52 protein-coding genes (1 of these 52 running past the window's edge) are annotated in these 57,671 nt (G+C 55.8%); 24 read left to right on the forward strand and 28 right to left on the reverse strand.

Annotated features, from left to right (window positions below; genetic code table 11):
- Positions 1-284: hypothetical protein (locus KR51_RS20620; protein ID WP_232214567.1), on the reverse strand; the 284-nt coding region annotated here is incomplete at its 3' end.
- A 1-nt stretch (position 285) separates the two neighbouring features.
- Between KR51_RS20620 and KR51_RS19490 the strand changes: the two genes are divergently transcribed.
- The gene (locus KR51_RS19490) at positions 286-474 is read left to right on the forward strand and encodes a hypothetical protein (protein ID WP_156915027.1); all 189 of its coding nucleotides are present in this window, start codon (positions 286-288) and stop codon (positions 472-474) included.
- 341 nt (positions 475-815) lie between these two features.
- Here the strand turns inward: KR51_RS19490 and aat are convergent, their stop codons facing one another.
- Positions 816-1,388: a leucyl/phenylalanyl-tRNA--protein transferase gene (aat, locus tag KR51_RS07885; RefSeq protein ID WP_022606564.1), complete on the reverse strand. Its 573-nt coding sequence runs from the start codon at positions 1,386-1,388 to the stop codon at positions 816-818.
- Between the two features lie 136 nt (positions 1,389-1,524).
- Between aat and KR51_RS07890 the strand changes: the two genes are divergently transcribed.
- Positions 1,525-1,854 (forward strand): hypothetical protein, encoded by a 330-nt coding sequence (locus KR51_RS07890; protein WP_022606566.1) that lies wholly within the window; start codon positions 1,525-1,527, stop codon positions 1,852-1,854.
- 58 nt (positions 1,855-1,912) lie between these two features.
- On the opposite strand, the gene rpsN is transcribed toward KR51_RS07890, so the two are convergent.
- The 4 genes from rpsN to KR51_RS07910 all read right to left on the reverse strand — a co-directional run bounded on the left by rpsN (position 1,913) and on the right by KR51_RS07910 (position 4,516).
- Entirely contained in the window at positions 1,913-2,215 is a 303-nt protein-coding gene (gene rpsN, locus KR51_RS07895) for a 30S ribosomal protein S14 (protein WP_022606567.1), read from the reverse strand.
- Between the two features lie 172 nt (positions 2,216-2,387).
- Positions 2,388-3,239, reverse strand: a complete 852-nt coding sequence (locus tag KR51_RS07900) for a pentapeptide repeat-containing protein (protein ID WP_022606569.1) — start codon at positions 3,237-3,239, stop codon at positions 2,388-2,390.
- Positions 3,240-3,356: 117 nt separating this feature from the next.
- Positions 3,357-3,995, reverse strand: coding sequence for a bacterial microcompartment protein (locus tag KR51_RS07905; RefSeq protein WP_022606571.1), 639 nt, complete (start codon positions 3,993-3,995; stop codon positions 3,357-3,359).
- Between the two features lie 164 nt (positions 3,996-4,159).
- On the reverse strand, positions 4,160-4,516 hold the full coding sequence (locus tag KR51_RS07910) for a 2Fe-2S iron-sulfur cluster-binding protein (RefSeq protein WP_022606573.1): 357 nt from the start codon (positions 4,514-4,516) through the stop codon (positions 4,160-4,162).
- Between the two features lie 71 nt (positions 4,517-4,587).
- On the opposite strand from KR51_RS07910, the gene cimA reads away from it, so the two are divergent.
- Together cimA and KR51_RS07920 are read left to right on the forward strand one after the other, a co-directional pair.
- Positions 4,588-6,213 (forward strand): citramalate synthase, encoded by a 1,626-nt coding sequence (cimA, locus tag KR51_RS07915; RefSeq protein WP_022606575.1) that lies wholly within the window; start codon positions 4,588-4,590, stop codon positions 6,211-6,213.
- Positions 6,214-6,530: 317 nt separating this feature from the next.
- On the forward strand, positions 6,531-8,939 hold the full coding sequence (locus KR51_RS07920) for an endonuclease MutS2 (RefSeq protein ID WP_022606577.1): 2,409 nt from the start codon (positions 6,531-6,533) through the stop codon (positions 8,937-8,939).
- A 107-nt stretch (positions 8,940-9,046) separates the two neighbouring features.
- Here KR51_RS07920 and KR51_RS19495 read toward each other — a convergent pair whose 3' ends face one another.
- Complete coding sequence (locus KR51_RS19495; protein WP_156915028.1) at positions 9,047-9,226, reverse strand: ATP-binding protein; 180 nt, start codon at positions 9,224-9,226, stop codon at positions 9,047-9,049.
- A 236-nt stretch (positions 9,227-9,462) separates the two neighbouring features.
- Here KR51_RS19495 and psaD point away from each other — a divergent pair, with 236 nt between their 5' ends.
- The 3 genes from psaD to KR51_RS07940 all read left to right on the forward strand — a co-directional run bounded on the left by psaD (position 9,463) and on the right by KR51_RS07940 (position 12,784).
- Positions 9,463-9,891: a photosystem I reaction center subunit II PsaD gene (psaD, locus tag KR51_RS07930; RefSeq protein WP_022606580.1), complete on the forward strand. Its 429-nt coding sequence runs from the start codon at positions 9,463-9,465 to the stop codon at positions 9,889-9,891.
- Positions 9,892-10,079: 188 nt separating this feature from the next.
- Complete coding sequence (trpE, locus tag KR51_RS07935) at positions 10,080-11,609, forward strand: anthranilate synthase component I (protein WP_022606582.1); 1,530 nt, start codon at positions 10,080-10,082, stop codon at positions 11,607-11,609.
- A gap of 323 nt (positions 11,610-11,932) precedes the next feature.
- Positions 11,933-12,784 (forward strand): GIN domain-containing protein, encoded by an 852-nt coding sequence (locus KR51_RS07940; RefSeq protein WP_022606584.1) that lies wholly within the window; start codon positions 11,933-11,935, stop codon positions 12,782-12,784.
- Between the two features lie 618 nt (positions 12,785-13,402).
- On the opposite strand, the gene KR51_RS07945 is transcribed toward KR51_RS07940, so the two are convergent.
- Entirely contained in the window at positions 13,403-15,415 is a 2,013-nt protein-coding gene (locus KR51_RS07945) for an ArnT family glycosyltransferase (RefSeq protein ID WP_232214568.1), read from the reverse strand.
- A 583-nt stretch (positions 15,416-15,998) separates the two neighbouring features.
- Between KR51_RS07945 and clpB the strand changes: the two genes are divergently transcribed.
- A complete protein-coding gene (clpB, locus tag KR51_RS07950) occupies positions 15,999-18,866 on the forward strand; it encodes an ATP-dependent chaperone ClpB (protein ID WP_022606590.1) in 2,868 nt (955 codons plus the stop codon).
- A 66-nt stretch (positions 18,867-18,932) separates the two neighbouring features.
- On the opposite strand, the gene KR51_RS07955 is transcribed toward clpB, so the two are convergent.
- Positions 18,933-19,403, reverse strand: a complete 471-nt coding sequence (locus KR51_RS07955) for a GNAT family N-acetyltransferase (protein ID WP_051358128.1) — start codon at positions 19,401-19,403, stop codon at positions 18,933-18,935.
- Between the two features lies 1 nt (position 19,404).
- Here KR51_RS07955 and purE point away from each other — a divergent pair, with 1 nt between their 5' ends.
- Positions 19,405-19,938 (forward strand): 5-(carboxyamino)imidazole ribonucleotide mutase, encoded by a 534-nt coding sequence (gene purE / locus KR51_RS07960; RefSeq protein WP_198016729.1) that lies wholly within the window; start codon positions 19,405-19,407, stop codon positions 19,936-19,938.
- Here the strand turns inward: purE and KR51_RS07965 are convergent.
- A complete protein-coding gene (locus KR51_RS07965; RefSeq protein ID WP_022606593.1) occupies positions 19,935-21,089 on the reverse strand; it encodes a CBS domain-containing protein in 1,155 nt (384 codons plus the stop codon). The genes purE and KR51_RS07965 overlap by 4 nt on opposite strands.
- A 667-nt stretch (positions 21,090-21,756) precedes the next feature.
- On the opposite strand from KR51_RS07965, the gene pstA reads away from it, so the two are divergent.
- Both pstA and pstB read left to right on the forward strand, forming a co-directional pair.
- A complete protein-coding gene (gene pstA / locus KR51_RS07970; RefSeq protein WP_022606594.1) occupies positions 21,757-23,706 on the forward strand; it encodes a phosphate ABC transporter permease PstA in 1,950 nt (649 codons plus the stop codon).
- Positions 23,707-23,799: 93 nt separating this feature from the next.
- Positions 23,800-24,624 carry a phosphate ABC transporter ATP-binding protein PstB gene (pstB, locus tag KR51_RS07975; protein ID WP_022606595.1) on the forward strand — a complete coding sequence of 275 codons (825 nt, stop codon included), beginning with the start codon at positions 23,800-23,802 and terminating at the stop codon, positions 24,622-24,624.
- A gap of 211 nt (positions 24,625-24,835) precedes the next feature.
- Here pstB and KR51_RS07980 read toward each other — a convergent pair whose 3' ends face one another.
- The gene (locus KR51_RS07980) at positions 24,836-25,804 is read right to left on the reverse strand and encodes an NAD-dependent epimerase/dehydratase family protein (protein WP_022606596.1); all 969 of its coding nucleotides are present in this window, start codon (positions 25,802-25,804) and stop codon (positions 24,836-24,838) included.
- Here KR51_RS07980 and KR51_RS20625 point away from each other — a divergent pair.
- The 3 genes from KR51_RS20625 to lepB all read left to right on the forward strand — a co-directional run bounded on the left by KR51_RS20625 (position 25,803) and on the right by lepB (position 27,581).
- Positions 25,803-26,063, forward strand: coding sequence for a hypothetical protein (locus KR51_RS20625; RefSeq protein WP_232214569.1), 261 nt, complete (start codon positions 25,803-25,805; stop codon positions 26,061-26,063). The genes KR51_RS07980 and KR51_RS20625 overlap by 2 nt on opposite strands.
- Complete coding sequence (locus tag KR51_RS07990) at positions 26,060-26,566, forward strand: peptidylprolyl isomerase (RefSeq protein ID WP_022606597.1); 507 nt, start codon at positions 26,060-26,062, stop codon at positions 26,564-26,566. Before KR51_RS20625 ends, KR51_RS07990 begins: the two co-directional genes overlap by 4 nt.
- A gap of 367 nt (positions 26,567-26,933) precedes the next feature.
- Entirely contained in the window at positions 26,934-27,581 is a 648-nt protein-coding gene (gene lepB, locus KR51_RS07995; RefSeq protein WP_022606598.1) for a signal peptidase I, read from the forward strand.
- A gap of 230 nt (positions 27,582-27,811) precedes the next feature.
- On the opposite strand, the gene KR51_RS08000 is transcribed toward lepB, so the two are convergent.
- On the reverse strand, positions 27,812-28,003 hold the full coding sequence (locus KR51_RS08000; RefSeq protein WP_022606599.1) for a DUF2949 domain-containing protein: 192 nt from the start codon (positions 28,001-28,003) through the stop codon (positions 27,812-27,814).
- Between the two features lie 714 nt (positions 28,004-28,717).
- Here KR51_RS08000 and KR51_RS08010 point away from each other — a divergent pair.
- On the forward strand, positions 28,718-28,927 hold the full coding sequence (locus KR51_RS08010; RefSeq protein ID WP_022606601.1) for a DUF2839 domain-containing protein: 210 nt from the start codon (positions 28,718-28,720) through the stop codon (positions 28,925-28,927).
- Between the two features lie 133 nt (positions 28,928-29,060).
- Here the strand turns inward: KR51_RS08010 and KR51_RS08015 are convergent, their stop codons facing one another.
- Together KR51_RS08015 and KR51_RS08020 are read right to left on the reverse strand one after the other, a co-directional pair.
- Positions 29,061-29,402 (reverse strand): MgPME-cyclase complex family protein, encoded by a 342-nt coding sequence (locus tag KR51_RS08015; protein ID WP_022606603.1) that lies wholly within the window; start codon positions 29,400-29,402, stop codon positions 29,061-29,063.
- Between the two features lie 323 nt (positions 29,403-29,725).
- A complete protein-coding gene (locus KR51_RS08020) occupies positions 29,726-30,472 on the reverse strand; it encodes a pyridoxine 5'-phosphate synthase (protein ID WP_022606605.1) in 747 nt (248 codons plus the stop codon).
- 1,937 nt (positions 30,473-32,409) lie between these two features.
- Here KR51_RS08020 and KR51_RS08025 point away from each other — a divergent pair.
- Positions 32,410-33,066: a hypothetical protein gene (locus tag KR51_RS08025; protein WP_022606613.1), complete on the forward strand. Its 657-nt coding sequence runs from the start codon at positions 32,410-32,412 to the stop codon at positions 33,064-33,066.
- A 116-nt stretch (positions 33,067-33,182) separates the two neighbouring features.
- Positions 33,183-33,404, forward strand: coding sequence for a hypothetical protein (locus KR51_RS19500; protein WP_156915029.1), 222 nt, complete (start codon positions 33,183-33,185; stop codon positions 33,402-33,404).
- 322 nt (positions 33,405-33,726) lie between these two features.
- On the opposite strand, the gene KR51_RS17460 is transcribed toward KR51_RS19500, so the two are convergent.
- The 3 genes from KR51_RS17460 to KR51_RS18225 form a co-directional block, all read right to left on the reverse strand.
- On the reverse strand, positions 33,727-34,326 hold the full coding sequence (locus KR51_RS17460; RefSeq protein WP_022606614.1) for a hypothetical protein: 600 nt from the start codon (positions 34,324-34,326) through the stop codon (positions 33,727-33,729).
- 769 nt (positions 34,327-35,095) lie between these two features.
- Entirely contained in the window at positions 35,096-35,377 is a 282-nt protein-coding gene (locus KR51_RS08040; RefSeq protein WP_022606616.1) for a HigA family addiction module antitoxin, read from the reverse strand.
- A 5-nt stretch (positions 35,378-35,382) separates the two neighbouring features.
- The gene (locus tag KR51_RS18225; protein WP_232214570.1) at positions 35,383-35,658 is read right to left on the reverse strand and encodes a type II toxin-antitoxin system RelE/ParE family toxin; all 276 of its coding nucleotides are present in this window, start codon (positions 35,656-35,658) and stop codon (positions 35,383-35,385) included.
- A 163-nt stretch (positions 35,659-35,821) separates the two neighbouring features.
- On the opposite strand from KR51_RS18225, the gene KR51_RS08045 reads away from it, so the two are divergent.
- Complete coding sequence (locus tag KR51_RS08045) at positions 35,822-38,023, forward strand: transglycosylase SLT domain-containing protein (RefSeq protein ID WP_022606618.1); 2,202 nt, start codon at positions 35,822-35,824, stop codon at positions 38,021-38,023.
- Between the two features lie 141 nt (positions 38,024-38,164).
- On the opposite strand, the gene cmoB is transcribed toward KR51_RS08045, so the two are convergent.
- Positions 38,165-39,151, reverse strand: a complete 987-nt coding sequence (cmoB, locus tag KR51_RS08050) for a tRNA 5-methoxyuridine(34)/uridine 5-oxyacetic acid(34) synthase CmoB (RefSeq protein WP_022606620.1) — start codon at positions 39,149-39,151, stop codon at positions 38,165-38,167.
- A 58-nt stretch (positions 39,152-39,209) separates the two neighbouring features.
- On the opposite strand from cmoB, the gene KR51_RS08055 reads away from it, so the two are divergent.
- Positions 39,210-39,956 carry a methyltransferase domain-containing protein gene (locus tag KR51_RS08055; RefSeq protein WP_022606622.1) on the forward strand — a complete coding sequence of 249 codons (747 nt, stop codon included), beginning with the start codon at positions 39,210-39,212 and terminating at the stop codon, positions 39,954-39,956.
- Positions 39,957-39,978: 22 nt separating this feature from the next.
- Positions 39,979-41,004, forward strand: a complete 1,026-nt coding sequence (trhO, locus tag KR51_RS08060) for an oxygen-dependent tRNA uridine(34) hydroxylase TrhO (RefSeq protein WP_022606624.1) — start codon at positions 39,979-39,981, stop codon at positions 41,002-41,004.
- A gap of 50 nt (positions 41,005-41,054) precedes the next feature.
- Here the strand turns inward: trhO and KR51_RS08065 are convergent, their stop codons facing one another.
- From KR51_RS08065 to KR51_RS08080, 4 genes are all read right to left on the reverse strand, one after another.
- Positions 41,055-41,831 carry a tetratricopeptide repeat protein gene (locus tag KR51_RS08065; RefSeq protein WP_022606625.1) on the reverse strand — a complete coding sequence of 259 codons (777 nt, stop codon included), beginning with the start codon at positions 41,829-41,831 and terminating at the stop codon, positions 41,055-41,057.
- The gene (locus KR51_RS08070; RefSeq protein WP_022606627.1) at positions 41,828-42,778 is read right to left on the reverse strand and encodes an aldo/keto reductase; all 951 of its coding nucleotides are present in this window, start codon (positions 42,776-42,778) and stop codon (positions 41,828-41,830) included. The genes KR51_RS08065 and KR51_RS08070 overlap by 4 nt, the downstream gene beginning before the upstream one ends.
- A gap of 172 nt (positions 42,779-42,950) precedes the next feature.
- The gene (locus KR51_RS08075; RefSeq protein WP_022606629.1) at positions 42,951-43,733 is read right to left on the reverse strand and encodes an endonuclease/exonuclease/phosphatase family protein; all 783 of its coding nucleotides are present in this window, start codon (positions 43,731-43,733) and stop codon (positions 42,951-42,953) included.
- 198 nt (positions 43,734-43,931) lie between these two features.
- Positions 43,932-45,392, reverse strand: a complete 1,461-nt coding sequence (locus KR51_RS08080) for an NCS2 family permease (protein WP_022606633.1) — start codon at positions 45,390-45,392, stop codon at positions 43,932-43,934.
- Between the two features lie 106 nt (positions 45,393-45,498).
- On the opposite strand from KR51_RS08080, the gene KR51_RS08085 reads away from it, so the two are divergent.
- Positions 45,499-46,053 carry a DUF2062 domain-containing protein gene (locus KR51_RS08085; protein ID WP_232214571.1) on the forward strand — a complete coding sequence of 185 codons (555 nt, stop codon included), beginning with the start codon at positions 45,499-45,501 and terminating at the stop codon, positions 46,051-46,053.
- Between the two features lie 71 nt (positions 46,054-46,124).
- On the opposite strand, the gene KR51_RS19505 is transcribed toward KR51_RS08085, so the two are convergent.
- Positions 46,125-46,523 (reverse strand): SRPBCC family protein, encoded by a 399-nt coding sequence (locus tag KR51_RS19505; RefSeq protein ID WP_156915030.1) that lies wholly within the window; start codon positions 46,521-46,523, stop codon positions 46,125-46,127.
- Positions 46,524-47,165: 642 nt separating this feature from the next.
- On the opposite strand from KR51_RS19505, the gene KR51_RS08095 reads away from it, so the two are divergent.
- Positions 47,166-47,642 (forward strand): MarR family transcriptional regulator, encoded by a 477-nt coding sequence (locus tag KR51_RS08095; RefSeq protein ID WP_022606638.1) that lies wholly within the window; start codon positions 47,166-47,168, stop codon positions 47,640-47,642.
- Positions 47,643-48,434: 792 nt separating this feature from the next.
- Here KR51_RS08095 and thrC read toward each other — a convergent pair.
- The 3 genes from thrC to rimO form a co-directional block, all read right to left on the reverse strand.
- Complete coding sequence (gene thrC, locus KR51_RS08105; RefSeq protein ID WP_022606642.1) at positions 48,435-49,541, reverse strand: threonine synthase; 1,107 nt, start codon at positions 49,539-49,541, stop codon at positions 48,435-48,437.
- 254 nt (positions 49,542-49,795) lie between these two features.
- Positions 49,796-51,196: a DEAD/DEAH box helicase gene (locus KR51_RS08110; protein WP_022606644.1), complete on the reverse strand. Its 1,401-nt coding sequence runs from the start codon at positions 51,194-51,196 to the stop codon at positions 49,796-49,798.
- Positions 51,197-51,358: 162 nt separating this feature from the next.
- Complete coding sequence (rimO, locus tag KR51_RS08115) at positions 51,359-52,681, reverse strand: 30S ribosomal protein S12 methylthiotransferase RimO (protein WP_022606646.1); 1,323 nt, start codon at positions 52,679-52,681, stop codon at positions 51,359-51,361.
- Positions 52,682-52,952: 271 nt separating this feature from the next.
- Here rimO and btpA point away from each other — a divergent pair, with 271 nt between their 5' ends.
- The gene (gene btpA, locus KR51_RS08120) at positions 52,953-53,801 is read left to right on the forward strand and encodes a photosystem I biogenesis protein BtpA (protein WP_022606648.1); all 849 of its coding nucleotides are present in this window, start codon (positions 52,953-52,955) and stop codon (positions 53,799-53,801) included.
- 215 nt (positions 53,802-54,016) lie between these two features.
- Complete coding sequence (locus tag KR51_RS08125) at positions 54,017-54,991, forward strand: vitamin K epoxide reductase family protein (protein WP_022606650.1); 975 nt, start codon at positions 54,017-54,019, stop codon at positions 54,989-54,991.
- Positions 54,992-55,123: 132 nt separating this feature from the next.
- Here the strand turns inward: KR51_RS08125 and KR51_RS08130 are convergent, their stop codons facing one another.
- Together KR51_RS08130 and KR51_RS08135 are read right to left on the reverse strand one after the other, a co-directional pair.
- Positions 55,124-56,464 (reverse strand): class I SAM-dependent RNA methyltransferase, encoded by a 1,341-nt coding sequence (locus KR51_RS08130; RefSeq protein ID WP_022606652.1) that lies wholly within the window; start codon positions 56,462-56,464, stop codon positions 55,124-55,126.
- 151 nt (positions 56,465-56,615) lie between these two features.
- Positions 56,616-57,671, reverse strand: partial view of an HAD family hydrolase gene (locus KR51_RS08135; protein ID WP_022606654.1) — the 3' portion only. Its footprint extends 75 nt past the window's final position; the window shows 1,056 of its 1,131 coding nt (coding positions 76-1,131); its start codon lies beyond the right edge, outside the window; the stop codon is at positions 56,616-56,618.

Genomic DNA, 57,671 nt, shown 5'->3' on the forward strand with positions numbered 1-57,671 from the left:
CGCGGGGCTTCCCGTCTAAAAGCTAAAAATCGGAATTTCAAAAAGCTGCCCGAGCACATTGTCAGGTACTGAAGAGCCGGTTCTAAGCAGTGGTGGCCTGTGAGTGGGTGCGTTACGGGTGCGAGGAAGAGGGCAGCTTTGGATAAAAACACCGTGACCGGGCGGTTGCATCCCGCTCGTGTGGTGAAGTTCTGGGGCAGGTGCATTGGAGCTTCCAGGTGCTCTGGCTGTAAGGAGCGGTGGAGCCAAAAACGGGGGATAGCTGTTTCTGGGAGTTCAGCCATCTTGACAGTCATCGAGAAATCCCTGGAGCAGTTTGCAGCGGAGCATCCGAGAGACGTGCACGTGATGCAGATAGATGGAGCGGGAGCGCGCCGAGCGGGAACGCCGCAAGTGCTGGAGGACGTGAAACTTCTGTTACAGCCGGCTTACAATCCCCAGGTGAATCCAATCGAGCGGTGCTGGGATGGGTAAAGAGCGGACTGAACTGGCTGACCTGCAGCGACTTCGAGAAACTACGAGAGAAGGTCAGGAAGTGATTGCAGAGGGCGGGACGAGACCCCATCGCCTCCCAAACCGGGTAGCGGTGGCATATCGTTCAGCTACTCGTATCAGGATTTTAGGGAATTTGCATGAGTCCCAAGACTCAGCAGATACGTGAGGCATTTGGAGACAACCCAGCACATCAATGTCAAGTATTCGCGTTCGCTCGATCGTGATGCCATTGAGTCGTGCGGTGCGAAGAGTTCGATAATGAATTTACTCAATCCATGCCGGGCGCCTAAATGGCATTCTGTGCGAGCCGATGCGACAACTCAAAAGCGGCGGCGCAGGGTTACGGCAAGTTTTAAGCGACGTTGGTATTCGAGATCGGGGATTTCGTAAGCCCCGAAGCGCTCCAAATGTGGGTTCTGCATCTGCACGTCGAAGAGCACAAACTCGCGAGATCTCAAATGCTCAACCAACTTCACCAGCGCCACCTTCGAGCCTTCGGGAATGCGGTAGAACATCGTCTCGCCGACGAACGCACCGCCGATCGCGATTCCCAACACGCCCCCCGCCAACTCGCCGTCCTGCCAAGCCTCGAAGCTGTGTGCCCAACCGGCTGCGTGCAGCGACCGGTATATATCCTGTAACTCCGGCGAAATCCAGGTCGTCTCGCGATCGGCACAGCCCCGGCACACCGAATCGAAGTCGAGATCGATCGCGGTGGCGAAACGCTTCTGATTTAATACGCGCTGGAGCGACTTGGGATAATGAAAGCGCCCGTCCAAGGGTAAAACCGCGCGCCGGCGACTGGAATACCACTGGAGGTCGCCGTCCTCACCTGCCATCAGGAACCAACCTCGCGCGTACCCCCCCACGATCGCCGAGACATCCACATCCATGGCGTTGCTTGTTTGAGTCGTCCGTTAAATCGAGCTCGCCTGCTGCAGCCGAGGGACGGGGCACCAACAACCGGCAATTCACCCTAAGATCGAAATCCTGAGGGGGCGATCGCCCGAAAGACATCGCTAATAAATCATGCCAGAACCCATTCCTCCCATCGTGCTCCCACCGCTCCGCGATCCCGACCGCGAAGGGCATTGGTTGCGCGACGCGCTGCACACCTGGCTGGACCGAGAGTTCCTACCTGAAGCGGTTAATGGCGATATAGCCGATCGAGCGTCTAAGATTTTCGTGCGCCAGCGCCTCGAAGGCGAAAACGACCTCGGCGCACTTGTCGTCGCAATCGTGACAGAAATGCAGGGCTTCGACTTCAGTCGCAGTTTCTACGGAGAATTTGCGATCGCCAACGCCGTCAGCGATCTCGTACTCGACAGCCTCGGGATCGACCGCTGCTGCGGCGAGTAGCCTAACGTCGCAGCAGCGGTTTACAACCCATCCGGTTGCGCTCCTAACTGGGGAGGTGCTACCAGCTGGACTTAGTGACGCCCGGTAGCAAGCCCTCATGAGCCCATTCCCGCAACACATTGCGCGACAGACCGAAATCGCGATAATAGCCGCGCGGACGCCCCGTGACTTTGCAGCGGTTGTGGAGGCGCGTGGGCGAACTGTTGCGCGGTAGGTTCTGCAGCTTGCGCCGCAGCTCAAAACGCTCCAGTGGCGTTTGTGCAGTCCGGATTTGCTCCTTGAGTTCCTCGCGCTTGGCGGAATATTTGGCGACGAGTTTCTCGCGCTTGCGCTCGCGCGCGATCATGCTTTTCTTGGCCATGGGGTCGGTAGTGTCTCGCTTGCGTGCGTTATTGATGGCAATAAAAGTCCAATTTTTATAATAGCGAATTGAGCCGAGCCTTTACGTACTGCTTGCTCGGACCTCGCGCTCCTGCCTGCACGCTCGTTCTATCTCACCCTGGGTCGCTGCGCTAAGCGTTCGGGTGTTATCCCTACGGTAGGATGGCACCTTCGAGGTTTGCACCTCTAAAGTCGGCACGCTTGAAGTGACCTTCCACTAAGCGCGCACCGACCAAGTTCGCTCCCCTGAGATTGGCATCGCGAAAACTGGTTCCAGCCAGGTTGGCTGCTGCCAACACGGCCTCTTGCAAGTCGGCACCTGCTAAATTTGCTTGGGACAGATTCGCTCCGCGCAGATCGGCTCCTTTCATCTGCGTTCCTGCCAAAGTTGCACTGGCAAGGTTCGCGAAGGCCAGATTTGCTTCCTTCAACTGGGCTCCAGACAGATCGGCTGTATCGAGCTGCGCCCGTTGAAGGTTTGCACGCGCCAGATTGGCTCGGCGCAAATCGGTTGCGCTCAATGTTGCCTCGCTTAGGTTTGCTCCGTGTAGGTAGATGGCTTCGAGGTCGGCTCCGGGCATGTCCACGCCCTGCAGCGAAACGCCGCCTTCGTTTAGATCTTGCAGTGCTTGCACGCGCGCGTAACTCGTCGGCACACCAGCAGCGGCAGCATGGTCGATGACTTGCCAGGCTTCGTAGTATTTGCGCTTGCGGCGATCGCGCGCCTCGATAGCATACAGAAAGGCGACGACGATAATACTAAAACTCTCAAGGTTTTCGACGGCAACCAATGCTCCTATATTGCGAGCTGTGCACCCGAGAAAACCCCGACAGTTCGGCTCCGGCGGTGGCAACAGGCGATCGACACGATCGACCCCAATCAGTACGATATAAGCCGCAACAAGCACAAATAAGACTCGCAGCGGTAGCGAGCGGTCCAGCGATCGCACCACCACCTGACAACCTCGTCCGACCTTGGCTTTCAATTTGCTTATTGCCGCCATCTCTAGGATCCCTAGGAAAGCTCCGCGCTCCTAATAAATTGAGGCTAGCGGAACGGTCGAGTTCACGCTCGGATTGGGTCTGCCGATTGGATGAACCTATTGTCGGGGCGCGTGCATCTATTCGTGGCGGGTGGTGGCGCGATCGCGTCCGATCGAGCTTTCCATCGCAGCGAGCACCGCTCTCGAAGCCGCAATGATGTCGCGTTCTTCGCCACCGAGATAAAGTCGACCGAAACTACCTACAGCCGACACTTGCAGGATGTTAATCAATGCAGCTTTTTCGGCTTCGTTCGCCGCTAGTGCCGCATAGGCTGCCGGCTCTACTTCGAAAACATAGAGCGTTTGACCGGCAAGCAACATCTGACCGCGGCGGGTGCGGTTGACAAGTTGGGCTTGGTGCGAGTCGATGTTGCGGATGATCTGGCTTGACACGACGCGGGGTTTGAGTCCGTCGCCCCGGCTGGCACCCAAAGCATCTAAAATCGCGTGCCCGGCCGTGCGCACCTCCCCTTGGCTTGACGAATGAATTTCAAGCAGCCCGTATAGGCGCTCGACCACCTGCACGCCCGGCCGCACGGATGTTGATTTCAGCGCCACATCTGTAATGCGGTTGATTTCGATGCCGGGCGAGATTTCAACCCATAGCGATGCGTCGCCCGGAAGTGGGAGGAAGCCGATGGACACCGTGCCCATGTAGGCAGCATGCTGCGGTTGCAAATTATCGAGATAGACGTAGCTGCGAAGGTCGATCCCCAAAGCCCGATGCTCTCCACGACGAACCGGGTAGTCGCGCGACTGCCCCTGCTAACCTTAACCCGGCTCGACCGGCTTTGAGCCGATCGATTCTGAACAGCGAGACCAGCTGGCAGATCCGATTCACAGATCCGTCTCGCAGATTCGACTCTACCGATTGCCGAATCCTAGCGCGCGGCGGCAGCCTTGCCGCCTGGCGTCCAAGCGACGCGATCGCTCTCGCCCCAGAAGCCTTCGTACTTAGTGACGCGCACGTCGCCGAGAACCTTGGTTTGACAGGTAAGGCGCAAGCCGCGCTCGCGATTGTGTGGCGGCATTCCCAAACGCGCTTGTTCGCGCCATGCAGATTCCGAAACGTCGCCTTCGACCCATGCCGCACAGGTGCCGCAGGTGCCGAAACCGTGACAGTTAATTTGCTGCGCCGGTCCGTTATAGATGTCGATGTTATTCTCGAGCAAAACCTGACGCAGGTTTGCCCCGCGATCGCAAGCTACGACCTTCCCTTGAGCTGTTACCGTAGGCATTAGCAATCCGCTCCGCACGATACATTTCTTAACAAGAATTTAAAATCCGGTACGGCATCCGTCCTCACTCTATGGCTGCAGATTCTTCTCCTCGCGTCTGGCTGTACGACACGACACTGCGCGATGGCGCACAGCGTGAAGGTATTGCGTTTTCAATAGAAGACAAGATCGAAATCGCCCACAAGCTGGACGCGCTAGGGATTCCGTTTATCGAGGGCGGCTGGCCGGGGGCGAATCCGAAAGACGTGCAGTTTTTTTGGCAGCTCCGAGAAGAGCCCCTACAACAAGCCGAGATCGTGGCATTTTGCTCTACGCGCCGCCCGCACAAAGTTGCGGCAGACGATCCAATGTTGCAGGCAATCCTCGCTGCTGGAACCCGCTGGGTAACTCTTTTCGGGAAAACCTGGGATTTGCACGTCACTGAAGGACTGAAGACGACGCTCGATGAAAATCTGGCGATGATCCGCGACTCGATTCAGTATTTGCGGAGCCAAGGTCGCCACGTACTTTACGATGCCGAGCACGGTTTCGACGGCTACAAAGCCAATCCTGAATACGCATTGCAAACTTTGCGAGCGGCACAGGATGCCGGCGCAGATTGGTTGGTCTTGTGCGACACCAACGGCGGTACACTCCCCCAAGACATTGCCCGCATCGTCCGCGAGATCGTGGCGGAGTTGGGCCGCGATCTCACCGCGCAGATCGGCATCCACGCCCACAATGACTCGGGAACGGCAGTCGCAAATTCCTTGGCGGCAGTTCTGGAAGGTGCGGCGATGGTGCAGGGCACGATCAACGGCTACGGCGAACGCTGTGGGAACGTCGACCTATGTTCCGTGTTGCCCAATCTGCAGATAAAGCTCGGGTACGACTGCTTGCCGTCCGATCGCCTGGCACTGCTGAGTACGACCAGCCGCGCGATTGCGGAAATTGCCAACCTTGCTCCAGACGATCACGCACCGTTTGTAGGTCAGTCGGCGTTTGCCCACAAAGGCGGCATTCACGTTTCGGCTGTGGAGCGCAATCCCCTGACCTACGAGCACGTGCCGCCCGAAGCGATCGGCAACCAGCGGCGTATTGTGATTTCCGAGCAGGCCGGCATCAGCAATATCGTCGCCAAGGCGCGCTCGTTCGGCATCCAGCTCGATAAAAAAGATCCGGCTTGTCGAGAGATCTTGCAAACGCTCAAAGACCTAGAGCATCGCGGCTATCAGTTTGAAGTGGCCGATGCAAGTTTCGAACTGTTGGTCCGAGCAGCCCTCGAACGCCGGCCGGAGCGCTTTCAATTGATGGGTTTTCAGGTGCACTGCGATATGTTGCGCGATGAAAAAACGCTGCTGAGCGACGCGATCGCCACGATTAAAGTCGCGGTTGACGGCGAGCACATCCTCGAATCGGCAGAAGGCAACGGTCCGGTGTCGGCATTGGATGAAGCGTTGCGGAAGGCATTGGTGAAGTTTTACCCGGAAATCGCATCGTTCCACCTCACCGATTACAAAGTCCGCATCCTCGACAGCACGGTTGGCACGGAAGCAGTGACGCGCGTGCTGGTCGAATCGAGCGACGGGGCACGGCGCTGGACGACGATTGGCGTCTCGCCGAACATTCTGTCTGCATCCTATCAAGCCGTGGTGGACGGCATCGAGTACGGGCTGCTGCTCCAGTCCTCAGCTCGATCGGCTGCATCGGTTGGATAGTTCTCGTCCACCAGAGCTCACTGACTCGAACCGCGACCGACTGAAAAATGGTTCGAGCTGCGATCGGCTTTGTCATAAACTCTTCGGATGTCTTCGAGCAGTGCGCAGCTGTCTTCTCTGCCACAAAAGTAGCCAGAATTGCCAAAGCAGTCGCGAATCCCAAGCGTCCCCTCAACAACTTTCGCAAAAACAATCGTTTGGTTATGCAGTTCCCCTGCCAAGCGATAGAGTTTTTCATCGCGCGCGGAAGTGCTATTTATCTTGAGGGAATGGCGTCACAGTTCTTCATAATGGGGACAAGCATTGCAATACCCCCCTTGATCCAAGCAGAAACCCTCAACTTGTTGGAGTGGCCGCGACTGTGTCAGCAGCTGGCTACTTTTGCCGCAACGAAGCTTGGTGCGATCGCCGCCCACCGCCTGCAGCCGCCCGACTCTCTGGCTGTCAGCTCGACATTGCTGGCTCAAACGCGCGAGGTCGTGGGTCTCGAAATTGGCTTGGTCGGTGCTTGGACGTTTGACGGGATCGAAGACATTGGCGATGCTCTCGAGCGCAGCGATCGCGGCGGCATGCTAAGCGGCAAGGAACTGCTGGCGATCGCGACGACGCTAGCCGGAGTCAGGCGGTTGCGGCGTGCGATTGACGAGCGTGAAGAAGAAGTGCCGACCTTGGCAGCATTGGTCGCCAGCGCGCGGACCTATCCCGAACTCGAACAGGACATCCACCACTGTATCGACGAGCAGGGCAACGTCACCGATCGCGCCAGTTCCAAACTTGCCGACCTCCGCCATCAGATCAAGCAAACTCGCGATCGCATCTACCAAACCCTGCAGCGTTTGTTGCAGCGCTACGGCAACGCCGTTCAGCAGCCGACGATTACCCAGCGCGAGGGGCGCTTTGTTATCCCGGTTAAAGCCCCACAGAAAGACGCGATCCCCGGTATCGTCCACGATGCCTCCAGTTCCGGCGCAACGCTGTACGTAGAACCCCAGGCTATCGTCGACTCCGGCAACCGCCTGCGCCAGCTGCAACGCCGCGAACTCGTCGAAGTTGAAGCCGTCTTGCGCGCCCTCAGTGAAAAAGTCGCCGCAGTCCGTGAAGATTTGGAAGCACTACTGGCGATCGCCACGGCGCTCGATCTAGCAACCGCCCGCGCGCGTTACAGCTTGTGGTTGGAGGCTAACGAACCCCACTTCATCGACTGCAGCGCTGGCGAAACAACCACCCTGCGGGGTCTGCGCCATCCGCTTTTGGTCTGGCAACAGCGCCACGAGCAAGGGCATCCTGTCGTTCCGACCGACGTACAAGTGCGATCGCCGATCCGCGTCGTAGCAATTACCGGACCGAATACGGGCGGAAAAACCGTGACGCTGAAAACCATTGGGCTTGCCGCATTGATGGCTAAAGTCGGATTATTCGTCCCTGCCCGCGAACCCGTCGAGTTGCCGTGGTTCGATCGCATTTTGGCTGACATCGGCGACGAGCAATCCATCGAGCAAAGTTTGTCCACGTTCTCCGGGCACGTGCGCCGCATCGCCCGCATCCTGGACGAGTTGCACGAGCGCGACCCCGATCGACCGGCATTAGTGCTGCTCGACGAAGTGGGTGCGGGGACCGATCCGGCTGAAGGCAGCGCACTGGCGATCGCGTTGCTGCAATACCTCGCAGCTCGCGTACAACTAACGATCGCCACGACGCACTACGGCGAACTCAAGGCGCTGAAGTATCAAGACGAACGCTTCGAGAATGCCTCGGTGGAGTTCGACGAGGCAACGCTCTCGCCCACCTACCGTTTACTGTGGGGAATTCCCGGACGCTCCAATGCGCTGACCATCGCTCAGCGACTCGGGCTCGACGCCGCGATCGTCGAGCGCGCGCGCAACCAGCTCGGCGGGTTGTCCCAAGACGTGAACAAAACAATCGCTGGATTGGAAGCTCAACGCCGGCAACAAGAAGACAAAGCTCGCGAAGCCGGAGACTTATTGCGCCAAGCCGAGCGATTTTATCGAGAAGTTAGCGATCGCGCTGCTGCCCTGCAAGCTCGCGAGGACGACCTCAAGCGCCGTCAAGAACAAACCGTCGGGGAAGCGATCGCCGAAGCCAAAGGTGAAATTGCCCGCGTCATTCGCCAACTTCAACAAGGTCCGCAAACCGCTCAAAACGCTCAAAAGGCTTCCGAAGCCGTTGCTGGCGTCAGCGAGCGCTACCGACCGGAGCGGACCAAACCCGTCCGCAAACCGAGCTACAAACCCCAAATTGGCGAGCGCGTGCGCGTCCCGCGCCTGAACCAAACTGCCGAAGTGCTCTCCCAACCCGACGCCGATGGCGAATTGACCGTGCGCTTCGGGTTAATGAAAATGACCGTGCCGCTCTCGGACATAGAATCCCTTGACGGGAAGAAAGCTGAAATGCCCGCGAAAGCAACGAAGTTTGCCGCTCCAGTCGAAAGCCCGACGGCGGCAAAACCCCTGCCCACCGTTCGCACCGAGCGCAACACTCTGGACGTCCGAGGCAGCCGCGTTGCCGATGCCGAACTCGCGATCGACCGCGCCCTCGCCGACCAAGTGACGCGATCGGGCGCGCTCTGGATAATCCATGGCAAAGGAACGGGTCGCTTGCGCCAAGGCATCCAAGCATATTTGCAGCACCACGGACTTGTGAAGTCGTACGAACTGGCAGCGCAGCAAGACGGCGGTGCAGGGGTTACGGTTGCATACTTGCAATAAATCCAACGCTTGAGCAAGTTGCAGGTGTTGAAAGCTAGCACTTGGGAGCAAAATTGTATGAAATTTTGCGCGACTGCTGCCTGTTTTACGCCTAGCAACTAAACGTTTCAAACCCTTGCCAGCGTTTCGGGTTGCAGCGAGATCGCAATCCGCTTTGCCCCCGCATCGATCGCGTTTTCGGTCAACTCGCGCTCTGCCGCCGCTTGCGAAGCGTTGACTTCCCCAGCAGCAATGCAATCGAACTCATCGCGCAGAAGCGGTCGGTAGGGAGGAGGAGATGTCGTCAAGGTGGTGAAGGTAAAGGGTGATGCTCTGTTGCGACGGGTGGCGCGCTCAACGGACCGGCGTCTATGTTTATCGTTCGCGATCGCGTCAAAATCACGCATGCAAGGGGTTGTACGGTGCTTAACAAGATGCTTCACGTATTGTTAAACTTCTTGTCAGTCGCGCTAGGAGCGCTTAAGGCGGGTGATAGCATCGCGATTACACGCAATTGCGAACACCCGACTTTCGAGAAACCGATATGAGCGAAGAGCTGACGGGACAACTCCCTAAATTCGGCGGCAGCACGGGCGGCTTGCTTACGGCTGCAGAAACGGAAGAAAAGTACGTTATCACCTGGACCAGCAGTAAAGAGCAGGTCTTCGAGATGCCTACGGGCGGCGCGGCGATTATGAACCAGGGCGAGAACATTTGTTACTTCGCCCGCAAAGAGCAGTGCCTTGCACTCGGGACCCAGCTGCGCACCAAGTTCAAGCCGAAGATCGAAAGCTACAAAATCTGGCGCGTCTATGCCAACGGCGAAACTGAATATCTGCATCCCAAAGATGGCGTTTTCCCCGAAACCGTCAACGAAGGACGACCCTTCGCAGGCAAGAACGACCGCCGCATCGGTGCTAACCCCGAGCCGGCAGCGCTGAAGTTCTCGGGCAAGGCTTCCTACGAAGTCTAGACCCTTGCACGGCAGCACGTCATTCGGTTCGTGCCACCAAAAACGTTCGAAGATTCCCAACGATTTCCGTACGATGGGGAGAGCGAATGGCCGCAGTTACGCGGTTGTCGCCTCCCCATCGTCATATCGACCGATGCCGATTGCCTGTGCGCGATCGCGTTTTGGTTGCCTTACCGCACGTCCGAACTATGAGCGCCGTCTTTCCTGACTTCGACCGCTTCTGCGACCTCGCCCGCGACGGCAATTTCGTTCCGGTGTACCGCGAGCTTGTCGCCGACCTGGAAACACCAGTTTCGGCGTGGTATAAAGTCTGCGCCGGTCAGCCTTACAGCTTTTTACTCGAATCGGTTGAAGGCGGCGAACAGGTCGGGCGCTACAGTTTCCTCGGTTGCGATCCGGCCTGGGTGTTGCAAACCGATGGCGATCGGACCACGCGTACCTACCGCAACGGCAGCCAAGAAACCTTCACGGGCAACCCCTTCGACATCCTCGCTGGCTGCCTGGAGACGATTGCGCCGGTCCATTTACCGGAGCTACCGTCGGGGATTGGCGGGCTGTTTGGTTTTTGGGGTTACGAGCTGATCCGCTGGATCGAACCGCGCGTGCCGGTCTATTCAGCGCAGCCAGAGGACTTGCCCGACGGCATCTGGATGCAGGCGGACAACTTACTGGTGTTCGACCAAGTCAAGCGCAAAATCTGGGCGATCGCTTACGCGGATCTGCGCGATACGGATTTACAAACGGCTTACAACCGCGCGGCCGCGCGCGCTAGTTTGCTGGCTCGGAAACTCCAGTCGCCGCTGCCCGAAGACGCGATCGCCTTGAGTTGGTCCGAGACGGATGCGCGCGATGGAGAGACCCTCGTCTATGACAGCAATACGCCGCGATCGCAGTTCTGCGCCAATGTTGAAACGGCCAAAGCTTATATCCGCGCGGGGGACATCTTCCAAGTTGTGTTGTCGCAACGTCTGTCAGCACACTACGCGGGCAAGCCCTTCGAGCTGTATCGCGCCTTACGCGTCATCAACCCGTCGCCTTACATGGGCTTCTATCAATTTGGCGACTGGCAGCTCGTCGGCTCGTCGCCAGAAGTGATGGTGAAAGCCGAGCACGATGCAGCGGGCAATCGCGTTGCTACCCTACGCCCGATCGCTGGTACCCGGCCGCGCGGCCGCACTCCGGCCGAAGATGCCGACTTCGCTACGGAATTGTTGTCGGATCCAAAGGAAGTAGCCGAACACGTGATGCTCGTGGACTTAGGACGCAACGACCTCGGCCGGGTCTGCAAACTCGGAAGCGTGCGCGTGAACGAGCGCATGACCATCGAGCGCTACTCTCATGTGATGCATATCGTCAGCAACGTCATCGGCGACCTCGACCCGAATCACACGACATGGGACTTGCTGCAAGCGACGTTCCCGGCCGGTACGGTCAGCGGCGCGCCCAAGATTCGTGCGATGGAGATTATCCACGAACTCGAGCCCGAGCGTCGCGGTCCTTATTCCGGTGCCTACGGCTACTACGACTTCACCGGTCAGCTCAACAGCGCGATCGCTATCCGCACCGCGATCGTCCGCCCTGAAGGCAGAGCCCACCGCGTCTACGTCCAAGCTGGAGCGGGCTTGGTAGCGGATTCCGTCCCCGAACGCGAGTACGAGGAAACCCTCAACAAGGCACGCGGCTTGCTCGAAGCTATGCGCCGACTGCAGCGCGGATAACTAGTGGTGGGGGAGGCGATCGCTTATTCTTTGAGCAAGCCGGCTAGGCTACTGCATACTCCGACTTTTTGCCCTAGCAGGCTCTCGCACCGCTTAGTCCTCTTAGCCTTCAGCCGGAGTAGGTCGAAAAAATTGGGTTAGACGCTGTTTGTCACGGGTCCAGCCAGGTAAGAGTACCCTGAGTAATCCCGATCCCCCTTAAAGTCATTTTCCTTCTCGCGAGACATGTGAACGGTTTCCCGCAACCGACTTTTCTACAAGCCTCTTACCTCAACTTCGCGTGTTAAAAATGGGTTAGCTATTTTCGATCTGGAGAAAGACTAATGATCAAAAATACGCTTTTTTCCGCAGCGCTAGTTATGTCCTCTTTGGCTTGTGAAGACATGAGTACTTTTACTGATACTGTCACCGACACTGTGAGTAACTTGCAGGCTGATTTCGTGCAGGTGCTTGGCAGCGTCGATGTGAAAATTACCCAGGGCGATCGGACTGCGCTAGTGGTGCGTGGCAACCGCAATGACCTGGAGCGCCAGCCTTACTTTCTGGACGGTCGCACACTCGTGCTGGGCGCTAATGGGCCTCGCGACAACTACAACTACGGTGAGTTGCATTACGAGCTCACCTTGCCGGAGCTGAATAGGGTATCCCTAAACGGCAGCGGCAATGTTCATATCAACCCAGTTGAGTTGGACGAAATTGAGCTGAACGTGAATGGCTCAGGTGACATCCGCGCGTCTTCGATCGCTGCCGAAGAGATCGAGCTAAAAATCCAGGGTTCTGGCGCACTCGAGGTAACCGAAGCTAGGGTTCAGAACGTTAGTCTGTTGGTTGCCGGCTCGGGCAATATAAACCTGGGCGAGGTGGAACTGGATGTTGTCAAGTCCGCGATCGCAGGCTCCGGTGATATTTCAGTGAAATCTTCATTGGCACTGGCCTCAACTGTAAAGATGAGCATTCATGGTCAAGGGGGGATTGACATGACCCCGGTAGAGTTCGATAACGCCAAGATTGACATCCTCGGTTCCGGTAATGCCCAGGTCGGTGAAGTCAAGTCCATGGAAGTGAAGATCGTCGGCAGTGGCGATGTTCACTACAGTGGCACTCCAGAAATCAATAGCAATGTACTGGGCTCCGGCAATCTTCACCGAAGAAACCGATCCAGAGACATCCCTTGATATCCGAATGAATTGATAAATTACCATCTACCGCGAGCTCGTCGACCTGGAATCCGAGCTGATACTCGAGTCGTTGAAACTTCTTCTTCAGCGCGGTAATATTCCGCTGCTCGTTAGTGAGGTAGGATTTGGGGTCCCTCGCTGTCTTGGTTAGGGAAGCGATGCCACCTTGGACGAACTTGCGACGCCACCGTTGAGTTTTGTTGTGGGAGAACTTTTCGCTCTGGAGCAAAGTCCTGAGTTCACCGTGTTGGCAAGCATTGGCTTCCTGCACGATCGGAGAGCTCGTACTCGGCAATAAAGGAGCCATGACTCCGCTTTTCGAGGGATTAATCGAGCTTGATTTGATTATCGGCCAAAGGGTCAGCGACTAGTTTTGTGGGAGGGTTTTCTCCTTGAGTAAACCTTCCCAAAATCTTTGTTGTTTGCACCAGCTTTTGTCCGGTACCAGGTTGACACAGAGGGGATGTCAGATAATGTGCAACACAAGCCCGGACAGTCTTTGGGTTAGAGAAATCCGAATTTCCTTAACCGCAGAACCATATACTTCATCTATCCCAGGCATCATGGAAATTTCTGCAAGGTGTTGAAGAGTTAACGTTCATAGCAACTTTCACACTACTTCAAAGCACCTTCTATTTTTACGATCTCCAATCTATTAAGACTCACCATATTCGAAAATTTTAGCAGACGATCGCCATCTATCCAACCAATGCTTAGGTAATAGTGCCCTGAAGGTATACTGTCGGGAATATCGAGATGTTGGATATCTTGTATAGTCGTTCCAGGCATAACTCTTTCCGGGGATAAGTAACCGCCGACTAACGGCGAATCCATGCGGTATACTACTTCCCCAGAGCGGTCTCGGAGTTCCAGGCGAATAAGAGCATTTGCTGGAAGCGGCGAAGCAAAGCGCCAGTAGAGTGTGACCGGAATTCGATTGTTGCTTTTGTCAACCTCGAAGAGGCTGGGACCGTAGCCGATTAATTCTACTTGCGTTCCCAAAGAAACGGCGGGTCGGACAGCCAGAGATTCCAGTCGGTCGGATGTGGGAACCGGCCCTGGATAGACAAGCGCATAGTTGATGCCATCAAACCGAACCGTATAAACAGGTTTTTGACTACTAATGTACGCGAGCAAGTCTGGGTCGGGAAGCTGTCGTTGTAGTTGATTTTGATAAAGAACAATATAATTAACGTTTAGCCAAAACGCATCTTCTAAGTAGAACCTATTGATTTCAGAGGTACGTCCGCGGAAATAGGTCGCCAGAGCATCTCGATACCAACTCGCGACAAGGATCTCCTTTGAATCGGGCTGATTGTTTAACCACCCAGCAACCTTCTCCAAACCTTCTCCCTGACCGATCGTCAAGATATTTTGAGCGGTTCGGGCACCGCCGAATACAGGGTTGAAAAAGGTGATATTGTAAGGAGATAAATAGGTAGTGAATGCAAGTTGGACTGCCAAAATTGTACCCAGGATCGCCGACTGGAATGTTTGCCCAATACTTTGCACCAAAATAGACCAACCCGTACCAGCTAGCAAAGCGAGTTCTGGGGTGACGAAATGAATATAGCGATCGATCTTACTGTCTGGTATGCTCATCAACACCAACACCCAAAACGGCACGAGAGCAATCGCATATACCTCCACAAAATTTGGAACTTTCTTGCGCAGAGGTACGAATATCAGACAAATTAAACAGATTAATATACCTATTTGTAAAACGGGAGAAAGGCGATAAATTAGAACCAATGGGTAGAAGAGAGGGTTGGGGGCATCAGTTGTGTGTCCGAAAAAAAATAGAGAGCCGCGATCGGCTTCATCTAGCAAGTCGGTTAAGAGGTTTTTTATGACCGATAGAGGGCGAACCCAAGTCGCCGGCCAGATTGCAATGACCGTTACTAGCCCGGTTGCTCCCCAAAAACTGAGCTCGCGGCATCTTTGTTGCCATCCAATTGTTGGAAATCTCGGTTCTAATTTGCCTTGCTCGATAAGAATCAACCAATGGATAACCGCTGGTAATGCAAATAAAGCCGTAATCTTTGTAGCTACGGCAAGCCCAGCGAAAGTGCCGGAGATGAGGAGAGCTCGCCGAGTGCGATCGCCGCGCAGATAAAGCAAGAGCATCAACAGTGCGAGGATACTGAAGCTGGCTTGTAAGGCATCCGTGCTGATATATCGTTGATATGCGACGAAAAATGGTTCGGTAACTAGTAAGCCGGTCCCAATCAAGGCTGGAAGGGGTCCGATAAGTTGTCGTGCTAGCACGTGCATGCCAACTAAGCATGTTGAAGTAACGAATGCTTGGAGTAGGCGCGGTGCAATATAGATACCGATCTCCGGTTCGTCGATGTTCAGACAAGAGCTAATGTGGGCTAATAACTCTGGATGGTGCCAATCCGCAAAAAATCTTTCTAGCCAACAACTACCGAGTAAACTAATGCCAATACTCCAACTATTTGTCACACCTGGATGGTGAGAAATGTATGTCTTTGCAAACTCCAAATTGATGATGCTGTTGAGGAAGAATGCTCCTCTTTCGATCCACTTTACCTCGTCGATATTGAGCGGGATCTCAATTTCATTAAGGCGTAATCCAAGCGAGATCGAAAAAATTGCAGTAGACAAGAGTAATGATTTAAACTTCATGTGCCAGTAGCAGGTGAAAATTCTTCATTGTAACGACTACGATCTGTAAATCTGATTTGAGAACCTTATTTGAAAGCTCTAGTAACGTTTATATTCTTACGTCAGCATCGCCCATCTTTTTGAAGTTGGCGCTATTTGATTTTTGACAAGTCACTTAGAAACTCGAATATTTAAGCTTCCGCAAGTACGCTCTGTGACGACTTTTTTTGATATTTCCTAGCCAACAAGTAATACCTCCTGACTGGGAAGCACCTTTAAGATGTTCCATAACATTCCTTCCCCCTACGGAAGACTATTGAACCTCTTTTGCTTGGTAGCAATACCCAACAGCAGTACCTAGACATCTAGGCACCGTTTCTTCTTCGAGGTTTCGTTCAGCAGTAGGACTCCGGCTTGACTATGTCTGGGACTCAGCGCGGTTCCCTCGGCAATGCCTCCCGTGCCAAGCTTCACTATGAAAAGGGCAACGTGCAAGGGCAATGCGATCGCCTCGACTCACGACAATCGGTTACCTGGAGATAGATTCGGTATACTGACGAGTTGAACTGCAGCCGAGCGCGCCATGCAACCAACCGACCCCGATCGCTTTAGCGATCGCGCCTGGGAAGCGATTGTTGATTCGCAGGAGATCGCCCGTCGCTACCACCATCAAAACCTCGAAGTCGAACACGTTGCGCTATCGCTGCTCGCTCGGGAAGGCTCGGTATGTCGCGTGCTCGAGGCACGCAATGCGGATGTGGCGGAGCTGAAGCGGCAACTCGAAACCTTTGCCAATCGACAGCCGCCGTCGGCGCGTACCGAACAACTTTACCTCGGGCGCGGTTTGGATGCCTTGCTCGATCGCGCCGAAGCTTCACGCGAGAGCTGGCAAGACGAAACGATTTCGGTGGAACACCTTTTCTTGGGGTTCGCCGAGGACGAACGCATCGGCCGGCGCTTGCTGCGCGGGTTCCGCCTCGACCCGCAGGACATCGAGGCAACGATCAAGGCTTTTCGCAATGCTCGCGAGGAAGTCCGCCAACAGGAAGAGGCTGCTGCCGGTAGCGGCGAGCGCGCAGCTGGGCGCTCGAGCAAGCGCGGCGCACCACCGGAAGCGGACCCGCTCGAACGCTTCGGGCGCGATCTGACCGCTGCGGCCCGCGAAGGCAAACTCGACCCGGTCATCGGTCGCGACGTGGAGATTCGGCGCACGATTCAGGTGCTGTCGCGGCGCTCGAAGAACAATCCCGTTCTCATTGGCGAGCCGGGTGTAGGCAAAACGGCGATCGCAGAGGGGTTGGCGCAGCGGATCGTGAACGGGGACGTACCGGAGTCGTTGAAGGACCGCCGTCTGATCGGCTTGGATATGGGCAGTCTGATCGCTGGGGCAAAGTATCGCGGCGAGTTTGAAGACCGTTTGCGCGGCGTGCTGCACGCCGTAACTCATTCGGACGGTCAAATCGTACTCTTTATCGACGAATTACAAACCGTGGTCGGCGCGGGCAATGCCCAAGGCACGATGGACGCCAGCAATATCCTCAAGCCGATGTTGGCACGCGGCGAACTTCGCTGCATCGGCGCGACCACGCTGGACGAATACCGCAAACATATTGAGAAAGATCCGGCTCTAGAACGCCGGTTTCAGCAGGTTTACATCAAGCAGCCGAGCGTGGAAGATGCGATTTCGATCCTACGCGGGCTCAAAGAACGCTATGAAGTTCACCACGGTGTCAAGATTACCGATTCGGCTCTTGTCGCCGCCGCCACGCTGTCCGATCGCTACATCACCGAGCGCTTCTTACCGGACAAAGCGATCGACCTCGTGGATGAGGCGGCGGCACAACTGAAGATGGAGATCACCTCCAAGCCCACCGAACTCGAGACAATCGACCGCCGCATCTTGCAACTACAGATGGAGATGCTGTCAATTAAGGGCGAAGCTGCCCGCACTGATGCGAGTTCGACCTTCTCGGCGCGGGAGCGATCGGAGCGTATCGAAGAAGAGATTGCCACATTGCAGGAACGGCAACAGGAACTTTCATCGCGCTGGCAGCACGAGAAGCAACTGATCGACGACATCAACGCCCTCAAAGAAGAGGAAGACCGCTTGCGCGTGCAGGTCGAACAAGCGGAGCGTGCTTACGACCTCGACACGGCTGCGGAGTTGAAGTACGGCCGCCTCGGCACGCTGCAGGAGGATCGCCAAGCCAAAGAGCAGCAACTACGGGACCTGCAAACCCAAGGTCGAGCGCTGCTGCGCGAAGAAGTAACAGAAGCCGACGTCGCCGACGTCGTCGCGAATTGGACGAACATTCCGGTCGCGCGCTTGATGGCCTCGGAGCGGCAGAAACTCCTCGAACTCGAAGGGCATTTGCACCAGCGCGTGATCGGTCAATCCGAAGCCGTTTCGGCAGTGTCCGCAGCGATCCGTCGCGCTCGCGCGGGGATGAAAGATCCCGGCCGTCCCATCGGCTCGTTTTTGTTCATGGGTCCGACTGGCGTCGGGAAAACCGAGCTGGCACGAGCGATCGCGCAATTTCTCTTTGACAGCGAAGAAGCGATGGTGCGCATCGATATGTCCGAGTACATGGAAAAGCACGCGGTATCGCGCTTGGTCGGTGCACCCCCGGGGTACGTCGGCTACGAAGAAGGCGGACAGCTTTCAGAGCAGGTTCGCCGCCGACCTTACTCGGTCGTGTTGCTCGATGAAGTAGAAAAAGCCCATCCGGACGTGTTCAATGTCCTTTTGCAGGTGCTCGATGACGGACGGATTACTGACTCCCAGGGTCGTACGATCGATTTCCGAAATACGATCGTGGTTATGACCAGCAACATCGGCGGGCGCGAAGTACTGAAAGTTGGCGATCGCGACGACAGTAACGGCAGCGAGAACGAGCTCGAAGATAGCGATCGCGACGCCGATCCAGATGCTAACTATGAAGAAATGCGCAAGCGAGTTTTGCAAGCACTTCGCAAGCATTTTCGCCCGGAATTTCTCAACCGCATCGACGATTTGATCATCTTCCACGCCCTACGCCGGGCTGAACTGCGCCGGATTGTGGATATTCAACTCCAGCGCATTCAAAAGTTGTTGAGCGATCAGAAGATCGCGATCGAACTCGGGGACGCGGCTAAGGATTTCATCGTCGCGGCCGGATACGATCCGATCTACGGCGCGCGACCGTTGAAGCGAGCAATTCAACGCGAATTAGAAAACCCGATTGCAACCAAGATCCTCGAAGGCGCGTTTGCCGAAGGCGACCGGATCGTTGTGGACTGTACCGACAGCCAACTTTTATTTGGCAAGCAAGATACCGCGATCGCGTCTACCGCAGGTGTTGCCCCGGAGGATGGTATCGTACCCCCTGAAGATGACGCGTCTCCTGAAGATGAAGAGCCAACTGACGCGGCAGCCGATGCCAGTGCAACGCGCGACCCACAAGCCGTCTGAGAAAAGCAATGCTGACACTACGCGCTCCTTAGGGCCGCGACCGGCAACGATCGCCGGACCGTCCGATCAATTTGGCTGCTCACACGTCTGCGATCGCACCAGAGTATGCAACGACAGTTGCGTTTCATGAAAGCCCCACTTCGCGTAGAACTCCACGAGTTCAGGTCGGCAGTCCAGTTGGATGCGCTCCACCGACTGTAGCTGCGGGCAGCTCACAATCGCTTCGACCAAACGGCGCCCGAGCCCTGAGCCGCGGCAAGACTTGGCAACGATGACATCGTAGACAGTCGCGCGGTAAACGTAGTCGGTCAGCACGCGTGCAAAGGCAACCAATCGCCCGGTCCGCGGCTCGCAAAACCCAAAAACTTCGTCTGAGTGGGCCAACATCCGGCAAATATCGTCCGGTTGTCGCCCCTGCGACCACCACTCGCGCTGATAAAGTTGGTACAACTCGTCAACTTGGGCGTCGCTCAACTGCGCGATCGCCGTAAAGTCTGCCGCCTGTCTCGACTCCCGAACAGCATCCTGAGAATCCATCGTGTCTGCTAGCACTCCACTAATCGGCATCATCATGGGCAGCGATTCGGACCTGCCCGTCATGCAAGCCGCGATCGCCATTTGCGAAGATTTCGACGTCCCTCATGAGATCGAAATTGTCTCTGCCCATCGTACGCCCGAGCGCATGGTCGATTATGCCAAAACCGCCACCGATCGGGGTTTGCGCGTCATCATCGCTGGCGCGGGGGGGGCAGCGCATCTGCCGGGTATGGTCGCCGCTCTGACGCCGCTGCCGGTTATCGGCGTACCCGTTCCCAGCCGCCATCTACAAGGCGTCGATTCCTTATATTCCATCGTGCAAATGCCCGCCGGCATTCCCGTTGCCACCGTTGCAATCGGTAACGCGAAAAATGCCGGATTGCTAGCCGTGCAGATTTTGGCTGCCGGCGATCGGGACCTCCTCGATCGCGTTCGGACCTACCGCCAGCAGCTTGCCGATACAGTCCTTGCCAAACAAGACCGCCTCGACGAACTCGGCTACCGAGAATACCTCGACCGACGCGATCGCTCTTAGGCCGCTGTCGTAGTCGGGCGGCGGCGCTCGCCGATAATGTTTTCCAGTTCGTCTAATGCACTCTGCGTTTCCTGCGATCGCTTGACGAGCGATTTCGCAACCGACTCGCTTTCGCGGGCAACGTTCATCAGCTCCAAGATTTGGAAGCGGAAACGGCTGGCGATCTGGTTGACCTGGTTGCTGGCTTCGAATGTCTGACTGCCGAGGCTGCCGATCTCGCGAGTGATGTGATTAAAGCCGGACAGGTGGCTGCTACTACCGTCGGGCTGCGAACGATTGACAATCAGAGCCGCCTGCATTGACAGGTGGCGCACTTGCTGACTGACCCGCTCGATAAGCTGGGTCGCTCCATTCACCGTCTCCAATTCGCCGCTCAGGGCACGACCGATTTCGAGGATGCGGTTCGTACTGCGACAGATGGCATCGACGCTCCGCATCATCTCGGCAAACGTCTGCTTGCCCTCTGAAGAAAGATGTTCGCCCACGCGTACGAAGCGCTCGTTGAGGTCGGTAATTTGATGAGTTTGCCGCGAAAGCTTGGCTCCTTGCAGCTCCAACATCTGGTTGCGGCGCTGTACCTCGAGCTGCTCGGTCTGCAGCTTGAGAGTGTACTCCTTCACTTTCGCTTGCTCTTGTTTGAGCCCATCAGCGTATTTGCGCGCCTCTTCTTTCTGGCGGTTGAGAGTCGTGTTGATCTGAGCGAAAATTTGCGACTGCGCGACCAACAACAAATGCATTTCCAATAAGCGCAGCGATCCATCCGGGTAGGTTACCGCAAGTGGCTCGTACAAAAGCTCAGGCGGTCGGGCGAGTGCCTGGCGAACGGCGCGATCGACGGCTGTGGTACTCGGCAATCGCAACCGATCTGCTTCCAAAACCTCCAGCAGTACCCGAATCGGACGGCGCAGATACAGCTCCAAGCTGTAAAGTTGGCTCATTTGCTCCAGGAACATACGCCGAGACACGACACCAACGACGCTGCCGTCGCAATCCACGACGATAACTCCGGGTAGATCGGGACGCTCGTGAAACTGCGTTGAAACCACCTCACCAAACACGTCTGCGGCAACCTGGCAGTCGTGTGATGGCAGATCGGCTATCGTCGAATTCGGATCGACATTCAGGCTAGATCGCTGATTCCGAGCAAACACTGTTGATATGCCAGAACGTTAAACAGCATCAAGCATAGTGCACGTGTATATACTTGGGGAAGCGCTTTGTGGTTAAGGTAAGGTTAATTCGAGCTCAAGGAGTCTGTAAGCATTGCAATATTCTGCAAGCATTGCAATGTGAATAGTATGAATTTTTGTTGGGCAACCCCGTAGCTCGTTTCAAGTCTGCTAGTGCTGTCGGACAGTATTCGCTTTTACCACGAACGAATTCCTGAGAATTTCTCTACAAGAACTCCTAACAAAGTCCGCTCAGCCTGCAAGAGTGATATCACGCAATTTTAATCGCAAAACATTACTATGGATGCTTGCGTGAAATATCTGCTCCTTGGACAGTGAGGGATTACTACACGCATTCATAAGGGCAGAAATTTACCCAGCGTTAACGCAGCGGTAACCTTTTCTTTGTTTGACAATACGAGTGACGGGGGTAAAATCCTGACACATTCCCCGTATATCGTACCTGTCAGCCTGCATGAAAGGCGGGCATGAACTGGCAACTAGGATTTACTCCTTTTGCAGTGTTGAGGTGGTTACAAGCGGGCGCGGAGAGCGGTCTCACCTAGAGGTAGGGTTTCCCTCCATCGCAGTGAGTCACCACGGATATGGGGAGACGGTTTTGCGGAGGCAACGGCAGGCGTAGGACGGTATGGAAGGCAAACTTGACGATGGAGTCGATGCAGCGCTATTAAGCGAGTCGCATTGGGAGCGAAGCCTCGGAGCGAGTTTACTGCAGGAACAGTGGCTGCGGCTCTTGTTGACTGTGCTCGCTTCGGTACCGATACTGATCGCTCTGTCGATCGTCATCACGCTGCTGTTCGAGTCGGTCTCATTTTTCGCGGACATACCGCTGTGGCACTTTTTGGTTGACACCGATTGGACGCCGCAGATGCAGGCTGGCAACGCCCAATACGGCATTATCGTATTAGTCACTGCTACGTTGATGGTGACGGTCATTGCTATGTTCGTAGCGATTCCCGTCGGCTTAATGGGGGCCATTTATCTGGCAGAGTATGCTGGAGCGAATGTGCGGCGATTTCTAAAACCAGCATTGGAATCGTTGAGCGGCGTACCCACGGTGATCTTCGGTTACTTCGCCTTGCTGTTCCTCACACCCTTATTTCGAAATACCATCTTTCCAGGTATTTCGGGATTCAATGCTTTAAGTGCGGGGATCGCAATCGGCATTTTGGTAGCCCCGACGATCTCGTCTTTAAGCGAAGAGGCATTGCGTAGGATTCCGAACGAGCTGCGTGCAGGTGCCCTAGCATTGGGCATGACCAAGAGCGAGTCGATCGTGCGCGTGCTGCTGCCGGGAGCGCTTCCAGGGGTGATGGCAGCGATCGCGCTGGCGTTGTCCTTGGCGTTAGGGGATACGATGATTGCGGCGATCGCAGCGGGTCAGCGTCCGGTGCTGACGCTCAATCCGTTTGTTCCAATCGAGACGATGACAGCATTTATTGTCTCGGTTAGCCTGGGCACGGTCGAGTTTGGCTCGATTGTCTTCAAGGCAATTTTTACGGTTGGGATGGTGTTGTTTGTAATAACCTTGGCGCTCAATCTGCTGAGCAGCTGGTTGACGCGCCGCGGTGAGGAGCGAGCAACTAGAATGCTGTTGCCGGCTCGGGAGCTGAAGAAGAGCAGTGACGTGGGGGCGGCGCAGCCGGGTCAATTGCTGACGGAACCACCGATGGCGGTGTCGAACCTTCCAAAGCTACAGTTTCCCGAACCAGCATCGCGGCGATTCTGGTTCGAGCGAGGGTTTCGCATGCTGGCGACGTTCGCGGCGTTCACCGGTATCGTAGTCCTGATGGTGCTATTTTTGGACTTGGTTGTGGCAGGATTTCCGCGCCTGAGTTGGGACTTCTTGACAAGTTTCTCGTCTCGGCGGCCGCTGGAATCGGGGATATACGCACCGCTGGTAGGCTCGCTGTGGATGCTGGCCATTGTCTTGGTATTAGTCGTACCAATTGGGGTCGGGACCGCAATTTATCTGGAAGAGTATTATCCAGATAACTTGATTAACCGCGCCATTTCCACCAGCATTGCTAACTTGGCAGCAGTACCGTCAATTATTTACGGTTTGCTGGGGTTGGAACTATTCGTGCGCGTGTTGCGCCCAATCACCGGCGGCTACAGCATTCTTTCCGCAGGGCTTACACTTTCTGTTATCGTGCTGCCGGTGACCATCATTGCCAGCCGCTCGGCACTGGCAGCCGTTCCCAAAAGCTTGCGGCGCGGGGGCTACGCGCTCGGGATGACGAAGGAACAAGTGTTACGCACGATCGCCGTGCCGACGGCACTGCCGGGCATTCTCACTGGGGTGATTCAATCGGTATCCCGAGCGTTGGGCGAGACGGCTGCGTTGGTAGCAGTTGGAGCCCTGGCGTCGATACGCTTTTTGCCATCGCTTTCTCTGGACGGGTTGCGCAGCCAATACACGGTATTGCCGGTACAGATTTTCTACTGGCTTCAGGAGTCCGATGAAGCCGTTCAGGCAAATGCGGCGGCGGCGACGATCGTGCTGGTGTCAATTGTGCTTGTCTTGAATGTAGGAGGCGTTCTGTTGCGCGATTATTCCTCCCGCCGCTTTACCTAATGACTCGTTTGCTCCCGCGTCGATCGCGTCCATCGCTGCTGGGCGATCTCGCCAACGCACTCGCAAATCCACCCACACGCAACAGGTCAGATCGTGCAATCTCCATCGACGTTCGCAGGTTCGAGCAGCTCCGGCAAAATCATTCTTAAAGCCGAAAATCTTTCAGTCTACTACGGTGGCACGCCGGCTTTACGGAATGTCACCCTACCGCTTTTACGCAACCACATCACGGGTTTGATCGGACCCTCTGGCTGCGGCAAGAGCACGTTACTGCGCTGCTTCAATCGCCTCAACGACCTAATTAAAGGCGCGCAAGTCAAAGGGCGCGTGTTCCTGGACGGACGGGATCTCTACGACGTGGGCGTGCATCCGGTAGAAATCCGGCGGCGCGTGGGCATGGTGTTCCAGCGACCGAATCCATTTCCGAAGTCAATTTATAACAATATTGCCGTCGGGTTACGCGTGAATGGTTTTCGCGGCGACATCGACGGGCTCGTGGAACAATCGCTGCGACAGGTAGGACTGTGGAATGAGGTTAAGGACAACCTGCGCAAAAACGCACTGTCGCTGTCGGGGGGTCAGCAGCAGCGGTTGTGTATCGCCCGTGCGATCGCCTTGCAGCCGGAGGTGATTTTGATGGACGAACCGTGTTCGGCTCTGGACCCAATTTCCACCGCGCGCATCGAAGAGCTTTTGCGGGAGCTGAAGCAAAAATACACGATCGCGATCGTTACCCACAACCTCAAGCAAGCATCGTTGGTGTCGGATCGAGTGGCCTTCTTTGACGCGGTTATTGGCGAAGGTGGAAACCGCGTCGGCCGCCTAGTGGAATACGATCGCACAGAAGTGATTTTTCAGCGACCGAATAACCCGGCAACGCGAGATTATGTAACGGGTCGCCGCCTGCAAGCCCTCTAGGCGAGGAAGGCTTAGGTCCAATCCTTATCCAAATTCCGGGAACTCTTGTTAGGACTAGCGCAATCGAATCGATGCGCGCTGGAATTGATGAGTAGTCCGTGCACAAGTTGCATTCGGGCACTGGCTTTTGGAGCGGACGGTTTGCTGCATGAGGTCCGATGAAAGGAACTGGCTGTCGACCCGCCATCTACCCCAGTCCGAATCTCGGACGTTACGACACGACGGACGACTTGCCAAGGTAAAGCGCTTGTACCCACTCCCATTCGCGGGCGAGTCCATCGGCTAGGGACACCTGGGGTTGATAGCCTAGCAGTTGCTTAGCTTTGGTGACGTCAGCACTAGTATGGCGGGCGTCCCCCATCGCACGGTCCTGGTAAGTGCGGCGTATCGAGTGCTCGACGATCGCTTCCATCGTGTCGAGGACGTCGTTAAGGACGACACGGGACCCGCCACCAATATTGAACACTTGTCCGATCGCCTCGGGCACTGCGGCAGCGGCAAGATTAGCCGCGATCGCATCGCTCACGAAGGTGAAGTCGCGGGTTTGCTGACCGTCCCCGTAAATCGGGATAGCCTCTTCGGCGATCGCGGCCTTGAAGAACTTGTGGAAAGCCATATCCGGGCGCTGGCGTGGACCGTAGACCGTGAAGTAGCGCAAGGCAGTGACGGGCACGTCGAAGTTGCGTTGGTAGAGCCAGCACATGCGCTCGGCAGCCAGCTTGGTGATGCCGTAGGGGGAGACGGGCTGCGGGCAGATTGTTTCGGGGGTCGGCATGGTCTCGGCATTACCGTACACCGATGACGTCGATGCGTAAACCAAGCGCTGCAGTGATGAAGTCTTGGCTGCCTCAAGGATGACCTGGGTGGCATTAATATTGCGTTCGGTGTAGTCGCGGAAGCCTTGTCCCCAACTAGCGCGAACTCCAGCTTGGGCGGCCTGATGGAAAACCACCGAAACGCCAGTGAGGAGTGCCGGCCAGTCGAGGTGCTGGATATCGCCCTCGATCGACTCAAAATTAGGGTTGTCGGCAAACGCGGCAACGTTTCTGCGTTTGAGTGCCGGATCGTAGTAGTTGTTAAATTGATCGATGCCGATGACGCGATCTCCACGCGCAAGCAGCGCCTCGACAAGGTGCGATCCAATAAAGCCTGCGGCTCCAGTGACGATGTGCGTTGCCATGAATTCCTCAAGCGCGATTCGGCTCTCGTTAGTTTACCCCAGACAGGATCGCGACTCTTGCTGCTCTCAGGCGGCGCATGGAGAGCAGCTACTATCCGCACTGAAGGCTGCAAGCCCCACTGTACCAAAGCAATACGTTAGGCTGAGGGCGATCGCGACTGGGCTGCCCGGTCGCGCTGGCGTCGCGCTCGTTCGCACGTTAAATTTGCACGATGACACATCGACCTGCACGGTCGATACCTGGGAGGAAATTCCGTGAGCGAAAAGCTGGTTGCGGCAATCGAAACGAATAAAGGAACGATACGCCTCGAATTGTTTCCCGACAAGGCGCCCGTAACGGTGGCGAATTTTGTCAATTTGAGCAAACGCGGGTACTACAACGGATTGAAATTTCATCGCGTCATCCCCGACTTTATGATTCAGGGTGGTTGTCCCAACGGTGACGGTCGTGGCGGCCCCGGCTATCGCTTTGAAGACGAATTCGATCCGGAACTGCGACACGATCGCCCAGGTGTTTTGTCAATGGCAAATGCCGGTCCCCGCACCAACGGCAGCCAGTTTTTTATCACTCACGTCCCGACACCGTGGCTAGACGGAAAGCACTCGGTTTTCGGTACAGTGGAAAGCAGTGCCGACCAGGATATCGTCAATGCGATCGCCGGCGGTGACAAGATTGCTAGCATCAAAATCGAAGGGGACGCGACTGAGCTCGAAGCCCAATGTGCGGACCGCATAGCCGAGTGGAACGCCAAACTCGGTTAAGCCAGGAATAAGATTGTTAGTAGTCTTGTGACTCGAGATGCGAAGCGAGTGACAATCGGTTGATACTTGCTTCGCAAATAGCAAGGTTTGGACAATGAGTAAACCGGCTACTTGTATGTCCGGCTCATTTCGCGAAAAAGTTCCTGTGGATTGTTCGCACCCGGCAATACCGTCAGTCCTAGAGTGTTGCTAAAGCGGGGCGAGCGATTCTTCCCCTTCATAAGTCTAGGATCGACGGTGGTTACAGCGCCTTCGAGTAAGGGAAGCACGCCACCTGTCGTTATCGGCGAATAAGTCGCCGAAATGCGAGGTTGCTACAATCCTACAAGAGTTTGCGCGTGGAGCACGGCTCCCTACCTTCACAAGCATGGTGCAAAAATCCGAGCACGTCGAGCCAGTCGACTCTCTAGAGGAAGGCGATCGCGTCGAGCAGCCGCCAGAAAGCTTCTGGACCGAACTGTTGCGGACCCTCGGCATAGCAGTCGTTTTGGCGATGGGTATTCGTACTTTTATTGCCGAAGCCCGCTGGATTCCTTCGGAATCAATGATTCCGACCCTGGAGGTCAACGATCGCTTAATCGTTGAGAAAGTTGGCTACTACTTCCACGAACCCGATCGCGGTGACGTAGTAGTTTTTCAACCCACTGATGCCCTCAAACGCAACAACTACCGTGAAGCGTTTATCAAACGCATCATCGGGCTACCAGGCGAGGAAGTAGTCGTGCGCAACGGTCGAGTCTTCGTCAACGGCGAGGCGCTCTCGGAGGACTACATCGAAGAAGCACCGCTATACACCTATGGACCGAAGAGCGTTCCAGAAGGTCAGTATTTCGTTCTCGGCGACAACCGCAATGCCAGTTACGACTCCCATGCGTGGGGCTTCGTCCCGCGGGAAAACATCATCGGCCGCGCGGCCGTGCGCTTCTGGCCCCTGGGTCGTCTCGGCGGTCTCGAAAGCAGCGGTAACCGCCCGTTGCTCAACGACGATTCTTTGCAACCGACAGCCGGCCGGTAGTTTCCCCAGCTACCGGTTTTTCCGTTGATATACCAGTATATTTTCAAATCGATCTCGGTCCATCAGTCGGTCCATCAAAAAGAAAGCGAGTCGATACCGACTCGCTTTCTTTTTGGCTTGGGTAGTTTTGGCGAATACGAACAACTGCAACTAGCAAGCTGTATTGCTGCAAACATATCGCGACTATCTCCTCATCCAACTCCTCGAACCCGAATCGTTAGCAAACGCGCCTACGCTCGCTCGAGCCAATCGTAAATTCGGTCGAGTTGGTCGAGTGTGACAAGACCATACTGCCACAGGATCATTGGTAAGGGGCCCGGGTTAAGTCGCACATGCCGTTCGGCCGTAGCAATTGCGTCGTCAGGAATGGCCAACTCATCCTGTAAAAAGCGCAAGAAGCGCTCGTACGTGAGTGGGGACATCTGGAAAATCACCTCCTGGGAATGGCGTTAATCGTGGTTTTTGACTGAGAAAGGCTTTTCTGGAATTCCAATGAACACCAGCCGAACTATGGATAAAGTTAATTAAGTCCGGCAGCCGACACCGAGCGTTAACAACATTAAGAAAATGTAACGGTTGCGAACCCAAGTAAGCCTCTCCCGCTTGGAAGAACGCTCGCGAGGGCGCGTAGTTACCTATCGGTAGGAGTAGATCGAATATGCCGAACCGATGCTTAGGGAGCATCAAGTACCGAACTAAGCGATCTCAAGCACATTATCTTAACGGAACGATCTTAAACAGACACTGCTGCAGCCAGAGCTTACTAAAGCCTCAGAAACAGAGTTGTCAAGCGCGGTTCGTAACTATAGCACGTCGACCTGAGCTTCTGCAACCAAGACAATGGCTTTTTTGTAAGTAAAGTGATTATAACCACAAAGTCGGGGATCGCGATCCCCGGCAACACGATCGCAAACATTCGAGCTCGAGACCGTAAGTGCGGACTTTTTCTCGCTTGCCTGGCTTGGATGGTAAAGCGGGCAATTGAGGGGTACCACCTTGCAAATAGGCGATTCAATTCCTGCAGTTTGTTGCGAGCGCTGCCTGCGATGAAAAAGCGCGCGATAGGATCGAGCCGTCCCGATCGCACCAACTTGGGACATCAGACTTGAATTGCTGTCGGTAAAGGGGAGGTTCCCATGGGTGAGGCGAAGCGCCGCAAGGCTCAACTCGGAGAGGAGTACGGTCGCGAGAAGACGATGTTCTTCGGGCTGACAAAGGCACAGACCCAGCAGCTCAATAAATGGGTTACGCGCGCTACGTGGGCGGGAATCGTGGCAATGGTGACGTTATGGCTGACGGTTCGCTTCATCGGACCTGCATTTGGCTGGTGGGAGCTAGCCGGCTGAGGAAGCTGAGTGTGGGACGCGCTCCCGGACTGCGGAAATCGTAGTCCAGATGTGTGATGCTCGCGTTGGGTTGGGAACATGGGAGCAGGTTCTGCACCTGCAACACTCTCACCGTGCAGGACTACCTGGCAATCTATGCAACGGATTCGAGCGAGGCGATCGCGTCGGGGATCGCAGCGCATGGGGCAACGAAGCTGCCGGCGATCACGTACTCCAACCGAAGCTTCAGCCAGTTCGCAAAGTCGAGGTCGGTCGTCACGATTGCGACGGGTGGCTCTGGACACCGAGCTTTAGCATCGGCAAATTCTGGTGCCTCAAGAAAGGCCGGTTGCTTGACCGGCCAGAAATCGATGTCCTTCCCATGTTCTTCGTAATAGCGGTAGCGTTCCTCCAGCACTTCCTCGAAAGGCTCTTCTTCAAAAAGGAAACGCTGGCTGGTCAGGACGAAATGATAAGTGGTGGGCTCTGCAGTCATGGGTTGTATTTGAAATTGCTGACAAGCAATTGAAATCTGCGATCGATGGTTGCGCGACTGTATCGTTGCACGACTTTGCCGACGCCTGCGCCGCTCAGTTGGTGAGTAGTCTACAGACTGGTGGGTAGTCTGCAGCCGCATTTTAACCCCGATGGTTGCGGAGACAAGCAGTCGCTGCGTCGCACACGGGGCGCGCTCGCACTCGATGGCAATCGTAGGCCATCTGACCCGAACCTGCTGCGCGAACTCGTTACGATCGATTGTAAAGTTTAAAACCTATTCCCGGCCGCCGCTCGCCGTTGCAGCGAGGCTGCTGCCGGGACCTAGAACTCGCCGCGCATGGCAAGCTTCATTTCTCGGATGGCGCGATCGAGCCCGACCAGAACCGCGCGGCTGATGATGCTGTGCCCGATGTTGAGCTCTTCCATGCCAGGAAGTTCGGCAACGGGGAGGACGTTCCAGTAAGTCAGCCCGTGACCGGCGTTGACGCGCAATCCACCAGCGATCGCTCGCTCGCTGGCGGCGGCAAGGACGGCTAGTTCGCGCTGGCTCTCGCTATCTCCTCGAGCCTCGGCGTATTTGCCAGTATGCAACTCGATGAAGGCCGCTCCGGTGTTGGCGGCAGCGTCGATTTGCGTTGAGTCGGCGTCGATAAACCAGCTCACAGGAATGCTGGCATTCTTAAGAGTCTCGACGATCTGTCTCATACGCGGCAGCGCGCCGGCCACGTCAAGACCGCCCTCGGTAGTGACTTCTTCGCGGCGCTCGGGGACGATCGTGACGTAGTCGGGACGAATGTCGAGGGCGATCGCTACCATCTCGTCAGTAGGAGCCATCTCCAGGTTCAGGTGCGTGCGGACCGTTTGTCGCAGCAATTTTACGTCGCGGTCCTGGATGTGGCGGCGGTCTTCGCGCAGATGAACCGTGATGCCGTCAGCTCCGGCGAGCTCGGCGATCGCAGCAGCACCGACTGGATCGGGTTCGACGGTGCGGCGTGCTTGCCGGATGGTGGCAACGTGGTCGATATTGACACCGAGGGTAAGTCGGCGAGGAAGCAAAGCGTCTGTCATACGGTAGGGTCGGGGTCGCGCGGGGCGTTCCTATATTCTGTGAATTTTTTCTAGGGCAACGCCTATTGCAGTTGCATCTGGTGTTTAACAGTCCGATTTTACCAAGCAACCCGTAGGACTTCTGGCGAGATGGAGATTGCTTTAGTGGTGCAAAGCAATCTGGATAACAGAACACCTTAAGCCATGCATACCGTCACTAGCGGTTTTCTGAAGTGAGACTCCGAGCACTGAGAGCATATCTCCGCCACCCCACTTCTTTACTGCCAACTCTTCACGTAGTTCAACAGCACTGCTGCTAAAAAAACCGAGCTACCTCGTTACCTTGGCTGGATGGTTTTAGGTCTCATCGGCTACGAAAACCTGAGCCTTACAGTTGGGAAGCTGACATTCGCAGTCGCGCTAACCAGGCTCAGAACAGACAGCGACACTGGGAGCGCTTCTTGATTAATCCAAACATTCACTTGCAAGCTCTATGTAACCCTGTTGCTTGGAGTGCTGCACTATGGGCAAGGTCGGCGTCTTTCCCAGAGCAGGAGATGACTGTGTTTTGCAATCGGTTCTTCGTAGCGCACCTCTCTGAGGTCTGCTTTAGGCAACCCGTTCCGTTGTCGTGGAAACTGCTCGAGCTCAACAGTCCTGTTGTTGCTTTTCCGGCTTATCGCGGCTAGCTGCCCCTTGCCGCGGGCTTTCTGACCTCCTTCTACCCGGACGTCTTGCTGACAAACGACCGGGGCTTCGCCAACCAAGAAATGTTGCACTGGATGCAGCAAAGCACTTGGCATTATTGCCTGCGATTACCCACCGAAGTGACCATCCCAGGTCCAGACCGATATCCCAATGATGTGCAGCAGCTTTGACCCGGGAAAGGTGAGGCCAATATGCTGAAGCATCTTCGTCTAGTGAGCCAAGGCATTTACCACAGTCAGCTCATCCCAGCCAGCGTACCCGGCGCCAGCGAACCCTAAGCGGTCATTTCGTAAGAATCTTCCTCTTTGCAGACCTTTGAACAATACAGTCTGCGCTTTGCAGTGGAGGACCTATTTCTCGACAGAATATCTGGGCTTTACAGCTGGTGGGTGTGCATCTGCGGCCGGTCCGTGCGCAAAGCATTTGTATTTCGGGGTTGCCGTCGCGCTGCTGTGGTCCACCTGCCAGGGTTTACCCGTGGACAGGGTGGATTATGTTGTCAGGTGACCCGCTTGATGTCGGGGTTTGAGCTACCTGAAAATTGGCATAGCTTGGTAGCAAGGAGTCGTGGCGTATGGACGCCAATTGCTTAAAGCTTAAACGGTTTCAGCAGTTGAGCCGGAACCCTGCTTTACTGCGAAGAATGCTCGAGCCAAACATGACAATCGACTCTTTTTTTTCGCATGCGCTCTCTGCGCTTCCATGCATGACTGATGCAATTTTCAGAGATAAGGTTTTCAGCAAGGCACTGCCGCGTTGCCCCAACTCGCGACACCATTGCAAAATGTGGTTGTGGTATTGCAAAATGTGGTTGTGGCAAAGACTTTTAGCTCAGCAACAAACTACCGATTTCGCAGTGTTTGAATGCGCTAGCTTCCTGAAATATCCGTAGTTTTACTCGGCGCTGATGGTGAAACGCGACTGCTTTTCGAGAGCTGTTTCGGCCATGACCTGGTTTTCGAGCAAGAGATCGGTGGCAGGCTTAGGCATGGGGGTTTTCTCCTGAAGTTACCTGACGTCAAACCATGCTATTTGCGAAAGTGTCTGACTAGAACCAGCTTCACACAGAGTGCTTGCGCGATCGCCTTGACTATCAAGTTGGTTCGAGTCACCCGAGAAGCCGGACAACGCCTTGAAATTTTTTATATTTCTTAGTAGTACCCCCCTTATATATAGATTTTACGGATTTGCCCATGCTATTCTAATGAAAAGTTAAACCTTCTCAAATGATTTGATTAGGAGAAAAATCCGTGCCATCTTGTATCCTAAGACTTGAAAAAGTAAAAATCCATAAGAAGTTCGAACCGTTGCCATTTGACAAAGCAGAGGTGAAATTTTATAGTTTCGTAGCGGATGAGAGCCTGTCCATTCCTGAATTAGATGTTCTTTTGGCTTCTACCGATCCAAGCACAGTCCGCGCACAAATCAAAGATGTCTCGAAGGCTATCCTCGATCGCTGGGAAAGCGTGTTAATTGAAAATGTCAAGAAAAATCACGTCTTTACTTTTGGCGATACAGGTAAGGTGATTTATCGTTCGACGACGATTCCCGAGTCTTTGGATTGGTTGATGTTGGTTGTAGAGATCGATCGCGATATTCAAAACTTGAGCGATCGTATTGACGAGATATTGCCCGAAGCAAGCGCTGACAAATTGGCTGAAAACCTTGCTCCCCTTGCTGAACTAGAAGCTTTACCTCAACTTGATGCAGCCAGAGCGATTTCCAAATTCCTCTTGCGATCGGTCACTACTTTTATGAAGAATAATAAGAACGATCAAATCGGTCTCATTGAACAATCCTTTGTAAGGAAGTTTGATTATCCAGATGGTCGCCGCGAAGGTGACGAAATCCAAGACTTGACTGGAAACATGTGGTACACGTACAAGCTGTTTGCAGATGCAGATTGAAATGCTCCTGGATTTTCAACGTGCCTTTAACAATCTCGTGAATTGACATTGAAGGGGAGGTCTCGAAAAGGTTACCCACTCAACTGAAAGTAAAGGTAAACTATAGTGATCTTCTGTTGATAGAAGAAGTAGGTCTCGAAAAGCTTTCAACATCCAGAGCAGCGCTTCTGGGTCTACAACTGGAGCGATCGCTGCGGCGCGCGCTGGGTCACGCGCAGTCGTTAGGTGCCGCGCGATTGACAAATGTCGTGCGGCGGGCGATCGCACAGGGTCAGCCGGCGGCGGCGATCGCTTGGACTCATTCCCTTAGGAGTCCGCGCTGCCGTTTGTATCAGTAGAATTCGGATATTCTTTCCAGTCTAAGCTCTTGACATCTGACCAATCCTCTTGCACCAAGGGGTACGGCTTTTGTCAGTGACATTCTTGGCTGGCTCTGCCTAGCCTGGATTATTCATGAACTCTTATGCGGAGACCCTTAACCTTTTGCAGTGCAATGCTTGCAGTCTTCTTCGCTCAATGACAACGCGTTTCTACACACGTAGATTGGAGACTAGTCAGAGCAAGGGTTTGAGGCTTCGTCAATATCTTCGTGAATAATCCAGGCTAGAGGATTCAGCGAGATGGGCTGGGTGCCCTCAGAGGATAGGACCTGCCGCTAGCTTAGTTGGAAGTCAGCCTTCGTATTCTTTTCTCGTTGAATGCAGCAACAATCTCTGGCCGCACAACCGTGGTCTTAAGTGTGAAATCTGGAATTGGGTTTGGCGCTTTGCCCATTTCTGGAAATTCCCTTAAAGCCGCGTATGTAATGATATTGGCGATTAAAAACTCGGCATCACTTCGCCAGTCACCGTCCAGTAGCTCTACGCTGGACGGCGTGGGTTCCACGGTGTTGAGATTAACCTTGTCAGCTTTGCCAGCAACACCGAACACTGAGCCAGCTATAGCTATAATCTTCCCAGCTGTTTCAAACCAGTCCGATAGTGTATCGATGCTCGACTTTACGTTGATTTCGAGGTCAGACACATCCCCGGTAGCACTCACTTTACATTTATAGAAAAGCTGATCGTCAGGGCGAAACCGTAGCCGATGTGAAATGTGATGTCCGTCAGTCCCATCAACGATCAGTCCACTGCTAGTTTTCGTAATGCGAGCCTTCTTGACGTTGAAGTCATGACCGTTTTTTGTCCATTCCACATCCTTGAGCTCCGGACCATCGAGCGCTGCTTTCAGCGCTTTTCTGAAATTGTTTTGGATAATCATGTGCAACTCCGGCGGGCTGCTTGCCCTGCTAAAAGTTAATTCCTGAGCGATTTTTAGTAGAACCCAGACAGTAATGATGGGTTTTCCAGGGTGTCCCTGAAGCTATTCAGGTCTTTCAATGCCTGGGTGTCCTACCTGCCAAGCTCGACGAGGATACGTCAAATCACAATCTGTCAAAATTGATGTGCTCCTGTCATGAAAAACGTGAGTAACTTCATTACGTTAGTGCTCCTATTCGATGTGTGTCGTACGCCTGCGCAGTGGCATTTTCTGAGTCACTCGAGAGGGTGCGCTCCCAGCTACCCCTCCCGTTGTCCTCTCCCTGAGGAGCAGCCATTTGATACTTAGGGTTTGCTGAAAAAGTCCAAAAAACGAATTTAAGGGGGCAGAGAGCTTATGAAAGCAGGCTTTTACCATCTAGCCCCAGGTTTTTCCCTGGGATTCTCGGCCCAAGTGCAAGGGTTTTGGTGCTCTGGTGCCTGTAACCTTGCACTTTTCTGGGATAGAAAACGCTGAGATCTTTTCATTGCTGTCATTCCAGCCTTTTTCAGCAAGCCCTACTTATGCTTCCATAACGAACTCCCGCCCCAGTTTGTGAAAGATCGCTTGCCTGTTTTCTTCTAAGAAACCCCAAGCGCGAGAGATCTCCTGGCGTTTAGCAAAGAGCCAGAGCGATCGCGACAAACCAACTGCTCTTTCGCGGGCGGGGGTCGCCGTTGGTCCATCCAGCGCAGATCGAACAAGGCGAGCGTTCGAGTACATTTACAGGTTAGGCAACGTATAACCGCCCGATCTCAATGTTGCAAATTGCCTGCTCTGCATACCAAAGATCGTATTGCATTTGCTGGTTGAGCCAGCTCTCAGGAGTTGTATCAAAAGCTTTGCTTAACCGAATAGCCATTTCAGGGCTAATACCTGCTCTCCCATTCAAAATAGCGGATAGAGTCTTACGACTTACCCCTAACGCTTCAGCAGCCTCAGTTACAGTCAAATTCAATGGTTCGAGGCAAAGCTCCTTTAGAACTTCACCAGGATGTGGTGGATTATGCATTTTGTTCAGTGGTAATCCTCAAGATCGACATTGCACGCATCAACCCCGCCAAAGCTAAACGAAATACGCCAACTCCCAGATACCCTCACAGACCAAGTTCCTTTGCGTTGCCCAGTTAGAACATAAAGTACCAGTCCAGGCAAATTCATGACTTGCGGAGAAGTTGCTGCACTTAGGCGAGCTAAGATTATACGAATTTGTTTTGCATGCGTAGCCTGAATGCCTCGGGGTGTCCCTGATTCATAGAATCCCTGTAGTCCCCCGATGCTTAAAACTCGCAATCATATATAAATTTTAACCTGTAACGTTTCAGGTTACACACTCCTTCAAGGTAGCGATCGCGCATTCTCGACGATACGTTTTTCTGCATCAGGCGATCGGTTGCTTGAACTTACATTCGGGCTGGGAAGTCTGGCTAAAGTAGAGTGCGAATTGGTTGGGTAAATGGCATTGCGTGAGATCGTGAAGCAGCAGTCTCAGCGGCAGAGGCAACACCACCCCGCAAACCGCTGGTGCATCGGAACGGGCATCGTCCTCGCGACGCTCCTCAGCATTTTGGCATGTGGCGAGCGTGGAACCCGCCAAGAAACCGGTAGTTCCGTCAAGCCCGCTCGCGAAACCGTCCTACCGTTAGAACCGGAACAATCGTTAATCTCGGTAGTTTTACCCCAAGACTTGGCCTCGCCAGATAACCTAGCTGCTGCTGGCGATCGCCTCAGCGACGGCCGCATTCGCTACCGCCTGGCCGTTGAAGCGATCGCGCGCGGCGACGGCGACACCGCCCTCGTTTATCTCGACCAACTCGCAACCGACTACCCAGAACTCGCCGACTACGCAAGACTTCAGCGGGCGATCGCCCTCAATCTAACTGGCGATCGCGCGCGCGCAAGGGCGTTACTGGTGGCGATGGTCCGCGCTCCGGATACCCCCGTCCTAGCCGAAGCCTTCTATCAGCTCGGACGGCTCGGCGACGAGACCGCCCACGACAAACTGCTCGCGCGCTTTCCCCACTCCCCCCGCGCGATCGCTATCGCCCGCGAACGGTTGAGCGCAGAGCCCAATTCCTTTCAATTGCAGTTGTTGCTCGCTACCTACGACCCCGCTGCAGCCGACGTCGCCGCGATTCGCGATCGCTTAGCCCGCGACTTCGCCGAGCGCTTGATGCCCGCTGACTGGGAAGCAATCGCTGACGGGTACTGGGCACGCTGGCAGTACGGTCAAGCTGGCAATGCCTACCCCAATGCACCGACGACACCGCGCAATCTCTATCGCGCCGCCCGCGGCAAACACATTGCCGGGCAAACCACTGCTGCGATCGCCGCGTATCAACGCCTGTTTGCCGAATTCCCAACCGCCGAGATTACCGGCTTCGGACGCCGACGCTACGCGCTGTTGTTGCCGGTCGGTGAGGCGATCGCCCAACTCGACCTTGCCATCGCCGAATTTCCCAAGGAAGCACCCGCAGCCCTGCGCCAGAAAGCCGATTTGCTTGACAATGCGGGCGATACTGCTAGGGCCGATGTGCTCCGCGATCGCCTTCTTAGCGACTATCCCGAGTCCGATGCTGCGGCTGAGCTGCGCTGGGAGCGCGCGCAACAACATTGGCAAAGCGGCGACCTCGCCAATGCCCAGCTCCAGGCTCAAGCGATCTTCGACATCAATTTCGATAACTCAATTGCACCCAAAGCCGGCTATTGGTTTGGCAAGTGGAGCGCGCAGCGCGGCGATCGCGATCGTGCCCGGTGGGCTTTCGAAACCGTTCTCGCGCGGTATCCTGAGTCCTATTATGCTTGGCGCTCGGCCGTTCAGCTCGGCTGGGATGTAGGCACCTTCGAAACCCTCCGCGCCCGCATTCCCGAGATCGTGAAACCCGACGAGCACCTGTTACCGCCAGCCGGGTCGATTGAAGTCCAAGAACTGTATCGCCTCGGGTTCGTTGAAGACGCTTGGCGGCATTGGAAAACTGCCACGGGCGATCGCGCGGACCTCTCGGTCAGCGAACAATTCACCGACGGCATGCTCGACCTCGCCGTCGGCAACTACCTGCGCGGAATCCAACAAGTCGGCGACCTCCGCGATCGAGACGAACCCGGCGATCGCGACCAGTGGCAATTACTCCGCGCCCATCCCGGCTACTGGCACGTACTGTTCCCGTTTCCCTACGAAATACCGGTCCGCACTTGGTCGAAAACGCGCCAGCTTAATCCGCTGCTCGTCCTCGGACTGATCCGTCAGGAGTCGGCTTTTGAAGCCGATATTGCTTCATCTGCCGGGGCACAGGGCTTGATGCAAATCATCCCCAGCACCGGGAAGTGGGTTGCCGACAAAATCGATCTCAAGACCTATTCATTGAGCGATCCCGAAGACAACATCCGTCTCGGCACGTGGTATTTGCGCTACACGCACCGGGAATACGACGATCGCTCGGTGCTCGCTGTCGCCAGCTACAATGCCGGACCGGGGAATGTCGCGAAGTGGGTGCGGCGCTATGGGTACAACGATCCCGATGTCTTCGTCGAGAACATTCCGTTCTCCGAAACCAAAGGTTACGTTGAATCGGTGTTGGGGAACTATTGGAACTACCTACGCCTGTACGATCCGACAGTCGCCCAAAAGCTCGCTCGACACCGCAATAGCGAGTTATAGCGGGAAGTCAACCGCAATTGCAGTGCGGGTGCAGCGTGCCATAGCGCCATTCAGGCAACCTTGGGCTGACGCCGGTTTCGGTAAACCGAGAGATGTTGTATTTCGATCGCGCGCGTTGTGTTTGGAGCAAGCCTGCCGCATTTAGGGCAGGCGAGCGATCGCGATCGCTCGTATGGGAGCGGGATACCCTTCAACGGTTTTCCTTGCATCGCGCGGGTCGAGAAAATCTGCCAGCGAATGAAAGGTCATCCATTCAGTTTGGCGCTGTTCCTCAGTTGTCGTTGGGGTGATGTTGATAATACGAGCATCGACAAAATTGCTCTGTCGTAACCAAGTCAATAACAGCTTGCACGACGGAATTGCCCATACGTTCCGCATTTGGGCGTAGCGTTTCTCCGGCACGAGTAAGTCCCCGAACTGCTCGTCAACGATCAGCGTTTCTAACACCAACTCGCCACCAGAGCGCAGCGCCCCATGGAGTTCTCGCAAGTGCTCGAGGGGCGATCGCCGATGGTAGAGCACGCCCATCGAAAAAACCGTGTCGAAGGCATGGAGCTCGGGCGCGATCGCCTCGACGCCCAGCGGCAACACGAACGCATCCTGCTCGGTCAGATAGCGCCGCACGGCCGCGTGCTGCATTGCAAACAGCGGCGACGGATCCACGCCAACAACAAACGCCGCTCCCGCCCCCAGCATGCGCCAAGCGTAGTAACCGTTCCCACACCCCACATCGAGGACGCGGCGACCGGCAAGGGGCGAGATCGTGCCGGCCAGTCGGTTCCATTTCCAGTCCGAACGCCATTCAGCGTCGATGTGGATGCCGAAGAGATCGAACGGGCCTTTGCGCCACGGATGTAGTTCGTGCAATCCCCTGGCGAGCGCTTGCATCGAAGCAGGGTCGGCATCTGCCGCGCGCCCGACGCGCACGCCCGTGCGAAGATCCATCGCGCTCGGCCGGATATCGGGCAAATTCGCAACGGTTGCATCCCAGTTTGCCAAGCGTCCGTGGCGCTCCAGTTGCAGTGCGGCCCAAGTCTGTTGGGGCAAGGTTTCTAGCCACGGTCGTGCGGGCGTTGCTAGCAGCAATTCGTAGAGGCGATCGTAGTTAAGGAACGGCGCTGCTAGCATGAGAACGGTCGGTTAAACGATCGCGTAACGGCACGGTTCGCGCGGGAGGAAATTGGAATTGACGTCCGATTTGGCACCAGAATCGGCCTCAAAATTCGCCGATGTTGGCGATTGCATCGAAGCGGCAAATGCCAGCTGGTCCTTTGGTAATGTCAGCGGAGATCGCTTCGATCGACACGTCCAAAATTCTATCCCGCTGTATGCGATCGGCCACGAATTAGTCGAGGCGATTTCCGACTTTTTCCTGACCGACGACTCTCGACTTTACGACCTCGGCTGTTCGACAGGCGCGCTCCTCGAATCGCTCGCGCGGCGTCACGCCACCAAGCGCATTCGCCTCATCGGCATCGATGCTGAGCCCGACATGATCGACTGCGCGCGATCGCGCTGTCACGCTTTTCCCAACATCGAACTCCGTCACGAGAACCTCATCGACAGCGACTTAGAGGCAGCAGACTTGATCGTTGCCTACTACACGCTCCAGTTCGTGCGTCCGAAGCACCGACAAGCATTGTTCGATCGCATTTATTCTGCATTAAATTGGGGCGGCAGCTTTTTACTTTTTGAAAAAGTGCGCGCTCCCGACGCCCGGTTCCAGGACATGATGACGTCAATTTACACCGACTTCAAGCGCGATCGCGGCTATTCCAGCGATGCCATCCTAGCTAAAGCGCGCAGCCTCAAAGGCGTACTCGAACCGTTCTCGACTGCAGGCAATCTCGGCTTGCTTCAGCGCGCGGGCTTCGTGGATATTACGACAGTGATGAAGTACGTTTGCTTTGAGGGATTTCTAGCCATTAAGTAGACAATTAGCAACCGACGGGCAAATGACCGCCATCGATCCCGGCAAAGATACCCCCCATCCCGCCAACGCTTCTAAGCGAGCGCGCGGCAACATCGTCATAGCGGCTTTTTATAAGTTCGTGCGGTTGTCTGGCTGCGATGAGGTGCGATCGCGTCTGCTCGACTTCTGCAAACTTCAACAGCTCAAAGGCACAATCCTGCTAGCCTCCGAAGGCATTAACGGCACGGTTGCCGGCTCGTCCGAGGCGATCGCCGGGCTCCAAGAATTTTTGCAAACTGATGAGCGCTTTGCCGAGATTGCCTTCAAACTCAGCTACGCGGACGAGACGCCCTTTCGCCGCTTGTACGTGCGCGTGCGAGCGGAAATTGTCACCCTCGGTCTGTCCGACGTCGATCCGCTGCAACTGACCGGTACGCGCGTTGCCCCTGAAGAGTGGAATACGTTGCTTGACGATCCGGAGACACTCGCGATCGACACGCGCAATCAATTCGAATACGAGGTGGGGACATTTGCCGGTGCGATCTCGCCGCAAACCGATGCCTTTCACGAATTCCCTCAATTCGTGCGCGATCGCCTCGATCCACAAAAACATCGCAAAATTGCCATGTTCTGCACGGGCGGCATCCGCTGTGAAAAAGCCAGCGCCTATCTGCTTCAACAAGGTTTTGCGGCCGTCTATCAACTCGATGGCGGCATTCTACGCTATTTGGAAGTCACCGAACCAGAACAGTCGCGCTGGGACGGCGAATGCTTCGTATTCGACACGCGCGTCAGCGTCGATTGCGACCTCAATCCCGGCAGCTACGAACAGTGCTTTGCCTGTCGCCGACCGCTGTCGGACGCCGAACGCCAGTCGGACAAATACCAACCGGGACTTGCCTGCCCGCATTGTTATGACGAGCTCACCCCCGAGCAGCGAGCGAGCTTCCTCGAACGCCGCCGTCAGGTAGAGCTGGCCGCACAACGCGATCGCGACCACGTTGGTGCGGATATGTCCGAGCGCAAAGCCGAAAAACAACAGCAGAAGGCATCCGAGCGCCAGCGTTGACCCGGCGATCGCGCCCCCGATGCTCCAGGTTTTAGTTCGCAGCAAGCGCGCTAAGAACTGGTCGCGATACTCTGCAGAACATGTGTCGCAGTTTGGATTTGGCGGGCACTGAATCCGGCACGTTCGAGATGGATTAAATAACCGCGATGGCGATACCGACCGTCCAACGCGATCGCCCGTCGATAGGTTTGCCGCGCTGCCTCGACGTCACCGCGACTCCATTGCGCGATCGCCAGGGCAACCAGTGGATGTGGATTGCTTGGCTCCAAGGCGATCGCCCGTTCTGCATGGGTAATTGCTTGTTCGAATTGTGTCTGTCGCTGAAAGGCAAGGGAGAGATTGTAGTGCGCGATTTCGTTCTCCGGTGCCAACGCGATTGCCTCAGAGTGCGTGGCGATTGCGCGGTCGAGATCGCCGCTGACGAGGTACGCAATGCCAAGTGCGTTCAGCGTTGGCACGTCCTTGGAATCGCGATCGCGCGCCGCTGTCAGCACCTCAACTGCTTCCATAGTTCGACCGTCTAGATGCAAGGTCCAACCGAGCAACACGCGTCCGGATTGTTGGGTGGGATCGAGGGCAACCGCTGCGCGCATGGCCGCGATCGCAGCCGTAAAGTCTCCAGCTTGCCGTGCTTCCAATCCGCGCAACCGCAAGCTTGCCGACTGTTGGCGCTCGGCCGCTGTCGGTGGCGGCGGGGCAACTTCGACCGATAGCATCGCCACAAACGTCGGCGCGAGCATCTCGACCGGCGCGATCGCGGGCGCTGACTGACAGGCAACGCCGAGTGCCCCGCAAACCCAAGCGATTTTCCAATAGCGCCCGTTCATTTGCGTTCGTAGGAATAGATATCGCCTGGTTGTTGCAGTAACTGTGCCGATCGCTCTGAGAGGAACTCCAGATCGGCCGGCGCGATCTCCGACTTCAGAGCAGACACATTTTGCTCGATCTGCTGGCGGTGTTGAGTAAAGCCCACCACGGGTGCGAGTACGCCTGGCTGTTGCGCCACCCATTTGAGTGCCACCTGCGCGATTGTCAGCTCGTACTTGCGTGCCACCTGCGCGATCGCGTGCAGCAGCTCTTGCAAGGGCGGCCAACCGCCATGGGCTGCCACCATACTGCTGTAGTAAAAACCCCGCGCGTGGGAGCTTTCTGGCGGCGGCGTTGCCATGCTCAGAAACTTATCCGACAAAAAACCACCGGCTAGGGGACCGTAAGGCAATAACCCAATACCGAACTCTTGGCACAAGGCCGCCATGCCGTTTTCAACACGGCGATCCACGAGGCTGTACTGTACCTGATGGGTCGCGATCGGAGCGTACTCCAACGCTCGTTTTAGCATCGGAACGTCGAAGTTAGTCGCGCCGAGCTGCCGGATTTTGCCCTCATCTTGGAATTTGGTCAGCAGCTCTAAGGTCTGAGCAAAGTCGATCTGCGGATCGTGCCAGTGAACTTGGACGCAGTCGAGGCAATCGCGTTGCAACTGGCGTAGGGAGTTTTCAATTTTGCCGCGCACCTGATTCGGTGTTGGTTCGCTTCCAAAAAAGACGGCTTTCGTGAGCAACGTGCAGTCGCTGCGGTCTTTGAGGATCTGACCCAATAAACGCTCGCTTCGTCCGTAGATATCGGCAGTATCGAAATGAGCGATTCCCCAAGCCAAGTAGGTATCGATCGTGCGCTCGACGTCGTTGGCGGGTATTGCCGTCCAACTGCGGTCGTCAAGCTGCCAGCACCCGACTATAAGTGGGGCAGAAATAACGGTTTGCTTTGCCTTCATATTGGCTGTTGGGTTGCTTCCCAACAGGCGATCGCGCCACTGACCGGCGCGGGAGGAACTGATGAGGGTTGCTCCTTAGGTCCTCCACGTAAGGAACGGACGGAATAGGTAGCACCCGAGATTGTATATCGTATCACCGCAGCGTCGGGTGCTCGCGCTCGCTATGTATACGCTAAATCTCAAATTTTGCAAAAACCGGAAAGTGATCTGACGGCAGTAAATCGAGCCAGCGCTTATTCTCTACCCACGCCGAAGTCAACTGCCAACGATTGTCGTAGTAGATCGTATCGATCGCGGTGTCGCCGATGCCCGTGTAGCGGTGCATGGATTTTTGCCGGGGGGGAGGAAGAGAGGCGATCGCATCGTCCAACCGGCGATCGCCCGAAAACGGCTCCAGGAAGGTCGCGCGCGGGGCTGATTCGGGTTCGTCGTTGAAGTCGCCACTGAGCAGCCAGAAATCCCGAGCGTCGGTATGGCTCGCGAGGCGATCGCGTATCAACGCCGCCCCGTTTTTGCGAGCGATCTCGCTTTCATGGTCCAGGTGCGTGTTGCAAAAAACGATCCGCCCGTCAAAGCGGTTGAGGGCAAACGTTGCCAGCGTGGCCATGCGGGGCATACGCGTGCTCCAACTCGAAGTCATGCTGCCAATTGCGTCGGGGGTATCGCTCAGGGCAAAGTCAGTAGCACTGAGGCACCGCAGGCGATCGCGGCGGAAAAAAATCGCGCAGTGCTCGTCTTTGCCTGTGTTGGCGCGATCGCAGCCGACACTTTGGTACTCCGGCAGCATCCGATGCAGGTCCAACAGCTGATTGGCCTTGCCTTCTTGGGTACCGATCGCGTCGGGACGGTGATGTTTCAGCAGCGCGACGACCGCTGGGCAACGGACGCGCCAATCGCGATCGTCGGGATCCGGTCTATCGTGCCGCAGGTTGAAGCTGGCGATCGTCAATTGCATGAGTGGTTTGGTTGGGAAACGTAGCAGGAAAAAGCATTGGATCGAGCGATCGACAGCCTTCTCGAACCCCTTGCAAGCGAGGGCAACCCGACTCGGACGACAGGCGATCGCGTCGGGTTCGATCGCCCTGAAGTGCGCTCCAAAGATGGCATACTTGGTTATGCGGTGGTCGATCCACGGGCGATCGCGCCTGACGCCCTATTCGCCGATGCCAAACGCTTTTACGATAAACCGCAATGCGAACACGACGGCAAGCATCCAGATGGCAATTGGAATTTCTCGACCCTTACCCTGAAATGCCTTAATTAGGGGGTAGGTGATGAAACCCATTGCCAGCCCCTCAGCAATGCTAAAACTCAGCGGTATCAACACCAAGGTCAGAAACGACGGCACCGCCTCTGCCGGGTCGTCCCAGCGAATCGCGCGAACGTTGCCCATCATCAGCACGCCGACGATGACTAACGCTGGCGCCGTGGCAAACGCTGGAATCGCTGCGATCAGCGGGATAAAAAAGATCGACAACAGGAATAACCCCGCCACCGTCAAGGCCGTCAGTCCCGTCCGGCCGCCCACGGCAATGCCCGACGCCGATTCGATGTACGACGTTACTGTCGAGGTACCCAACACTGCGCCAACCGTCGTCCCGATCGCGTCTGCCATCAGTGCCTGATTGACGTTGGGCAGTTCTCCCCGCTCGTCGATGTATCCTGCTTGCGTGCCGATGCCCGCCAGCGTTCCGACCGTATCGAACAGGTCCACGAACAGAAACACGAACATTACTGCCAGAAAATCCCACAGCGGCACAGTACCTAGCGACCCCAACCCGGCAAACGCTTGCCCGAGCAAGTCTGCCGGCCAGGTGGGTAGCGCTAGGATCGCGCGGGGCGGCGGAGCCACTTGCAAGATCCAGCCCAAAGCGGCTGTCGCCAAGATCCCCCACAAGAGCGCCCCGTGCACGCGCCGTGCCAGAAAAGACGCCGCGATTAAAATTCCCGCGATCGCTACTAGGGTTGCTGGGTTGCTCAAGTCGCCAAGCGTCGTTGTGGTCGCTGCGCTTGGCACGATTAACCCAGCTCCCCCCTGCTCTGGATTGCCTGTTAGCGCGATGTAGGCAATAAAAAGCCCGATGCCGGCAGCCGTTGCGTGCTTGAGGCAGCTGGGAATCGCGCGCACGATCTGCCGGCGCACGTCGGTCAAGGTTAGGACAATGAAGAGAACACCTTCCAGAAACACCGCTGCCAGCGCCACGCGCCAGTCGATACCCAACCCCAATACCACCGAAAATGCAAAGAAGGCATTCAATCCCATTCCCGGCGCGAGCGCAAACGGATAATTTGCTGATAGACCCATCGCTGCTGTAGCGATCGCAGCCGCAACCGCCGTTGCGATCGCCAACTCGCCAAAGAGATCCTGCGGCTGGTCGAGAAAGATCGCGTTGGAGAGAATTGCCGGATTGACCGCCAAGATATACGCCATTGTCACGAAGGTGGTTGCCCCGGCAAGCAGTTCGGTGCGGACGGTCGTGCCCTTAGCGCGCAGTTGGAAGAAGGCAGCCAGTCTCGACTCGGCTGGCAATCCGGGTGGCGGCGAGTTGGGTATTGGGTCGGGTGCGTTCGGCTCGGATGGGGTGGGCTCGGGTACGGTTGGGTCGCGTTCCATAATTCCTCCTCGCACGTGGCTGAGCAATCACCCAGGCTGGCGGTGTCGCGATCGCCCTCTGAGGTTAAACGACACCCGTTCGGATAGTTGAAGCAAACTTTACTGTATGCCTATGCTGGAAGGCATCGAGCCGATTTTTGCCCCAGCCATGCAGCGATCGCAACCCACCCCCTCCCGAGTGCCGCGCTCCTGGCGCGTTCGCTGGCATCGCCGCCTGCGCTACCTCTATTTGCGGGTGATTCGCCTGCAAAGTTCCACGCCCGCGATCGCGCGCGGGATGGCAATCGGCGTGTTTGCCGGCTGGTTCCCATTCTTCGGTCTCCAAACTATTCTCAGCGTCGTGTTGGCAGCTCTGGTTCGGGGTAACAAGCTGGTAGCAGCCGCAGCAACGTGGGTGAGCAACCCGCTAACCTACGTACCGATCTATGCGTTCAACTTCCAGGTGGGCTGTTGGTTACTGGGCTGGAACGGGCGCTCGCTAGCCGAAGTGAACTGGCGCTCGTGGTCGGAGATGTCGGCAATGGGCTCGGCATTCGTCACGCGCATACTGTCCGGAAGCTTCGTAGCCGGCGTCTTTGCAGCGATCGCGGCTTACCTTCTGAGCTTGTGGCTGATCCCGCGCGTGCGCGCTTCAGTAGGGTCTGTCCGCAATCGGGTTTAGAGAACCGCAAACGCAATCGCGATCGCTCTGGATCCTGAGGTCAGCGAGCTTTGGAAAGATGGTCCGATCGGTTAGCAAAAACGTGGCGCCAGCCAGACTCTAGCATGCTTTCGAGCGAGCGTATTGTCTGTCATATTTTTTGCTAGCGCATCATCTGACATGCGTCGAACAATCTGAACGAAATCCCGGTCTACATTGAAGGCCAAAATCGGCAAGAAAACTGGTGCTAGAAAACGTGGTTTGGGAGTAAGTTCCCACCACACCATCACTTCAGAACCTGTGCCAGCTGACTTAATCTCCCACCCTCCGATCATCGTACTGGCTGGGAAAGGGAAATCCGGTGCCTCCGAGACAAAGCGGAATGTAAACGAACGGGAGCCTGGATTAAAGGCAACACACTCTTCTGACCAGCACCTGCCAGGATTGGTCCGCGCAACGCCGTACTGCTCCAATTCCAGGCGCTTTGCCATTTAGAATCTCTGACTTGACGAGTGATGGGGAGTATTTCTGTATCGCACCCAGACGACTGATAACCTCCCACATGTTGACTGGGGTGGCTTCGGCATGAACAACCAGACAATGACGATGCAGGGCTGGATTTTCTGCCCGGTGGGCGCGATCGATCCCCCACATCTGCCAAACACCAAAGATCGGCACTACCCCAGCAACAGCTAGCACTACTGCCACCCCAGTCTCGGAAAACAGCCTTGAGAACAATAGCAGTCCTAGTAATGAGCTAATTACCCAAAGAAAATCCGCACCACTGGCATAGAGTGCCCGCCAAGTCTCCAACCGCGGCCGTGTGGCTTGATGGAGGAGATCGGCAGCAAATAGCAGAAGCCCGCATCCTATTAAACGGAAAACCAAGAGCGCTTGTAGACCAATAAGAGTGCCGAAAAACTCAGGACAGGCAAACATTATTAGCCCACAGATTGTAGAAAAAACAGCATTTGCAAACAAGGCTGTACGCAGGGGAAGAGTAGCCTTCATATCAACCTCCAACGCAGAATAACAAGCATGGCAATTCAGCGATATGGTTGTAAACTCAGTTGACATAAGCATAGAATGACTCCAGTTTTATGTCAACCCAGTTTACAAGGCGCGGTGTCCCAATGGCGGATAGCCAATCCCTAAAGCTAGTATTTGCTTCTGCTCTTCTCCATACCCAGTTGCTTGAGTATGTAGCTAAAAATCTACATTTCATGGGCTTTGAGGCTATCTCTCCTTCCCGGCTTGAATTCCTTGGCGCACTCGACTGTGGCGTTAACTACGGAGCTGAGATCGCTCGCCAGTTAAGGGTGTCTCGGCAGATGGTGGCCAAAACGGTCAAGGAGCTCTGCCAGGCTGGGTATCTGGAGCAGACAGAGGGAGTGGGTAAGCAAAAACAGATCCTGTTCACCGAGCAAGGCGAACATTTGATATCTGCAGCAAGAACAGTATTAGCAGATTTAGACCGGGTATTTGTGAACCGCTTTGGTGAAGCGCAGGTAGAAAAAATTGCTTTGCAACTAGAGGCATTCACCTGGCTGACTGACAGATCTCTGAAAACCTCGGTCAGTCAGCAAGCTCGCAGGGTGCCAGGAAGTTGAACTATTTGCTGTTGTCGTCTGTTGTCATGCTAAATCGCGTAACTGACCCGCACGCGTGTTGAAAACGTAACCGACGGTTTCATACCCAACGATGGACCCTTGCTTTTTTCACTGTTTGCGCACGGTTCAAACCGCACGTGTTCGACGCGGATACCGTCTTGGGTAGTGGATAGGGATGCCCTTTCCACCGCCAATCTTGAAGACGACCGTTAAAAAAATGTCCAGCTCGAGCATTCACAAAGTAGCGAAGGCCTTTTTCCGAAGTGAGTAAACCAGTTTACGGTGGGACAAGTCGTGCCGAATTGGTTGGACGCGCTCGGTTGATTGCTTCGTTTTCGGCAATGCTCTCGGGAGTAATGGCTAAGTTGAAGGTAAAAGTAAAACCTTCAGGAGTTTAAAGATTGCAGCCCTTTTAGTTGTTGATACCAATTCGTATAATACCTACGACAGATGAGGAGGACAATCCATGGAGTATGGGCTCTCGATCTGCCATCTGTCGCAGCACTTCCAAGAGTTGGTATGACACCGTCAATTCGATCGAGATAAAAATTGCAGCAAGCCAGTTTTCGTACGCGACGCGATCGCTACCTACAACCAACTTCTCGATCGCGAAGGCCGCTACAGTTTGCAAGAGTGAGAACTGTGGAATTCGAACACTAGGGAAAAAGTCACGCTCGATTCGCAGACCAATCAACACCAACTCGTTTCAACGACGCGATCTCTCCGAGCCTTCAGCGCACCAAAGTATTTTGTAGCCTTAAAGAGTACCGCTGCACTTGCAGGGGGCGTTCGCTAAAATCCCAATGCGGCAGCAACGGACTCGAGATTTGGAGTAATGCCTTTTTTAAGCGTTGCTTTACTGTGGTCGATCGCGCTTTGCGGGTCCTTGAGTCCGTTTCCGGTCAATACGCAAACCACTGTTGCTTCGTCAGGGACGCGCGCCTGTACTTTCAGCAGGCCGGCAACGGAAGTCGCACTTGCGGGCTCGCAGAAAACTCCTTCTGCGCCGAGCAAGCGATAAGCGTGCAAAATATCCTCATCCGTCACCGCATCGAACGCGCCTTGCGATGCATCGCGAACGGCGATCGCGCGCTCCCAGTTGGCCGGGTTGCCGATGCGAATCGCAGTTGCTACCGTTTGCGGTTCGGCAACCGGGCAATTGTTGAGGAGCGGTGCCGAACCGGCCGCTTGGAATCCCATCATGCGGGGTAAGCGATCGCAGCGCCCGTACTGTCGGTATTGGCAAAACCCCATCCAATAGGCAGAAATATTGCCTGCATTACCGACCGGAATGAACAACCAATCCGGCGCGTCGCCGAGTTCGTCGACGACTTCAAAAGCAGCTGTCTTCTGACCTTCCAACCGATACGGGTTGACGGAGTTGACCAGCGTGACTGGATAGCGTTCCGATAGCGCCCGGACGATCTCCATACAGACATCAAAGTTGTCTTCGATCGCAATGACCTCAGCACCATACATCAGTGCCTGCGCTAACTTGCCTAACGCCACATACCCGTCTGGGATAATCACGAAGGCGCGCATTCCCGCCCGTCGTGCGTAGGCCGCTGCCGCCGCCGAGGTGTTGCCCGTACTTGCACAGACCACCGCTTGGGCTCCGGCTTCCTTTGCTTTGGAGATCGCCATCGTCATGCCGCGATCCTTAAAGCTACCCGTAGGATTGAGCCCGTCGAACTTGGCATAAACCCGCACGCCGCGGCCGATCTGCTGGGCGATCGACTCCAGCGGAATGAGCGGTGTATTGCCTTCATGCAACGTCACAACCGGTGTTGAATCGGTCACCGGTAGATAAGCACGGTAAGCCTCGATCAACCCAGGCCAACCGGCTTGATACGCGGGTCGGATTTTACTTTTCACTTCGCTCGGCAATCGGACAATCACGGTTCACTGTAAACCAGACAATTTAGCAACCCGACGTAGCAGACCGAGATACATCAGAAGCGACTATTTCACCCCGGTCCTGTAACGGAGAATCTGTATCGATTTTACCCGCCGCAGTGGGGGGGCAGCCCAGTTGCATCTGAGCTTAAACTACCCCAACTACGGGCGCTGGCGCGCTCCGAACTCACCCTGAAAGTCGAGCGCGCTCGATCGATTGCCCGCACGGGACACTCAAGTGGGTTAGCGAGGGCGGGTTACTTTCCGGCGTTGAGGCGCTCGCGACCGCGAACATCGCGCAGGCGAGGCTTCTCCCGCGGCGGGCGCGGGCGCGACGATTGCTCGAGATCCTCCAAGCTGGGGATATCTCGGCGATTCTGGTCGTAGACGAGTTGCAGAGCCGCTGCCGCGATCGCATGAGGATCGTATTCGTCGCTCAAGGAGTTGACGACCGGCAAGAACGAGGCGATGCGTTCGCCACCCAGAGCACCCTGAAGCTGCTCGCGCAGTCGTTCCAATCGGCGGGCTTCGATCTGGGCGCGGTTGGGAAGATTCCGCACCTCCAGGGTCTGCCGCACTTTGTACTCGATCTGGCGTAACATGCGGCGATCGCTGAACTGACTGAGCGTAATTGCTACGCCGGTTTTACCCGCTCGCCCCGTCCGCCCAATGCGGTGGATATAGGTCTCGACGCTATCGGGGAGGTCGTAATTGATCACGTGGCTGAGATCGGCTACGTCTAAACCGCGGGCAGCGATGTCGGTAGCAACAACAATCTTGACCTGACCGCTACGGAAGCGCTGTACCAAACGCTCGCGCTGGTGCTGGCTGAGGTCGCCGTGGTATTCATCGACGCCGTACCCAGCTGCCTGAAGCTTCTGAGCGACTTCTGCAGCGGAACGCTTCGTGCGCACGAAGATCAATGCCGACTCGGGATCTTCAAGCTCGAGTAAAGGCTGGAGCGCGCGGATTTTGTGACAGCCGCGCGGCACCTTGTAGATACGCTGTTCGATGCGGCTGGGGGTCTCCTGCGGCCGCTCGACTTTCAGTGCAATCGGATCGTTAAGCAGCGTAGCAATCAGATCGCGCACGCCGCGTGGCATCGTTGCCGAGAAAAATGCCGTCTGCCGGTTGTCCGGTGTCTGACCCACGATCTTCTTGACGTCATCCACAAAGCCCATGCTCAGCATCTCATCGGCTTCGTCGAGTACGACCCAACTTACGGTCCCCAGGTGGAGTTTGCCGCGTTCGAGCAAATCGATGATTCGCCCCGGCGTGCCGACAACGATCTGCGCGCCGCGCTCTAGGGAGCGGATTTGCCGGTCCATCGACTGACCGCCGTACACCGTCGCCACCTGTTGGCGGCGATCGCAGGCAAATGCTGTCATTGCCTTCGCCACCTGCTGGGCAAGCTCGCGCGTGGGGGTCAGTACCAGCGCTTGCACGGTTGGATTCTCGAGATCGATGCATTCCAAGAGCGGCAGGGAGAAGGCTGCTGTTTTGCCCGTCCCAGTCTGAGATTGTCCGACTACGTCGCGCCCTTGCAAAAGGTAGGGGATTGCTTGCGCCTGCACCTCGGTGGGCGCTTCGAAGCCGAGCTTCTCAAGCTGCTCGACGCGAGCGTCTGACAATCCCAAAGCCGCAAAAGAATTCACCATCTTTAATTTTTTGTTACCTTCCTTGAAGTTTACGGCAACTCGCGCGTTTTTGGTGATTTTTACCTAATTTTAGTTGCGCGGTTGCAAGCGATCCTGCCGGGTTGCACCGTAGAATGTCGGGCTGCAGCGGATAATGTGGTTTCTAGCGCTGGGGCGAGTACCTCAGTCTCCCGTGACAACCCGTCCGTACAAGTCGTAGACTTCGGAGTCCTCGATCGCGACGGGTACGATCGTACCGAGGGTCGCCGTACCGCGGGCATAGACCAAGCCATCTACCTCAGGCGCAAAGCGCGCGGCGCGTCCGACAAGCTCGCCCGTCCGCGGATTTTCTTGTTCCACCAACACGTCTAGCACTTGCCCTACGCAGGCACGATTCCGGCGTGCGGCAATCGGTTGCTGCAGTTGCATGAGTTCGTCCCGACGGGCATCCATCAACGCTTGTGGCACGCGATCCGGCAAGTCGAACGCGGGGGTTCCCTCCTCCGGCGAGAAGGTAAAGACTCCCACATGATCGAATTCGTGGCGAGCGACGAATTCCAGTAGGTGATTGTGGTGCGCCTCGGTTTCGCCGGGGAAGCCGACGATAAATGTCGTCCGCAGAACGGCTGCGGGCAATGCGGCTTTGATTCGCTCGACGATCGCGTCGTTGACGTGCCCATGCCAAGGACGATTCATGGCGCGCAGAAGGTCGGGATGAGAATGCTGCAGCGGCAGATCTAGGTATGGCAGCACATTAGGTGTCTCGCGAATAGCGGCGATGACAGTCTCGGTCAAACCCGTAGGATAGGCATAGTGGATGCGGATCCAAGGAACATCTACCGTGCCGAGAGCGCGCAGCAGTTCTGCCAGCATCGGTTTGCCATAGAGGTCTAAACCATAGTTGGTCGAAATCTGCGAGATCAAGACCAGTTCGCTAACGCCTTGGTCGGCGAGCTGTTGGGCTTCCGCCACAATCGATTCGATGGAGCGCGATCGCTGCTTGCCGCGCAGGTGCGGGATGATGCAGAAGGCACAGCGATAGTCGCAGCCTTCGGCAACGCGCAGATAGGCAACGCCTTCGGTGGTCGTTCGGTAGCGCGGAACGGTTTCGTCGGCAATGTAGGTGGGTTGAGCGCTGACGGCGCGGACGCGATCGCCGCGTTCGGCCCGCTCGATTACATCGACGATTTTGTGATAATCTCCCGTACCGACAACGGCAACTGCTTCGGGCAATTCGTCGAGAAGTTCTTGATGAAAATGTTGGGCGAGACAGCCTGCAATCGCGATCTTCTTTCCAGCTTCAGCAAGCTCGACCAGAGTACGGACCGACTCTTCGCGCGCGTCCTGGATGAAACTACAAGTGTTTACGATTACGTAGTCGGCGCTTTCTTCATCGGCACCGACATCGTAGCCGGCCTGGGCGAGCAACCCGAGCATGTGCTCGGAATCGATACGATTTTTCTCGCAGCCGAGATGGGTAATGGCGATCGCGGGCTTGCTAATCATAAATGAATGAAATAAATGAATGAATAAATGAGGCTTTCGTGAATTCAGTTAAGAATGGGCTTTTCAAGTGCCCGCCAACATCATTGACTGAAAGCTTACGCGCAGGCACAGCTTACTATCATAACGAATCCACTGGCAGAGACAAGGGTTCCACTGCCGCCTAGAATGTGTGAAGATCGAATTTGCGCTTTCTTGAGCGCGCAACTGCGGCAAGCAATGCGAGCTGCGCAGACAAAAATTCGGTTGCGGTGGTGCAGCGACTTAGAACCCGGTGAATTTAGAGCAGCTATTTGAGACTCCCAAGCCCGTCATCGGTGTCGTACACCTGTTGCCTTTGCCAGCATCGGCGCGCTGGGGGAGCGACTTGGAGGCGATCCTCGAACGGGCCGAGCAGGAAGCATCGGCACTGGCAGCAGGTGGTGCGGACGGTATCATTATCGAAAATTTCCACGACGCGCCCTTCCCGAAGAATTCAGCCGACCCGGCAACAGTTAGCGCTATAACGCTAGCCGTACATCGCATCAAGCAGATTGTCGTTCTCCCCATCGGCATTAACGTGCTGCGCAATGATGCGCGCAGCGCCCTGGCGATCGCGGCCTGTACGGGGGCGCAATTCGTGCGCGTCAACGTACTTACTGGCGTGATGGCGACCGATCAGGGATTGATTGAAGGGCAGGCGCATCACCTACTGCGCTACCGGCGCGAACTGGGAGCGGATGTGGCGATTTTCGCCGATGTATTGGTTAAGCACGCGCGACCGCTTAACTCACCTCACTTAACGGCTGCGGTGAGCGAGACGATCGAGCGCGGGCTGGCAGATGCCGCGATTTTATCGGGGTGGGCAACGGGTGAAGCGCCGAGTTACGAAGACCTCGAAGTCGCCAAGGCCGCAGCCGGTGATACCCCGATTCTGGTCGGCAGTGGGACAACCTGGGATAACATCGCCCAACTGCTCCAGGCAGCCGACGGTGCGATCGCGGCGAGTTCGCTCAAACGCAACGGTCGTCTCAGCGAGCCGATCGACCCGACGCGGGTCCGGCAGTTCGTCGAAGCTGCGCGCCTGGAACCTATCGCGCCGGTTCCCCCATCGACCCCTACCCGCGAACTTTCGTCTTTATAACTCGTCCTGAGTACCGAAGATTGCCGTTGCTTCGTTCTCGGTTGCGATGCGGCATCATTGATGAGTGACTCGCTTTGTGCGGTGCTGTTCGACGGCTACTTCGAGAGCGGATTGGGGCGATCCGCCCAGCAACCGCTGCGACCCCGATGCTGTCAGCAGTTCTCCCGCACGAGTCCTTTGGTATCTGCAGTCAAGCTAAATTCCGAGCACGACCCATGAGCCGCCGACGCAAGCAACTCCCCTGGATTCAGATCTGGTCGCGCCCGCTGATCGGGGCAATCGCCATTCTCGGCGCGATCTTAACCGCTTACCTGACCGTCTCCGCGCTGTCTGGCGCATCTGTTGCCTGTACGGCCGAAGCCGCAGGCAGCGGTTGTAATAACGTTCTCTCCAGTTCCTACGCCAAGGTATTCGGGCTGCCGCTGAGCTTATTCGGCCTCCTGGCTTATCTCAGCATGGCAACGTTCTCGCTCGGTCCGCTCGCCGTGGATCGCGAGCAGCAGCGTTCGCTGCGTAACAAGCTGGAAAACTGGACGTGGCTGCTGTTGCTGGCAGGTGCCACGTCAATGACGGTGTTCAGCGGTTACTTGATGTACGTGTTGGCAACGGAGCTGCAAACGGCTTGTCCCTATTGCATCGGATCGGCGGCGTTTGCGGTCAGTATGCTGATCCTCGTTTTGCTCGGTCGCGAGTGGGAAGATTCCGGACAGGTCATATTCACCGGTATTGTTGTCGGTCTGGTCACGTTGGTCGGGACACTCGGCGTTTACTCTGAAAAACCCGTCGTGGCTCAAGGCGATCGCATTGTCATCACCCAGCCGACATCGCCGCCAACACCAGGCAAAGGATGGCAGATCGACACGCAGTCGGGTGAGGCGGAGATCGCCTTAGCCGAGCACCTAACAGCAGTTGGCGCGAAGAAATACGGTGCGTTCTGGTGCCCGCATTGTCACGAGCAAAAGCAGTTGTTCGGTAAGGAAGCGTTCCAGAAGATCGACTACATCGAATGTGCCGACCCGGGCACCAACGTTCAGAGTCCGGCCTGCAAGACAGCGGGGGTTCGCTCGTATCCATCCTGGGAAATCGACGGCGAGCTTTATCCGGGACTCCAGACTCCTGAGGAATTAGCCGCTCTGAGCGGATATGAGGGTCCGAGCAACTTCAAGTATTTACTGCCGGGTCGCAGTTAGGGCGCGTCAAACGTCCGAGTAGTTTGTGTGGCAAGCTCCAAGCCGCATCGGTTCTGAGCGCGACCGCTCTCCGGAGGCGATCGGCGAGCGCGCGAGCTGCTGCATCCGTTTCTGCGCCTGCAGTCTTCTCGGTCAGTCCTCTGTCTCGGCAACTGGTTCGGCCGTGTCGGTGGCTGGAGCAGATGCGGATGTCTCGGGCGATCGCGTCCAGGACTCGCGGCGTTGGAGCACGCAGACGCATTCGAGGTGTTTGGTTTGCGGAAATAGATCGATACCGACGATGTCTTGGAGCTGGAAGGTTTCGCGACACAACTTGTTGAGATTGCGCGCGAGGCTTTCTGGATTGCAGCTCACGTAGACGAGATGCTGGGGCGGACAGCGCAGGATTTGCTTGAGGACTTTCTTAGGCAACCCGCTGCGCGGCGGATCGACGATCAGGCTCGTGCGTTCGGGTGCCTCGGCCAGCAGAGCTTCGAGGCGGTTTTCGGTCTTGTCGTGAATTATCTCCCAGTTGGGCAGCTGCAAGTGGGTTTGGTTGCGGCGCGCGGCCTCGATCGCGAGCGGATGGTCTTCTACGCCGATGACGCGTGCGGCGAAGGGCGCGCTCATGATGCCGAATAAGCCCATGCCGCAGTAGGTTTCAATGAGTAACTCGGGCGCGAAGTCCCGTATCGGACGGACGGCTTCCTCGATCAAGCGCGGCAGCATCGGCGTACTGCCCTGCCAAAACGCATGAGCGGGGACGACTAGTTGCAAGCTTTCCTCAGTCAGCGGATGGGCGATCGCCTCGGTTAGCCAAGCGACTTCATCGGCTTTGGGTTGTTCGGGACCGAGGTAGGTGTCACCAATGCTGGTCGCGCGAATGAGAATGTTGAGAACGTTACGATCGACGAACTCTTGAAATCCGGATTCTCGCTGTTGTTTGAGGCTATCTTCAACTTCGCTCACGCAAATCGGACACTCGCGATTGCGAAGCATGTCGATGCCTTTGACCTGCCAGAATCCCGGCTCGCCAGGACCGTGGACTTTAATGCTGTTGCGATATGCGTATGGGTGCGTTGAGCCAATAATCCCGCGTAATGGGAGCGGCTGTACGGGATGTTCGGGTTCGAAGAAACTCTCCAAACGCGATCGCTTAATTACGAGCTGTTCGGCATAATCGACATGCTGGAATTGACAACCCGCACAGAGTGCAAAGTGCTGGCAGTGGGGTTCGACGCGGCGCGGATCGGGAGTCAAAATCTCAACCGGGCGCAACACCAAACAGCGCTTCCAATTGCGCAGTACTTGCCCGCGAATGGTTTCTCCCGGCAGCGAGCCCGGCACGAGTAGGGTTTTGCCCTGCAAACGGGTTTCGCCGAGATACTTACTGTCGAAGCGATCTACTGTTACGGTTAGCCAATCACCCGGTCGCAATTGTTTGAGGTCGATCGCAGCTGAATTTACCTCTGTCGTTGGCGCGTCTGTTCCCATGCTTGCCGCTCGTATCAACCGAAGCTCCAGCATAGCAACCGCTAGAATGGCGATTGGTTAACCCACCGATACACCCGGTCTGTGCAATCGCCCGACCGCGCAATTACCCGTCTATGACCGATCTGGCTTGATGAGCGACTTAGCACGTTACTTAGCAAGTTGTAGCTGTAGACGCCGATCGAGCTCGCTGCAGGAAGCGAGGTAAGTCGAGTACGCTATCGAGAATGACATTGCAACCGAGTCCGCTTAGCAACGCTCGCTTTTGCTCCACGGCATTGGCAATTGCAAACCCAGTTAATACTCCAATCGAGAGGCACCCAGCGCGTTGGGCTGCGACCACATCGCTGCCAGCATCTCCGATGTAGGCGATCGCATCAGCACTATCGAGTCGGAATTCTTCCGAGCACAGCATCGCAACATCTACCTCCGGTCGAGCAGCTTTATAGATAACAAACGGATGCGGTTTGCCGAGTTTGATCGAGTTATCCAAAACCGATTCAGCAGCGAGGACTTCATCGTAAGTGACGATGCGATCGCGATCGAAATACTGCAGTAGTCCTAGATCGGTTAGCACGGGCACCGTTTCCAGTTTCGGCCTGCCTGTAGCAACTGCGAGGGTAAACGTTTGGCTCAGTCGGGCCAGCGTTGAGGCGATCGCGTCTGTCGGCACTACCGTCTCGTCACCCGGTAGCACGTACCCTTTCTTCCCTTCGTACCACGCCTGAAAGTTTTCGTAGCAAAGCTGCCACAACTCACTGCGAGTGTCGAAGCAACGCACCTCGCGACCGAGGGTGCGAGTCGCAAATTCGCCAACGAAATCGAGGACATCTGCTCCGCGCAGCGATCGCGTTTCCTGCCAGAAGCGATCGATAACGTCCGCACTGCCGCGAGCGGTAATGTCGCGACCTTGTAACTCGCGACCGAGGGCTTGGAAATTATCGGCAAGGGAGCGATCGCGGTTCAGGATATCGATGCTGTCGGGATGAGCGGCAAGGATACCGATCAGTTGCAAGCAGAAAACGAAGAACGTCAAATCCCAGTTGGAGTTGACCGCGCGGCTCTTGAGTTGGTAGACAAATTCCTCGGAGATGACGCGATCGCCGACGGACTGCAAACGCGTTTCGACGCGATCGCCACCGCCGAAGTAGTTGACCAGTCCCAAGTAATCCCCACTGCACAGCAACTCCCACACGGTCAGCCGTGCGAT

Origin of the sequence: Rubidibacter lacunae KORDI 51-2 (assembly GCF_000473895.1) — a bacterium.
Lineage (GTDB): Bacteria > Cyanobacteriota > Cyanobacteriia > Cyanobacteriales > Rubidibacteraceae > Rubidibacter > Rubidibacter lacunae.

Coding starts and splice junctions, on each gene's coding strand:
- KR51_RS20625 (WP_232214569.1), top strand. CDS start 25,803: ATGAATTCCTCAAGCGCGATTCGGCTCTCGTTAGTTTACCCCAGACAG.
- trhO (WP_022606624.1), top strand. CDS start 39,979: ATGACCGCCATCGATCCCGGCAAAGATACCCCCCATCCCGCCAACGCT.
- pstA (WP_022606594.1), top strand. CDS start 21,757: ATGGAAGGCAAACTTGACGATGGAGTCGATGCAGCGCTATTAAGCGAG.
- cmoB (WP_022606620.1), bottom strand. CDS start 39,151: ATGCTAGCAGCGCCGTTCCTTAACTACGATCGCCTCTACGAATTGCTG.
- KR51_RS08000 (WP_022606599.1), bottom strand. CDS start 28,003: ATGTCCCCACTCACGTACGAGCGCTTCTTGCGCTTTTTACAGGATGAG.
- cimA (WP_022606575.1), top strand. CDS start 4,588: ATGGCTGCAGATTCTTCTCCTCGCGTCTGGCTGTACGACACGACACTG.
- KR51_RS08020 (WP_022606605.1), bottom strand. CDS start 30,472: ATGACAGACGCTTTGCTTCCTCGCCGACTTACCCTCGGTGTCAATATC.
- KR51_RS07955 (WP_051358128.1), bottom strand. CDS start 19,403: ATGGATTCTCAGGATGCTGTTCGGGAGTCGAGACAGGCGGCAGACTTT.
- rimO (WP_022606646.1), bottom strand. CDS start 52,681: ATGATTAGCAAGCCCGCGATCGCCATTACCCATCTCGGCTGCGAGAAA.
- KR51_RS08095 (WP_022606638.1), top strand. CDS start 47,166: ATGGCGGATAGCCAATCCCTAAAGCTAGTATTTGCTTCTGCTCTTCTC.
- KR51_RS08010 (WP_022606601.1), top strand. CDS start 28,718: ATGGGTGAGGCGAAGCGCCGCAAGGCTCAACTCGGAGAGGAGTACGGT.
- trpE (WP_022606582.1), top strand. CDS start 10,080: ATGAGCGCCGTCTTTCCTGACTTCGACCGCTTCTGCGACCTCGCCCGC.
- aat (WP_022606564.1), bottom strand. CDS start 1,388: ATGGATGTGGATGTCTCGGCGATCGTGGGGGGGTACGCGCGAGGTTGG.
- KR51_RS07890 (WP_022606566.1), top strand. CDS start 1,525: ATGCCAGAACCCATTCCTCCCATCGTGCTCCCACCGCTCCGCGATCCC.
- KR51_RS08045 (WP_022606618.1), top strand. CDS start 35,822: ATGGCATTGCGTGAGATCGTGAAGCAGCAGTCTCAGCGGCAGAGGCAA.
- KR51_RS08075 (WP_022606629.1), bottom strand. CDS start 43,733: ATGCAATTGACGATCGCCAGCTTCAACCTGCGGCACGATAGACCGGAT.
- KR51_RS08125 (WP_022606650.1), top strand. CDS start 54,017: ATGAGCCGCCGACGCAAGCAACTCCCCTGGATTCAGATCTGGTCGCGC.
- KR51_RS08130 (WP_022606652.1), bottom strand. CDS start 56,464: ATGGGAACAGACGCGCCAACGACAGAGGTAAATTCAGCTGCGATCGAC.
- KR51_RS08080 (WP_022606633.1), bottom strand. CDS start 45,392: ATGGAACGCGACCCAACCGTACCCGAGCCCACCCCATCCGAGCCGAAC.
- KR51_RS07900 (WP_022606569.1), bottom strand. CDS start 3,239: ATGGCGGCAATAAGCAAATTGAAAGCCAAGGTCGGACGAGGTTGTCAG.
- KR51_RS19505 (WP_156915030.1), bottom strand. CDS start 46,523: ATGGCAAAGCGCCTGGAATTGGAGCAGTACGGCGTTGCGCGGACCAAT.
- KR51_RS17460 (WP_022606614.1), bottom strand. CDS start 34,326: ATGATTATCCAAAACAATTTCAGAAAAGCGCTGAAAGCAGCGCTCGAT.
- clpB (WP_022606590.1), top strand. CDS start 15,999: ATGCAACCAACCGACCCCGATCGCTTTAGCGATCGCGCCTGGGAAGCG.
- KR51_RS08110 (WP_022606644.1), bottom strand. CDS start 51,196: ATGGTGAATTCTTTTGCGGCTTTGGGATTGTCAGACGCTCGCGTCGAG.
- KR51_RS08085 (WP_232214571.1), top strand. CDS start 45,499: ATGCCTATGCTGGAAGGCATCGAGCCGATTTTTGCCCCAGCCATGCAG.
- KR51_RS08015 (WP_022606603.1), bottom strand. CDS start 29,402: ATGACTGCAGAGCCCACCACTTATCATTTCGTCCTGACCAGCCAGCGT.
- KR51_RS08065 (WP_022606625.1), bottom strand. CDS start 41,831: ATGAACGGGCGCTATTGGAAAATCGCTTGGGTTTGCGGGGCACTCGGC.
- KR51_RS07940 (WP_022606584.1), top strand. CDS start 11,933: ATGATCAAAAATACGCTTTTTTCCGCAGCGCTAGTTATGTCCTCTTTG.
- KR51_RS07980 (WP_022606596.1), bottom strand. CDS start 25,804: ATGGCAACGCACATCGTCACTGGAGCCGCAGGCTTTATTGGATCGCAC.
- KR51_RS08040 (WP_022606616.1), bottom strand. CDS start 35,377: ATGCATAATCCACCACATCCTGGTGAAGTTCTAAAGGAGCTTTGCCTC.
- KR51_RS08070 (WP_022606627.1), bottom strand. CDS start 42,778: ATGAAGGCAAAGCAAACCGTTATTTCTGCCCCACTTATAGTCGGGTGC.
- rpsN (WP_022606567.1), bottom strand. CDS start 2,215: ATGGCCAAGAAAAGCATGATCGCGCGCGAGCGCAAGCGCGAGAAACTC.
- lepB (WP_022606598.1), top strand. CDS start 26,934: ATGGTGCAAAAATCCGAGCACGTCGAGCCAGTCGACTCTCTAGAGGAA.
- psaD (WP_022606580.1), top strand. CDS start 9,463: ATGAGCGAAGAGCTGACGGGACAACTCCCTAAATTCGGCGGCAGCACG.
- KR51_RS07910 (WP_022606573.1), bottom strand. CDS start 4,516: ATGCCTACGGTAACAGCTCAAGGGAAGGTCGTAGCTTGCGATCGCGGG.